Annotated in this window: 52 protein-coding genes (1 of these 52 only partly in view); 37 read left to right on the top strand and 15 right to left on the bottom strand. The window is 61.9% G+C overall.

Annotated elements, in window-relative coordinates; translation table 11 throughout:
- The 3 genes from guaA to tadA form a co-directional block, all read left to right on the top strand.
- Nucleotides 1-1,005, top strand: the 3' portion of a protein-coding gene (gene guaA / locus AAZU54_RS14920; protein ID WP_186556407.1) for a glutamine-hydrolyzing GMP synthase. It extends 573 nt beyond the left edge of the window; 1,005 of the gene's 1,578 nt are visible here — the last part of the coding sequence; its start codon lies off the left edge, out of view; its stop codon occupies nt 1,003-1,005.
- Between the two features lie 204 nt (nt 1,006-1,209).
- Nucleotides 1,210-2,592 (top strand): multicopper oxidase family protein, encoded by a 1,383-nt coding sequence (locus AAZU54_RS14915; protein WP_186556406.1) that lies wholly within the window; start codon nt 1,210-1,212, stop codon nt 2,590-2,592.
- Entirely contained in the window at nt 2,592-3,071 is a 480-nt protein-coding gene (gene tadA, locus AAZU54_RS14910; protein ID WP_186556405.1) for a tRNA adenosine(34) deaminase TadA, read from the top strand. Before AAZU54_RS14915 ends, tadA begins: the two co-directional genes overlap by 1 nt.
- 65 nt (nt 3,072-3,136) lie before the next feature.
- On the opposite strand, the gene mltF is transcribed toward tadA, so the two are convergent.
- Nucleotides 3,137-4,594, bottom strand: coding sequence for a membrane-bound lytic murein transglycosylase MltF (gene mltF / locus AAZU54_RS14905; RefSeq protein WP_186556404.1), 1,458 nt, complete (start codon nt 4,592-4,594; stop codon nt 3,137-3,139).
- Nucleotides 4,595-4,918: 324 nt separating this feature from the next.
- Between mltF and purL the strand changes: the two genes are divergently transcribed.
- Entirely contained in the window at nt 4,919-8,818 is a 3,900-nt protein-coding gene (gene purL / locus AAZU54_RS14900; RefSeq protein WP_434727319.1) for a phosphoribosylformylglycinamidine synthase, read from the top strand.
- Between the two features lies 1 nt (nt 8,819).
- Nucleotides 8,820-9,131 (top strand): NGG1p interacting factor NIF3, encoded by a 312-nt coding sequence (locus AAZU54_RS14895; protein ID WP_434727318.1) that lies wholly within the window; start codon nt 8,820-8,822, stop codon nt 9,129-9,131.
- An 80-nt stretch (nt 9,132-9,211) separates the two neighbouring features.
- On the opposite strand, the gene AAZU54_RS14890 is transcribed toward AAZU54_RS14895, so the two are convergent.
- The 4 genes from AAZU54_RS14890 to tatA form a co-directional block, all read right to left on the bottom strand.
- Nucleotides 9,212-10,708, bottom strand: coding sequence for an HET-C-related protein (locus tag AAZU54_RS14890; protein WP_186556401.1), 1,497 nt, complete (start codon nt 10,706-10,708; stop codon nt 9,212-9,214).
- Nucleotides 10,709-10,911: 203 nt separating this feature from the next.
- The gene (gene tatC / locus AAZU54_RS14885; protein WP_186556400.1) at nt 10,912-11,655 is read right to left on the bottom strand and encodes a twin-arginine translocase subunit TatC; all 744 of its coding nucleotides are present in this window, start codon (nt 11,653-11,655) and stop codon (nt 10,912-10,914) included.
- Nucleotides 11,652-11,942, bottom strand: coding sequence for a Sec-independent protein translocase protein TatB (gene tatB, locus AAZU54_RS14880; protein WP_186556399.1), 291 nt, complete (start codon nt 11,940-11,942; stop codon nt 11,652-11,654). The genes tatC and tatB overlap by 4 nt, the downstream gene beginning before the upstream one ends.
- Complete coding sequence (gene tatA, locus AAZU54_RS14875; RefSeq protein WP_434727317.1) at nt 11,942-12,172, bottom strand: twin-arginine translocase TatA/TatE family subunit; 231 nt, start codon at nt 12,170-12,172, stop codon at nt 11,942-11,944. The genes tatB and tatA overlap by 1 nt, the downstream gene beginning before the upstream one ends.
- Nucleotides 12,173-12,318: 146 nt before the next feature.
- Between tatA and gspK the strand changes: the two genes are divergently transcribed.
- Nucleotides 12,319-13,284 (top strand): type II secretion system minor pseudopilin GspK, encoded by a 966-nt coding sequence (gene gspK / locus AAZU54_RS14870; protein ID WP_434727316.1) that lies wholly within the window; start codon nt 12,319-12,321, stop codon nt 13,282-13,284.
- Nucleotides 13,285-13,326: 42 nt separating this feature from the next.
- Here the strand turns inward: gspK and AAZU54_RS14865 are convergent, their stop codons facing one another.
- Nucleotides 13,327-15,378, bottom strand: coding sequence for a PhoX family protein (locus tag AAZU54_RS14865; protein ID WP_186556396.1), 2,052 nt, complete (start codon nt 15,376-15,378; stop codon nt 13,327-13,329).
- Nucleotides 15,379-15,601: 223 nt separating this feature from the next.
- Here AAZU54_RS14865 and AAZU54_RS14860 point away from each other — a divergent pair, with 223 nt between their 5' ends.
- The 12 genes from AAZU54_RS14860 to AAZU54_RS14805 are packed head-to-tail and all read left to right on the top strand — an operon-like array spanning nt 15,602 to nt 26,258.
- On the top strand, nt 15,602-17,242 hold the full coding sequence (locus AAZU54_RS14860) for a lipoprotein UxpA (protein ID WP_434727315.1): 1,641 nt from the start codon (nt 15,602-15,604) through the stop codon (nt 17,240-17,242).
- Nucleotides 17,239-17,664 (top strand): pilus assembly protein PilZ, encoded by a 426-nt coding sequence (locus AAZU54_RS14855; protein ID WP_186556394.1) that lies wholly within the window; start codon nt 17,239-17,241, stop codon nt 17,662-17,664. Before AAZU54_RS14860 ends, AAZU54_RS14855 begins: the two co-directional genes overlap by 4 nt.
- Nucleotides 17,665-17,685: 21 nt before the next feature.
- A complete protein-coding gene (gspD, locus tag AAZU54_RS14850; protein ID WP_405130137.1) occupies nt 17,686-19,620 on the top strand; it encodes a type II secretion system secretin GspD in 1,935 nt (644 codons plus the stop codon).
- Nucleotides 19,620-21,068, top strand: a complete 1,449-nt coding sequence (locus tag AAZU54_RS14845; RefSeq protein ID WP_186556392.1) for a GspE/PulE family protein — start codon at nt 19,620-19,622, stop codon at nt 21,066-21,068. The genes gspD and AAZU54_RS14845 overlap by 1 nt, the downstream gene beginning before the upstream one ends.
- A gap of 3 nt (nt 21,069-21,071) precedes the next feature.
- On the top strand, nt 21,072-22,274 hold the full coding sequence (gene gspF / locus AAZU54_RS14840; protein ID WP_405130127.1) for a type II secretion system inner membrane protein GspF: 1,203 nt from the start codon (nt 21,072-21,074) through the stop codon (nt 22,272-22,274).
- A 14-nt stretch (nt 22,275-22,288) separates the two neighbouring features.
- Nucleotides 22,289-22,723, top strand: coding sequence for a type II secretion system major pseudopilin GspG (gspG, locus tag AAZU54_RS14835; protein ID WP_186556390.1), 435 nt, complete (start codon nt 22,289-22,291; stop codon nt 22,721-22,723).
- Nucleotides 22,724-22,726: 3 nt separating this feature from the next.
- On the top strand, nt 22,727-23,164 hold the full coding sequence (gene gspH / locus AAZU54_RS14830; RefSeq protein WP_186556389.1) for a type II secretion system minor pseudopilin GspH: 438 nt from the start codon (nt 22,727-22,729) through the stop codon (nt 23,162-23,164).
- The gene (locus tag AAZU54_RS14825; RefSeq protein ID WP_186556388.1) at nt 23,161-23,529 is read left to right on the top strand and encodes a type II secretion system protein GspI; all 369 of its coding nucleotides are present in this window, start codon (nt 23,161-23,163) and stop codon (nt 23,527-23,529) included. The genes gspH and AAZU54_RS14825 overlap by 4 nt, the downstream gene beginning before the upstream one ends.
- Entirely contained in the window at nt 23,526-24,116 is a 591-nt protein-coding gene (locus tag AAZU54_RS14820) for a type II secretion system protein (RefSeq protein WP_186556387.1), read from the top strand. The genes AAZU54_RS14825 and AAZU54_RS14820 overlap by 4 nt, the downstream gene beginning before the upstream one ends.
- A gap of 11 nt (nt 24,117-24,127) precedes the next feature.
- On the top strand, nt 24,128-25,222 hold the full coding sequence (locus tag AAZU54_RS14815) for a GspL/Epsl periplasmic domain-containing protein (RefSeq protein ID WP_405130126.1): 1,095 nt from the start codon (nt 24,128-24,130) through the stop codon (nt 25,220-25,222).
- The gene (gene gspM / locus AAZU54_RS14810) at nt 25,222-25,608 is read left to right on the top strand and encodes a type II secretion system protein GspM (protein ID WP_312151828.1); all 387 of its coding nucleotides are present in this window, start codon (nt 25,222-25,224) and stop codon (nt 25,606-25,608) included. Before AAZU54_RS14815 ends, gspM begins: the two co-directional genes overlap by 1 nt.
- Nucleotides 25,605-26,258 (top strand): hypothetical protein, encoded by a 654-nt coding sequence (locus AAZU54_RS14805; protein ID WP_312151827.1) that lies wholly within the window; start codon nt 25,605-25,607, stop codon nt 26,256-26,258. The genes gspM and AAZU54_RS14805 overlap by 4 nt, the downstream gene beginning before the upstream one ends.
- Before the next feature lie 61 nt (nt 26,259-26,319).
- Here the strand turns inward: AAZU54_RS14805 and AAZU54_RS14800 are convergent, their stop codons facing one another.
- From AAZU54_RS14800 to AAZU54_RS14785, 4 genes are all read right to left on the bottom strand, one after another.
- Nucleotides 26,320-30,786: a hemagglutinin repeat-containing protein gene (locus AAZU54_RS14800; protein WP_434727314.1), complete on the bottom strand. Its 4,467-nt coding sequence runs from the start codon at nt 30,784-30,786 to the stop codon at nt 26,320-26,322.
- A gap of 37 nt (nt 30,787-30,823) precedes the next feature.
- Nucleotides 30,824-32,503, bottom strand: a complete 1,680-nt coding sequence (locus AAZU54_RS14795; RefSeq protein ID WP_312151824.1) for a ShlB/FhaC/HecB family hemolysin secretion/activation protein — start codon at nt 32,501-32,503, stop codon at nt 30,824-30,826.
- A 429-nt stretch (nt 32,504-32,932) separates the two neighbouring features.
- The gene (locus AAZU54_RS14790) at nt 32,933-33,481 is read right to left on the bottom strand and encodes a L,D-transpeptidase family protein (RefSeq protein WP_186556381.1); all 549 of its coding nucleotides are present in this window, start codon (nt 33,479-33,481) and stop codon (nt 32,933-32,935) included.
- Between the two features lie 23 nt (nt 33,482-33,504).
- Nucleotides 33,505-34,056 (bottom strand): NUDIX hydrolase, encoded by a 552-nt coding sequence (locus AAZU54_RS14785; RefSeq protein WP_186556380.1) that lies wholly within the window; start codon nt 34,054-34,056, stop codon nt 33,505-33,507.
- 134 nt (nt 34,057-34,190) lie between these two features.
- Between AAZU54_RS14785 and AAZU54_RS14780 the strand changes: the two genes are divergently transcribed.
- The 5 genes from AAZU54_RS14780 to purT all read left to right on the top strand — a co-directional run bounded on the left by AAZU54_RS14780 (nt 34,191) and on the right by purT (nt 37,452).
- Complete coding sequence (locus AAZU54_RS14780) at nt 34,191-34,790, top strand: CoA pyrophosphatase (protein ID WP_186556379.1); 600 nt, start codon at nt 34,191-34,193, stop codon at nt 34,788-34,790.
- 43 nt (nt 34,791-34,833) lie between these two features.
- Nucleotides 34,834-35,358, top strand: a complete 525-nt coding sequence (locus tag AAZU54_RS14775) for a gamma carbonic anhydrase family protein (protein WP_186556378.1) — start codon at nt 34,834-34,836, stop codon at nt 35,356-35,358.
- A gap of 1 nt (nt 35,359) precedes the next feature.
- On the top strand, nt 35,360-35,557 hold the full coding sequence (locus tag AAZU54_RS14770) for a DUF1289 domain-containing protein (protein WP_186556377.1): 198 nt from the start codon (nt 35,360-35,362) through the stop codon (nt 35,555-35,557).
- Nucleotides 35,558-35,706: 149 nt separating this feature from the next.
- On the top strand, nt 35,707-36,174 hold the full coding sequence (locus AAZU54_RS14765; RefSeq protein ID WP_186556376.1) for a VUT family protein: 468 nt from the start codon (nt 35,707-35,709) through the stop codon (nt 36,172-36,174).
- 96 nt (nt 36,175-36,270) lie between these two features.
- Nucleotides 36,271-37,452 carry a formate-dependent phosphoribosylglycinamide formyltransferase gene (gene purT, locus AAZU54_RS14760; RefSeq protein WP_434727313.1) on the top strand — a complete coding sequence of 394 codons (1,182 nt, stop codon included), beginning with the start codon at nt 36,271-36,273 and terminating at the stop codon, nt 37,450-37,452.
- Nucleotides 37,453-37,586: 134 nt separating this feature from the next.
- On the opposite strand, the gene AAZU54_RS14755 is transcribed toward purT, so the two are convergent.
- The 3 genes from AAZU54_RS14755 to AAZU54_RS14745 all read right to left on the bottom strand — a co-directional run bounded on the left by AAZU54_RS14755 (nt 37,587) and on the right by AAZU54_RS14745 (nt 41,167).
- Nucleotides 37,587-38,891 carry an MFS transporter gene (locus AAZU54_RS14755; RefSeq protein WP_434727312.1) on the bottom strand — a complete coding sequence of 435 codons (1,305 nt, stop codon included), beginning with the start codon at nt 38,889-38,891 and terminating at the stop codon, nt 37,587-37,589.
- 254 nt (nt 38,892-39,145) lie between these two features.
- Complete coding sequence (locus tag AAZU54_RS14750) at nt 39,146-40,348, bottom strand: transporter associated domain-containing protein (RefSeq protein ID WP_434727311.1); 1,203 nt, start codon at nt 40,346-40,348, stop codon at nt 39,146-39,148.
- Between the two features lie 9 nt (nt 40,349-40,357).
- Nucleotides 40,358-41,167, bottom strand: coding sequence for a cytochrome C assembly family protein (locus tag AAZU54_RS14745; protein ID WP_186556372.1), 810 nt, complete (start codon nt 41,165-41,167; stop codon nt 40,358-40,360).
- Nucleotides 41,168-41,466: 299 nt separating this feature from the next.
- On the opposite strand from AAZU54_RS14745, the gene ffh reads away from it, so the two are divergent.
- The 12 genes from ffh (at nt 41,467) to AAZU54_RS14685 (ending at nt 51,345) form a co-directional block, all read left to right on the top strand.
- The gene (ffh, locus tag AAZU54_RS14740; RefSeq protein ID WP_186556371.1) at nt 41,467-42,843 is read left to right on the top strand and encodes a signal recognition particle protein; all 1,377 of its coding nucleotides are present in this window, start codon (nt 41,467-41,469) and stop codon (nt 42,841-42,843) included.
- A 232-nt stretch (nt 42,844-43,075) separates the two neighbouring features.
- Nucleotides 43,076-43,327: a 30S ribosomal protein S16 gene (rpsP, locus tag AAZU54_RS14735; protein WP_016501232.1), complete on the top strand. Its 252-nt coding sequence runs from the start codon at nt 43,076-43,078 to the stop codon at nt 43,325-43,327.
- Between the two features lie 5 nt (nt 43,328-43,332).
- Nucleotides 43,333-43,869 (top strand): ribosome maturation factor RimM, encoded by a 537-nt coding sequence (gene rimM / locus AAZU54_RS14730; RefSeq protein ID WP_186556370.1) that lies wholly within the window; start codon nt 43,333-43,335, stop codon nt 43,867-43,869.
- Between the two features lie 3 nt (nt 43,870-43,872).
- Nucleotides 43,873-44,625, top strand: a complete 753-nt coding sequence (gene trmD, locus AAZU54_RS14725) for a tRNA (guanosine(37)-N1)-methyltransferase TrmD (RefSeq protein WP_186556369.1) — start codon at nt 43,873-43,875, stop codon at nt 44,623-44,625.
- Between the two features lie 42 nt (nt 44,626-44,667).
- Nucleotides 44,668-45,018, top strand: a complete 351-nt coding sequence (gene rplS, locus AAZU54_RS14720) for a 50S ribosomal protein L19 (RefSeq protein ID WP_011535315.1) — start codon at nt 44,668-44,670, stop codon at nt 45,016-45,018.
- 102 nt (nt 45,019-45,120) lie between these two features.
- The gene (locus AAZU54_RS14715) at nt 45,121-45,531 is read left to right on the top strand and encodes an acyl-CoA thioesterase (protein ID WP_186556368.1); all 411 of its coding nucleotides are present in this window, start codon (nt 45,121-45,123) and stop codon (nt 45,529-45,531) included.
- A 199-nt stretch (nt 45,532-45,730) separates the two neighbouring features.
- A complete protein-coding gene (xerD, locus tag AAZU54_RS14710) occupies nt 45,731-46,627 on the top strand; it encodes a site-specific tyrosine recombinase XerD (RefSeq protein ID WP_312152215.1) in 897 nt (298 codons plus the stop codon).
- Between the two features lie 154 nt (nt 46,628-46,781).
- Complete coding sequence (locus tag AAZU54_RS14705; protein WP_186556366.1) at nt 46,782-47,531, top strand: DsbC family protein; 750 nt, start codon at nt 46,782-46,784, stop codon at nt 47,529-47,531.
- Between the two features lie 82 nt (nt 47,532-47,613).
- On the top strand, nt 47,614-48,918 hold the full coding sequence (locus tag AAZU54_RS14700) for a homoserine dehydrogenase (protein ID WP_312152214.1): 1,305 nt from the start codon (nt 47,614-47,616) through the stop codon (nt 48,916-48,918).
- Between the two features lie 55 nt (nt 48,919-48,973).
- Nucleotides 48,974-50,383 (top strand): threonine synthase, encoded by a 1,410-nt coding sequence (gene thrC / locus AAZU54_RS14695; protein ID WP_186556364.1) that lies wholly within the window; start codon nt 48,974-48,976, stop codon nt 50,381-50,383.
- A gap of 160 nt (nt 50,384-50,543) precedes the next feature.
- Complete coding sequence (locus tag AAZU54_RS14690) at nt 50,544-50,984, top strand: histidine kinase (RefSeq protein ID WP_434727310.1); 441 nt, start codon at nt 50,544-50,546, stop codon at nt 50,982-50,984.
- 79 nt (nt 50,985-51,063) lie between these two features.
- On the top strand, nt 51,064-51,345 hold the full coding sequence (locus AAZU54_RS14685; protein ID WP_186556362.1) for a DUF3509 domain-containing protein: 282 nt from the start codon (nt 51,064-51,066) through the stop codon (nt 51,343-51,345).
- A 136-nt stretch (nt 51,346-51,481) separates the two neighbouring features.
- On the opposite strand, the gene AAZU54_RS14680 is transcribed toward AAZU54_RS14685, so the two are convergent.
- Both AAZU54_RS14680 and AAZU54_RS14675 read right to left on the bottom strand, forming a co-directional pair.
- Nucleotides 51,482-52,366, bottom strand: a complete 885-nt coding sequence (locus AAZU54_RS14680) for a TIGR02285 family protein (protein ID WP_186556361.1) — start codon at nt 52,364-52,366, stop codon at nt 51,482-51,484.
- Nucleotides 52,367-52,388: 22 nt separating this feature from the next.
- The gene (locus AAZU54_RS14675; RefSeq protein WP_264237062.1) at nt 52,389-53,588 is read right to left on the bottom strand and encodes a CaiB/BaiF CoA transferase family protein; all 1,200 of its coding nucleotides are present in this window, start codon (nt 53,586-53,588) and stop codon (nt 52,389-52,391) included.
- A 130-nt stretch (nt 53,589-53,718) separates the two neighbouring features.
- Between AAZU54_RS14675 and AAZU54_RS14670 the strand changes: the two genes are divergently transcribed.
- On the top strand, nt 53,719-54,261 hold the full coding sequence (locus tag AAZU54_RS14670; RefSeq protein ID WP_186556359.1) for a YaeQ family protein: 543 nt from the start codon (nt 53,719-53,721) through the stop codon (nt 54,259-54,261).
- Between the two features lie 30 nt (nt 54,262-54,291).
- Nucleotides 54,292-56,001: a single-stranded-DNA-specific exonuclease RecJ gene (recJ, locus tag AAZU54_RS14665; RefSeq protein WP_434727309.1), complete on the top strand. Its 1,710-nt coding sequence runs from the start codon at nt 54,292-54,294 to the stop codon at nt 55,999-56,001.
- Nucleotides 56,002-56,592 lie beyond the last annotated feature (591 nt).

Raw genomic sequence — 56,592 nt, 5'->3', positions numbered from 1 at the left:
CGCATCCTGTCGCGCTTCATCCTCGACATCTGCGGCTGTGAAGCGCTGTGGACGGCCTCGAACATCGTTGAAGACGCCATTGCCCAGGTGCGTGAGCAGGTAGGTTCGGCCAACGTCTTGCTCGGCCTGTCCGGCGGCGTCGACTCCTCGGTGGTTGCCGCGCTGCTGCACCGCGCCATTGGCGACCAACTGACCTGCGTATTCGTCGACAATGGCCTGCTGCGCCTGCACGAAGGCGAGCAGGTGATGGCCATGTTCGCCGAGAACATGGGCGTCAAGGTAATCCGCGCCAACGCTGAAGCGCAGTTCCTGGGTAACCTGGCTGGCGAGGCGGACCCAGAGAAGAAGCGTAAGATCATTGGTCGCACCTTCATCGACGTCTTCGATGCCGAAGCCAGCAAGCTGGAGAACATCCAGTTCCTCGCCCAGGGCACCATCTACCCGGACGTGATCGAGTCGGCAGGCGCCAAGAGCGGCAAGGCCCACGTGATCAAGTCGCACCACAACGTCGGTGGCCTGCCGGAGGAGATGAACCTCAAGCTGGTCGAGCCGCTGCGCGAACTGTTCAAGGACGAAGTACGCAAGATCGGCCTGGAGCTGGGCCTGCCGTACGACATGGTCTACCGCCACCCGTTCCCAGGCCCAGGCCTGGGCGTGCGTATCCTCGGTGAAGTGAAGAAAGAGTACGCCGACATCCTGCGTCGCGCCGACCACATCTTCATCGAAGAGCTGCGCAAGGCTGACTGGTACCACAAGACCAGCCAGGCCTTCGTGGTGTTCCAGCCGGTCAAGTCGGTGGGTGTGGTGGGTGATGGCCGTCGCTACGCCTGGGTAGTTGCCCTGCGTGCGGTCGAGACCGTGGACTTCATGACTGCTCGTTGGGCGCACCTGCCGTACGAGCTGCTGGAGACCGTCAGCGGCCGCATCATCAACGAGATCGAAGGCATCTCGCGCGTCACCTATGACGTATCGAGCAAGCCGCCTGCCACCATCGAGTGGGAGTGAGTTGAGCCACAAGGGCGCCGCAAGGCGCCCTTGTTGTTTGTGCTGATCTGTTCTGTGTTTCGTCCCTGTGCTTTATCCATGGCGGCGATTGACCTGCCGCGACAACACTTCACTTAATCTTTCTCACTTGCAGGTGTATCGTATTCGCCCTTCATCGCCGGCCACTGCTGGCAGACTGATTGCGCATAAGAGGTACCTGCACCGATGTCCTTTACCCGTCGACAAATGCTCAAGGGCCTGACCGGCCTGGTCGTGGTTGGCCTGGGCGCTGGAGGCGCAGCGCGCTATTGGCTGGGCAAGGTCGAGGACGAGAATGCCGGACACGACTACGAACTGATCGCCGCGCCGCTCGAGGTCGAGCTGGTACCTGGCTTCAAGAGTGAGGCCTGGGCGTTCGGTCCGTCGGTGCCGGGTACCGAATTGCGGGTACGCCAGGGCACCTGGCTGCGGGTGCGGTTCATCAACCACCTGCCGGTGGAAACCACCATTCACTGGCATGGCATCCGCCTGCCGCTGGAAATGGACGGTGTGCCCTATGTGTCGCAACTGCCGGTCAAACCGGGCGAGTTCTTCGACTACAAGTTCCGCGTGCCGGATGCTGGCAGCTATTGGTATCACCCGCACGTCGCCAGCTCCGAAGAGCTTGGGCGCGGCCTGGTCGGGCCGTTGATCGTCGAGGAGCGCGAGCCTACCGGATTTGTTCACGAGCGGACCTTGAGCCTGAAGACCTGGCACGTTGACGAGCAGGGCGGCTGGATGCCCTTCAGCGTACCGCGTGAGGCGGCGCGCAACGGCACAGCGGGGCGGCTGATCACCATCAATGGCCAGGCCGGGTCAGTCACTGAGCTGCCCGCCGGCCAAGTGGTTCGGGTCCGCCTGCTGAACCTGGATAACACCTGGACCTACCGGATCAACCTGCGCGGCAACTGCGAGGCGATGATCTATGCGCTGGACGGCAACCCGATCACCCCGCGGCCGCTGAAGAAAGACTATTGGCTGGGTCCGGGCATGCGCATCTGCCTGGCCATCCGTATTCCTCAGGCGGGTGAAGAAATCTCCTTGCGTGATGGTTTCGTACGCCTGGGCACCCTGCGTTCAGTGGCGAGTGCCGAGGCGCCGGGTGAATGGCCGCCCGCCCTGCCGGCCAACCCGATTGCCGAGCCGGATCTGGAAAGTGCCGAGAAGCTCAACTTCAATTTCGAGTGGGCTGGCAAGGTGTCGGTCGGCACCGAGAACGGCAAGCCGCCGAGCCTGTGGCAGATCAACGGCCAGGCCTGGGACATTACCGACAAGACCTGCGCCGAGCGGCCAATAGCCACGCTGCAGAAGGGCAAGAGCTACATCTTCGAACTTAAGAACATGACCCAGTACCAGCACCCGATTCACCTACATGGCATGAGTTTCAAGGTGATCGGCTCCAATCGTCACAAGATCACCGAGCCGTGGTTCACCGATACTTACCTGCTGGGCAAGAACGAACGCGCGCAGATCGCATTGGTGGCCGATAACCCGGGCACCTGGATGTTCCACTGCCACGTCATCGACCACATGGAAACCGGCCTGATGGCCGCGATTGCGGTGGTCTGATGCGCCCGCAGATCATCGATCGCAGCCGTGATCAGGAATTCATGCGTCTGGCGCTACAACTGGCTGCCGAGGGCGCGGCGTTGGGTGAGGTGCCGGTGGGCGCAGTGCTGGTGCAGCACGGCCAGGTCATCGGCAGCGGATTCAATCGGCCGATCATCGATAGCGATCCCAGTGCCCATGCCGAGATGGTCGCGATTCGCGCGGCGGCCACGGCGGCCAGCAACTATCGACTGCCTGGCAGCACCCTGTACGTGACCCTGGAGCCGTGCAGCATGTGCGCGGGCTTGATCGTCCATTCGCGGGTGATGCGGGTGGTGTATGGCGCGCTGGAGCCCAAGGCGGGGATCGTGCAGAGCCAGGGGCAGTTCTTTACCCAGGGCTTTCTCAATCATCGAGTGATGTTCGAGGGTGGGGTGCTGGCCGAGGAGTGCGGGCAGATCTTGAGCGAGTTCTTCAAGGCGCGCCGGGCGAAGGTGTAAGACGCTGCAGTGATCGAGGTTGTGCCGGCCCTATCGCCGGGCAGCAGCCACACAACCCCTGCGCCTCACATCGGCGGCGACTGTTCCGCCGGCTTGTCCTTGTTGACCCCAGGCACATGCAAGCTGCCCTCGGCTACCTGGCCTTCAAGCTGCGGCTGGGTCACCCAGGTCAGGATGTCGTAGTAACGGCGAATGTTGGCCACGAAGTGCACCGGCTCGCCGCCGCGGGCATAGCCGTATTTAGTCTTGCTGTACCACTGTTTCTGCGACAGGCGCGGCAGCATCTTCTTCACGTCCAGCCACTTGTTCGGGTTGAGCTTTTCGCGCTTGGCCAGGGTGCGCGCATCTTCCAGGTGGCCGCTGCCGACGTTGTAGGCGGCCAGGGCGAACCAGGTGCGGTCCGGCTCCTTGATGCTGTCGTCGAGCTGTTCCTTGACCAGCATGAAGTACTTGGCGCCACCGGTAATGCTCTGCTTGGGGTCCAGGCGGTTGGACACGCCCATGGCCTGGGCGGTGCGTTGGGTCAGCATCATCAGGCCGCGTACGCCAGTCTTGGAGGTGACCTCCGGCTGCCACATCGACTCCTGGTAGCCAATCGCCGCGAGCAGGCGCCAGTCGACCTCTTCGACCTTGGCCGAGGCCTTGAAGTGTTTCTCGTACTTGGGCAGGCGTTGCTGCAAATGCTGGGCGAAGGTATAGGCGCCGACATAGCCGAGAACGTCGACATGGCCGTAATAGCGATCTTTCAGGCGTTGCAGGGTGCCGTTCTTCTCGGCCTTGTCGAGAAACTCGTTGACCTCGTTGAGCAGGCTGTTGTCTTCACCGGCAACCACTGCCCAGCGCTGATCGCGGCTGTCGCCCAGGTCGAAGGCCACGCGCACGTTGGGGAAATAGACCTGGTTCATCGCCAGCTCGTTGGAATCCACCAGGGTCAGGTCGATCTGACCCTCATCGACCATACGCAGCAGGTCGACCACCTCGACCGCATCGGACTCTTCATATTCAAGGGTAGGGAACTGCTTTTTCAGCGCCGCCAGCTGTTCGGCATGGCTGCTGCCCTTGAGCACCATGATCTTTTTGCCGACCAACCCCTTGGCTTGGGTCGGACGCGAGCGGCCATTGCGGTAGATGACCTGTGGGGTGACTTCCAGGTAGGGGTGGGAGAACTTCGCCTGGGTGTTGCGTTTTTCGCTGCTGACCAGGCCAGCGGCAGCCAGCACTGGGCCTGAGGGTTTGCCCAGTTGATCGAACAACTGGTCGAGATTGTCGGCAGTCTCGATCTCAAGCTTGACCCCCAGGTCATCGGCAAAGCGCTTGACCAGTTCGTATTCGAAGCCGGTTTCGCCGTTGCGGTCCTGGAAGTAGGTGGCCGGGCTGTTGCGGGTTATCACGCGCAGCACGCCGTCCTCCTTGACGCGTTCGAGGGTGCTGGGTTTTTCAACACAGGCACCGAGCATCAGGAAGAGTCCGGTTGCGAAGAGCCATTTGGCGCAACGCTGGCGCAAAGCAGTGTGGGCGAACATAGGTTGCAGTATACGCAAAGGGCAGCCCGCGCCATATCTCGACAATAGCTGGCTTGTCTGCTAGCGGTTTCAGCCTTATCTCGGCTCGCGGACCCCATGGGGGCGGCTTTACCCGCGAAGGCGGCGGCCAATGCATTGACCCATTCTCAGCCAAACCCGCTCCCACAGGGGCCGCGTGCACGTTCAATCAAGAGGTGGTTTTTCTGACCCTGAAGTCCGGTTCGGCCGCCCGGCAGCATTGGCTTAGAGCGGGTGCCGAAACGCGTGAAATTACGCTAGAATGCACGGCCTCTAAGCACACCCCTTCCTGAGGCTGTCCCGACGATGTTGATCCTGCGCGGCGCTCCTGCCCTTTCTGCCTTTCGCCACGGTAAGCTACTCGAGCAACTGAGCCAGAAAGTCCCCGCTGTTACCGGCTTGTATGCCGAATTCGCCCACTTCGCCGAAGTCGACGGTGAGTTGACCGCTGACCAGCAGCAGGTGCTGGCCCGTCTACTCAAGTACGGTCCGAGCGTCCCGGTGCAGGAGCCAAGTGGCCGCCTGTTCCTGGTGGTACCGCGTCTGGGCACGATTTCGCCATGGGCTTCCAAGGCCAGCGACATCGCCCACAACTGCGGCCTGCAGAACATCCAGCGCCTGGAGCGTGGGATCGCCTACTACGTGGCAGGCAACCTGTCTGACGCCGATGCCGCAGTGGTCGCCGCCGAGCTGCACGACCGCATGACCCAGCGCGTGCTGGGCCGTCTGGAAGAGGCGGGCGATCTGTTCAGCCACGCCCAGCCCAAGCCGATGACCTCGGTAGACATCCTCGCCGGCGGGCGTGACGCCCTGGCGCAAGCCAACCTCGACCTGGGCCTGGCCCTGGCCGAAGACGAGATCGACTACCTGGTCGCTGCCTTCCAGGGGCTCAAGCGCAACCCGAACGACATCGAGCTGATGATGTTCGCCCAGGCCAACTCCGAGCACTGCCGGCACAAGATCTTCAACGCCAGCTGGGACATCGACGGCCAGGCGCAGGACAAGAGCCTGTTCGGCATGATCAAGAACACCTACCAGATGCACAGCGAAGGCGTGTTGTCCGCATACAAGGACAACGCCTCGGTGATCGTCGGTTCCGTGGCCGGTCGCTTCTACCCGAATCCTGAGACCCGCCAGTACGGCGCGGTGCAGGAGCCGGTGCACATCCTGATGAAGGTCGAGACGCACAACCACCCGACCGCCATCTCGCCGTTCTCCGGCGCTTCCACCGGTTCCGGTGGCGAAATTCGTGACGAAGGCGCGACCGGTCGCGGTGCCAAGCCCAAGGCTGGCCTGACCGGTTTCACCGTGTCCAACCTGCGCATCCCAGGCTTCGAACAGCCTTGGGAGAAGGCTTACGGCAAGCCAGAACGCATCGTCAACGCCCTCGATATCATGGTCGAAGGCCCGCTGGGCGGCGCTGCCTTCAACAACGAGTTCGGCCGTCCGGCGCTGACCGGTTACTTCCGGACCTTCGAGCAGTCGATCAACACCCCGCACGGCGAAGAAGTCCGCGGCTACCACAAGCCGATCATGCTTGCCGGCGGCCTGGGCAACATCCGTGAAGACCACGTGCAGAAAGGCGAGATCACCGTCGGTGCCAAGCTGATCGTGCTCGGCGGCCCGGCCATGCTGATCGGCCTGGGCGGCGGCGCGGCGTCGTCGGTCGCTACCGGCGCCAGTTCGGCTGACCTGGATTTTGCCTCGGTACAGCGCGAGAACCCGGAAATGGAACGCCGCTGCCAAGAGGTCATCGACCGCTGCTGGCAGCTGGGTCAGCACAACCCGATCGCCTTCATCCATGACGTCGGCGCCGGTGGTATTTCCAACGCCTTCCCTGAGCTGGTCAACGACGGTGGTCGTGGTGGCCGCTTCGAGCTGCGCAACGTGCCCAACGACGAGCCGGGCATGGCCCCGCACGAAATCTGGAGCAACGAATCGCAAGAGCGTTATGTGCTGGCCGTCAGCGCTGGCGACTTCGAGCGCTTCAAGGCGATCTGTGAGCGTGAGCGTTGCCCGTTCGCTGTCGTCGGCGAGGCGACCGAAGAGCCGCACCTGACCGTGACCGACAGCCACTTCGGCAACACCCCGGTAGATATGCCGCTCGATGTGCTGCTGGGCAAGCCGCCACGCATGCACCGCTCGGTCACCCGCGAAGCGGAGCTGGGCGATGATTTCGACCCAAGCGCGCTGGAACTGAAAGATTCGGTCGAGCGCGTCCTGCGTCACCCGGCAGTCGCCAGCAAGAGCTTCCTGATCACCATCGGCGACCGCACCATCACCGGCCTGGTTGCCCGTGACCAGATGGTTGGCCCGTGGCAGGTGCCGGTGGCCGACTGCGCCGTCACCGCCACCAGCTTCGACGTCTACACCGGTGAAGCCATGGCCATGGGCGAGCGTACTCCGCTGGCGCTGCTCGACGCCCCGGCGTCGGGCCGTATGGCGATCGGCGAGACCCTGACCAACCTGGCCGCCTCGCGCATCGAAAAGCTGTCCGACATCAAACTGTCGGCCAACTGGATGTCTGCCGCCGGTCACCCCGGTGAAGACGCCCGCCTGTACGACACCGTCAAGGCTGTCGGCATGGAGCTGTGCCCGGAGCTGGGCCTGACCATTCCGGTCGGCAAGGACTCCATGTCGATGAAGACCAAGTGGAGCGAAGAGGGCGCCGAGAAGAGTGTTACCTCGCCAATGTCGCTGATCGTCAGCGGCTTCGCGCCAGTGGTCGACATCCGCAAGACCCTGACCCCGCAACTGCGCATGGACAAGGGCGAGACCGACCTGATCCTGATCGACCTGGGTCGCGGCAAAAACCGCATGGGCGCTTCGATTCTCGCCCAGACCCACGGCAAGCTCGGCGCCCAGGCACCGGACGTGGACGACGCCGAAGACCTCAAGGCGTTCTTCGCCGTGATCCAGGGCCTGAACGCCGACGGCCACCTGCTGGCTTACCACGACCGCTCCGACGGTGGCCTGCTGACCACCGTGCTGGAAATGGCCTTCGCTGGCCACTGCGGTCTGGACCTGGAGCTGGACACCCTGACCAGCAAGCGCGAGAAAGTCGCGGCCATCCTCTTCAACGAAGAGCTGGGTGCGGTGATCCAGGTACGTCAGGACGCCACCCCAGACGTACTGGCTCAATTCAGCGCGGCTGGCCTGGGTGAAGACTGCGTCGCGGTGATCGGCCAGCCGATCAACAACGGCGAAGTGCTGATCAAGCTGGCCGGGGAAGAGCTGTTCAAGGGCGACCGTCGCCTGCTGCAACGCCAGTGGGCAGAAACCAGCTACCAGATCCAGCGCCTGCGCGACAACGCTGACTGCGCCGACCAGGAATTCGACGTCCTGCTCGAAGAAGACAATCCAGGTCTGAGCGTCAAGCTCGGCTTCGATGTCAACCAGGACATCGCTGCGCCTTACATCAAGAAGGGCGTGCGCCCGCAAGTGGCGATCCTGCGTGAGCAGGGCGTCAACGGCCAGGTGGAAATGGCGGCGGCGTTCGACCGCGCGGGCTTCAATGCCATCGACGTGCACATGAGCGACATCCTCGCCGGTCGGGTCGACCTCGACACCTTCAAAGGCCTGGTGGCCTGCGGTGGCTTCTCCTACGGCGACGTGCTCGGTGCCGGTGAAGGCTGGGCCAAGTCGGCGCTGTTCAACAGCCGCGCCCGCGATGCCTTCCAAGCGTTCTTCGAGCGTACCGACAGCTTCACCCTGGGCGTGTGCAACGGTTGCCAGATGATGTCCAACCTGCACGAGCTGATCCCGGGCACCGAGTACTGGCCGCACTTCGTGCGCAACCGCTCGGAGCAGTTCGAGGCGCGAGTGGCCATGGTCGAGGTGCAGAAGTCCAACTCGATCTTCCTCCAGGGTATGGCCGGTTCGCACATGCCGATCGCCATTGCCCACGGTGAAGGCCATGCCGAGTTCGCCAGCCAGGAAGCACTGCTTGAAGCTGACCTGTCCGGTTGCGTGGCGCTGCGCTTCGTCGACAACCACGGCAAGGTCACCGAGAGCTACCCGGCCAACCCCAATGGCTCGCCACGGGGTATCACCGGTCTCACCAGCCGCGACGGCCGCGTGACCATCATGATGCCTCACCCGGAGCGTGTGTTCCGTGCTGTGCAGAACTCCTGGCGCCCGGACGAGTGGCAGGAAGATGCCGCCTGGATGCGCATGTTCCGCAATGCGCGGGTGTGGGTGAACTAAGGTGTACAAGCTCGTCTTCTTCGTCCCGGCGAGCCATGTCGAAGTGGTCAAGGCCGCTGTGTTCGCCGCGGGTGGTGGACGCATCGGCGCCTATGACCACTGCGCTTGGCAGACCCTCGGCCAAGGCCAGTTTCGCCCGTTGGACGGCAGCCAGCCGTACCTCGGGCAAACCGGGCAGGTCGAAGTGGTGGAGGAGTGGAAGGTCGAGCTGGTAGTGGCGGATGAGCTGATTGCTCAGGTCGTCGCTGCCCTCAAAACGAGTCATCCGTATGAGACGCCAGCCTATGAGGTCTGGCGTCTGGTGGATATCTGACAGAGGTACTGATCAACTCAGTGATGCAATGGGGAGCGAACGCTCACCTATTGCGTCACTGATTGCTCAATTCAAAGCGGTCATAAGCCAAAGCCCGAGCCGCTCAGATTCTCTCCCACGCCGATCAGATCCAGAGGTTCGCGTATCTCCAGTTCCTCCAAGCGTTTCCGAGCGGCTGCTTGGTATTCCTCATAGCGCTTGATATGACGACTGAGTTCGGTGCCTTCCTCGATTTTTTCCGGGTTTCTGTCGGCCCAGTGTTCCACGATTGGGTCCTGCCAGTTGAGATCCTTCGGATGCCGTAGATAGCTGCTCGCCACTTCGACGGGGTCTTGCTCACCGTCCCCCTCCCAGTATTTGTGCATCGACTTACCCACCTCAAAGACGGCATGCCGAGCCAGCAATTGTGCTATCACATGGAAGGGGTGGGTGCCGTGATCTTTAGCCAGCTGTGAGTGGGTAGCACTTACATGCGAATGAGTATTGGGGTCGTCGCCCCAGTACGTTTGCAGGTCGTCGATTTGATCACCTGCCCACTCCACTACCGTTTGCATAAGGCCGTTGGTGTGATTTCGCAGAATTCGAAGAGGGGTGCCGGCTAGCCAGTCCAGATACTCGACCGTCTGGAATGTCGAGCTTTTAGCTAGCTCATCTCGCACTTCGAGTGCTTTTACGAGTACCTCTCTAGCCTCGGGTTCTTCTTTGAGAAGAATCAGCAACGCTTGTTCGCCATCACTTCGTTCTCCGGGAACAGTGGGTTTGAATACATGACCGGGTACTGGAAACAGCATTTTGGCCAAGGGCTCGGCGACGCTGGCGATGATGTCCGAACCGCTGAACAGACCGGTCACGACCGGCCAGCGATGTTTGCATGGTTTCTCGGTGGTCCAGGCCAATACATCGGTGTAGCCGACCTTGCGCAGGCTGAGCTCTACGAAGTTGGAGTGAGCAAAGAAATCTTCAAGCACATGCAAGGCTTCACCAAAGTAGCGCATGCCTGTGGGGGTCTTGCCTGCTCGCATAGCCGCGCGCAGTTTTCTGCGCATGTAGCGTTCGGCTTCCTTTATATGCAATGTCATGGAGCGTGCGTAATGGACGGTGGTCAGCCTGTCACCGGGCCGTACCAAGGGTTCAAAGTCCTCATCGATCGTCTGTGGATCGATTGCGTCTTCGTTCAAGTTGGTGGGGTTGTCGATATGTTCTGATGGGCGGTAGACGCCGAGTATCTCTGGGGTAACAGTGTAGGCAGCGCGGCCCTCGTCGGTCATCTGCAGAAGGTTGAATTCTTTTAGTGCTAACAGATCGACAAACTGAGTAAGCACTTCTCTGGAGATTTTCTTCGGAAAGTTCCTTGGCGCGTACGGCGGGCGAACAGTTTTGGGGTCGATTAGCTGTGAGTGGTCGCGCAGCCAGTTGCCGAAATAGATTTGTTTGACTTCAACGGCATTGAAACCCGAAAGGTTCAGTACGTGAGCGATGGACTCGTGGCCATGACTCTCCGCAGAATCGCCAAGGCCTGCTCCAAACCGAGGCATTGGTTTTAGTTGCTGGGGGGCATTATCAGTAAGCTTTTTCACAAGACGTCCTCAACCGATGTTTGGGACGCCCAGATTGGTTGCTCAGGTGCGGTAGATAAATATGGAAATAACGACCCTGCAACGAAGTCAGATTCTGCTTACAGTGTTGGTATGATTTTCATCATTATGTGGAGCATTTGAAGCAAGCTAATTCTAGCCGGTAAGCCCCATCCTGTCAGGGATTACCGGCTTGCCCAGTGCTTTCAACCATCACTACGAGGCCTATGCACCAGTGCGCACGCCACAAGCCCCAGCTCGAACAACACCCACATCGGCACTGCCAGCATCGTCTGAGAAAACACATCAGGCGGTGTCAGAATCATCCCCACCACGAAGCAGCCGACGATCACATAGGGCCGACTACGGCGCAGCGTGGCGACATCGGTCAGCCCCGCCCAGACCACGATGAACGTCGCCACCGGTATCTCGAACGCCAGGCCGAAGGCGAGGAACAGCGCCATGATGAAGTCCAGATACAGGCCGATATCGGTCATCATCGCCACCCCATCGGGGGTAACGCTGGCGAAGAAGCCGAACATCATCGGAAACACCAGGAAGAACGCAAAGGCCATCCCGCCATAGAACAGCACGATGCTCGATACCAGCAGCGGCAGGGCAATGCGCCGTTCGCGGCGGTACAGCCCCGGGGCAATGAACCCCCAGGCCTGGTGCAACAACAACGGCATGGCCAGGAACAGCGCGCACATCGCGGTCAACTTGAACGGGGTCAAGAACGGCGAGGTGACGCTGGTGGCGATCATACTGGTGCCTTCCGGCAGATAACGGCGCAACGGTTCGGAGATCAGCGTGTAGAGGGTTTGGGCGAACGGGAACAACGCGCCGAACAGCAGCGCGATCACCAACAACGAGCGCATCAGGCGCTTGCGCAGATCCCTCAGGTGTTCGGTCAACGGCATGCGCCCTTGCTGTTGCATGGCAATGCTCATGAGACGTTCTCCTTGGCAGGTACTGGCGCTGCGGCGTCATTGGCCGGTTCTCCCTCCAGGCGGATGCCCTGGCGAATCTCCTGTTCCAGCCGCTGCAGCGGTGCGGCGTCCAGCGCCGGCAGGTCGATTTCCCGCTCCACCTGGGTGCGCAGCGCATGCATCGCCCGTCGTGCTTGGCCTAACCCACGGCCAACGGCGCGCGCCGCCACCGGCAGGCGCTCGGGGCCGAGCACCAGCAGGGCGACGACCCCGACCAGAATCATTTCGGTAAAGCCGATCTCGAACATCAGGCCTGACGATCCGCTTGCGTTTGCTGCATGGTCTGGCCGTTCAGCGGTGTTTGTTGTTGCACCTGCGGGTTGCTTGGGCTGGCTTCACTGTCACCGCCCATGGACTTGCGAAAACCCTGGATCGCCTCGCCAACATCGCTGCCCAGGCCTTTCAGACGCTTGGTGCCAAACAGCAGGAAGACAATCAACAGCACGATCACCAATTGCCAGATTCCGATACCACCCATGTCAGACCACTCCTGTAAGGTCATAAAAAGAGCAGCAATCCTGCCTTGCCTAGATGACGCGATGATTACTGTCAGGTATTGCCATCTGCCTGAAACAAGCGCGGTGTTTACTGGCCTCTTTGCCGGTTGGAAAAAGGAGGGCGAGGATGGGTGGCAAACACCAGCAAGGTGCTGCGTTGTTGATGGTGATGGTCGCGCTGGCGATGATCGCTGCGGGTCTGACCTGGCTGGTGGAAAGCGGACGTCGGCAGGTGGATGAAGTGCGCCTGTTACAGCAGCGGGTGCAAGCGCGGGCCATGGAGCAGGCCGGGCTGGCCTATGCCGAACAGGCGCTGCGCGATCCTGCCTGGCGGGCCAGCCCGTTGTTCTGGCAAGCCTTGCGCGGTCAGCCGCTGGACTATGACTTTGGCGCAGGCAAGGCGCAGCTGCGCGTGCGTGATCAGCACACCTGCTTCAACGTCAATGCGCTGTTGGGCGAGGACGGCGAGCGGGCTGAGCGTCAGTTGCGTCTGCTGCTGGGCGATGACATGGCCGCCGAGCGCCTGGTGCACGCGCTGGCTGACTGGATCGATGCTGACAGTGACGCACGCCTGCAAGGTGCGGAGAGTGCCCAGTATCTACGTCAGCAACCCGCGCGCCTGGCGGCTAACCAGCCGATGGTCGACAGCAGCGAGCTGAATCTATTGCTGGCCCCCGACGCGCAGCGCCAGGGCCGTTACGCGATGCTCTGTGCACTGGCGCAGACCAGCGGCTGGCGGCTCAATGCCAACGCACTTGGCCTGGAACACCTGCCCCTGCTTGAGGCGTTGTATGAGGGGCGTTATTCGCGCTCGTTGCTGAGCCGCATCGTCACGGGGCGTCCAGCGGCGGGGTATGTGGATGCGGCGGCGTTGCGCCAGGCGTTGGGGGCAGTGGATGACGAAACGTTCGAGCGCTTGAGCGAGGGGTTGCTGCTCAACAGTGGGCATTACCTGTTGCAGCTGTCGTTCGAGGAGGAGGGGCTGAAGTTGCGCAGTCAGTTTCAGGTGGAGGCGTTGGGGGTGGTGCAGTGGCACGCACGAGTACCGGCGCAGCAGGTGCGAGTGCGCAGCCGTGAGCCTTTGCCGTGGTGATAGCAAGTAGTCGAGGGCCGCAGAGCGGCCCCCGAAAATCCATCAGGCGGTGCCGATCTCGCCGCCATCATTACGCTGAATCACCACCGTCGAAGCCCGTGGTCGCACGGTAGTTCCGGCCGGCGCGGCGTCGGTCGCCACATCGTTGAACGGCCAGTTCTCCGGGTGCTGGATGTTGACGAACATCGACTTGTTGTCCGGGGCAAAGGCTATCCCGGTGACCTCGCAGCCGTTGGGGCCGACGAAGAAGCGCCGCAGGTCCACCTGGTTCTGCGCGTTGACCGGAATCTGCTTGCCGGCAGCATCCACCAGATCGGTCGGAATCACCGCCAGCAGTTGGTCGTTGGTGTAGCTGGTCAAGGTCGACTCACCGTTGTCGGTCTCGAACCACAACACCCCACGGCTATCGAAGCTCATGCCGTCGGGGCTAGCGAACTGGTTCAGTTCGGTCAGGCCTGAGCGGTTGATGTCGGCGGTGCCGGCGGCGTTGGCGCCGAATACGAAGATGTCCCAGTTGAAGCTGGCGTGATCATCGCTGTCGTGCCAGCGAATGATGTGGCCATGGCGGTTCGGCCCACGTGGGTTGGCCGCATCGACTTTTTCCGGGGTACGCGAGCTGTTGTTGGTCAGGGTCAGGTAGACGTCGCCGTTGAGTGGGTTGACGGCAGTCCACTCGGGGCGGTCCATCGGCGTGGCACCGACGGCATCGGCGGCGCCACGGGTGTGCAAGATGATCCCCGGCAAGTCACCGTACAACGCACCGAGGGTGCTGCCAGCGGTGGTAGCGGTGGCGACGTCGAGCAGCAGCCAGTTACCGCTGCCGTCGGCATTGAAGCGGGCGACATACAGCTTGCCTTGGTCCATGTACTTGGCGCCGGTGGCCAGGCGGTCGGCTGGAGTGGCGTCTGCTGGGTCCCACACGGCATCGGAGACGAACTTGTACAGGTACTCGTTGTTGGAGTCGTCACCGGTGTACCAGACCAGCGGCTTGCCCGCCACCGGCAGGCCCGGGCAGCAGCCCTCGTGGCGGAAGCGACCCAGGGCGGTGCGTTTGACCGCCAGGGTGCTGGCGTTGTACGGATCGATCTCGACGATGTAGCCGTAGGTGCTGGCTTCGTTGCGGAAGTCGTCGGTGGCGCTGGCGCCGGTCGGGGTAACGTCGAAGCGGGCGAACTCGTCGTCCACCTCGCTTGGGTCACCTGCGCAGGTTTCCCACTTGTACTGGCCGCTGGAAGTACCCACGCCGATACGCGACTGGTCGGCTGGACGGGTGCCTTTGTTGACGAAGATGCCCGGCCAGTTCTCCTCGCAAGTCAGGTAGGTGCCCCACGGCGTGTAGCCATTGCCGCAGTTGTTGTTGGTGCCGCGGCACTGGGTGCCGGCCGGGGAGAACTTGGTCTTGACGTGGTCGGTGCCGCGCAGGGGGCCGGCGATGTCCATCAGCGAAACGGTGGTGAAGCGGCGATTGAGCGGGTCGTTGTCGACCACCTGCCAGCGGCCGTTGACCTTGCTCAGGCGAACCACGCCAGCGCCGTGGGCGTTGATTTCCTTGCGCGCTTCTTCGACCGGGCGCTTGCCGCTGCCATCGGTGGTGGGCCCTGCCGGATGCAAGGCTTGGGCGTCGATGTACTCGAAGTTGATCGCCAGCAAGCCGTCATCGGAGCTGCCGTTGATAGGGAAGAAGTGCATGCCGTCGTGGTGCATGCCCATGGCGTTGGCCTGGTCGGTCGAGCTGTTGCTGCCGTCGGATTTCCACGGGTTGCCATTGCTGTTCAGCGGCGTGCCCCATGGCGCCAGGACATAGGCGCTGTAGCCGGCGGCGACCACGCAGGCGTCGGTACGCGAGCCTGCGATGGAGTTGAAGCCTAGCTTGAGTTTCGGCGTTTCCGGGGTGGTTGGAGCCGAATCGTCGTCATCCGAACCGCCACCGCCGTCGAAGCAGCCGGTCAGGCCGGTCCCGGCGATCATCGCGATCGCGGCGCCAAGGCTGCCGCGCATCACGGTGCGACGGCTCAGGTAGGCGTCCATGACGCTGGCCATTGGCAGGTTGCCGCTTAGATTGCGGTCTAGGTTGTCGCCGGTGTCTCGACTCATCAGGGTGTCCTTATAGTGGCTGAGTTGAAAGAAACCGCGACTTTAGTGCGCAAGTGTGATGATTCCTTGGCAGAAATATTAAGGTCCGCTTAAAACTAGCAGTTCTTAGCAACCTGTCTTGAAAGAACATTCCGCGATTGCTGTCGGATATCTGCCATTAAACTGTCATGTGAGCGCCGCAATATCCGGGTCCCTAAGTGAACTCGGAAAGGATGCGGGCCTGATGGCTAGTAGTGTGGGCAGACGCGAAGTAATCAGCTGGATGGGTGTCGGTGCGCTGGCACCGCTGCTCGGCGCCTGCTCTGCGCTCCCTGGCCAGCGTGCTGGCAGTGCGGCGGTCGATCTACTCTACGTCGCCGACACTCTCGATGCCCGCCAGCCTGGTATGCCCGTGGTACCTGCCACCCGACTTGGGCCGGTGAGCCATCTGGGGCGGGCGCCGTGGATGACTGGCAGCAGTGCCACCGCCGCCTACCCTGAGCTTGCGCCCTTGCTCGATGCCAGTCAGGCAGGCAGTGCGCAATTGGGTGGCTATGCGGTGCTGGCCGCGTTGCTTGAGCAATTGCGCAGCGAAGCCGGAGCCAGTAATTGCCTGACCTTGGAAAACGGTCAGGGCTGGAATGGCAGCGGCTTGGCCTACCTGACTCAAGGCGAGAGCGGCGTGCAAGGCAGCCAACTGCTTGCCAGTGAAGTGCGCGTCAGCAGCGATGAACGAGTGCTCTGGCCGCAACGCTGCGCCGGACTTTATCGCCAGTCTTCCTCTATTACCCTGGGGGCTGGACTGGCCAATGATCAGGCAAAGTCGCTTGGCATCGAGCCCCAGCGGATTTTCGAACGGGGCGGTGCGCGAATTGCCGTGGTGGGTGTCACCGACCCGTACGCCCAGGATCAGAAAGCTTCGCTCAAACAGTGGTACCAATCGCTGCAGCCAATCTTCCAGCAGGCGCGCCGCGAGGCTGACCTGGTGGTGGCGCTGGCCGATGTCGGCACCGGGCCAGGGCTGTGGTTGGCCGAACGCTTCAATGAAGTCGACGTGCTGCTGTGCGCGCGCGGCCAGGACTTGTGGCCAGCACCGGTCGAGGTAAGTCAAGCGAGCGGTCGTCGGGTTCCAGTGCTGTTCGCCGGCTGCCGTGGCAGCGGCGCGTTCCGCCTACGCTGTCAGCAAGTGGCCGGCCAGTGGCGTTTTGAGGCGCGCTACTTTGCTGCCTTCGAACATCACCTGACGCCAGTCGCTCAGGCCCGCGCCAGCCAACTGCGCAGTGTGCTGCGCCAACAACGTGCCGGCCACGCCGCCTGGCTCGACCAACCTTTGGCCCGCGCTCCACAAGCACTGTGGCGGCGCGACACCCGTGGCGGCAGCTGGGACCGTTTGCTGCACCAGGCCCTGGCTGATGACAGCAGCATGCCGGTGCTGCTGCCGGGACTGCGTTACGACTACCCTTTGACCGCGGGTGATTCGATCACGCGTGAACACTTGATCAGCCTCACGGGCGGCTACCCCGCGCCAGTGGTCGAGGCGCCTGCCCGGCAGGTCGAGCAGGTACTGGAGAACGCCGCCGAGCAGCTGTTCGGCGATCCGCTGCTGCTGGACAACAGCCAGGACTTACCGCGCTGGCAAAGCCAGGCCTGGCAGGTTAGCTATAGCCCGCAAGGCAAACGCATCGCCGGCCTCGAACCGGTGCAGGGGCTGTGCCGCACCTTTGGTTTGCAATTCGACCCGCAGGCCGGTGAGCCACTCTGGCAGCGCGTTGAAGCCTGGCTGGCGCGCCAGTCGGGCGATTGGCAACTGGCAGCGCTGCAACTGCCGCAGGTGCGCTACGTGCAGGGCCATCCGGGTTGGCATCCACGGCAGTTGCTCTCTTGAGCACACCCAGTCGTTTAGTCGGCGTAGCACTGCTGACCCTGGCCGGTTGGCTGGCTGGCCAATGCGTGCTGCAGCTCAGCCGTGAGCCGCTGCCTGCCCGCGCGCCTTCGCTCGCTGAGCTGCCCTTGCCCGGCTTGCTGGTCGGTCATTGGCAGGCGCCTGCCGACGACGGCCTGATCCCGCTGACTCGCCTGCCGCTGCAGTACCTCGGCGGGCTCAAGGCCAAGCCGCTTTCGGCGACCGTGGTGGTGCTGCGCTATGGCCAACAGACCCGCAGCCTGGTGCGTGGCCAGCGCCTGGCACCCGGCATCGTCCTGCAGGACATCGACGCCGATGGCCTGATTTTCAACAACCAGGGGCGGCGCGAGCGCCTGCCCTGGCCGCCACGGCCTGCCGTGACCGGCTTCAAGCGGCAAGGATGAGCGATGTTTGCAAGATACTGCGTGGCCGGAGTGCTCAGCCTGAGCCTGTCATTGGCCTGGGCCGAAGAGCCGGAAACATTCGACGACAGCGGCACGCCGATCTATGAGGTGAACTTCGTCGATACCGACCTGGGCGAGTTCATCGACAGCGTCTCGCGCATCACCGGCACCACCTTCATCGTCGATCCGCGGGTCAAGGGCAAGGTCACGGTGCGTACCGTCGATCGGCATGACGCCGAGGCCATCTACGACATCTTCCTCGCCCAGCTGCGCGCCCAGGGCTACGCCGCGGTCGACTTGCCCAATGGCAGCGTGAAGATCGTCCCCGACCAGGCTGCACGCCTGGAACCGGTGCCGGTCGAGGGCGGTGGCAAGAAAGCCGAGGGCAGCGACGGGGTTGCCACCCGCGTGTTCAACGTACGCAATGCCGCCAGCGAACAGATGCTGGGTATCCTCAAGCCGCTGATCGACCCGCGTGTGGGCGTGATCACTCCGTATCCGGCAGCCAACCTGTTGGTGGTTACCGACTGGCGCAGCAACCTTGAGCGCATAGACAGCCTGTTGCGCCAGCTCGATCAGGTCAGTGACGAGCCGCTGCAGGTGATGAAGCTGCAGCATGCCAGCGCCGCCGACACCGCCCAGCTGGTCACCCGCTTGCTGGCCAACCAGCAGGCCGGCGACACTGCCCAGGTGGTGGCTGATCCGCGCAGTAATGCGTTGCTGGTGCGTGGCAGCGCCGACAGCCGCGAGCGGGTAAGGGCCTTGCTGGCCCAGCTCGACCGCCCCAGCGACACTCAGCACAACAGCAACACCCAAGTGATCTACCTACGTCACGCCAACGCCAGCGAAGTGGTCAAGGTGCTGCGCGGCCTCAGCCAGGAAGGCAGCGTGCCGGCCGAAGGCGACGCCGAGGGCAAGGACCGCCCGGTGGCGATGGCCAGCGAGTCTGGCATTCGCCTGGAATACGAAGAAGGCACCAATGCCGTGGTCATGGTTGGCCCGGACAGCGAACTGGCGGCCTATCGCAGCATCGTCGAGCAGCTCGACATCCGTCGCGCGCAAGTGGTGGTCGAGGCGATCATCGCCGAGGTCTCCGACAGCCAGGCCCAGGAGCTGGGCGTGCAATGGTTGTTCGCCGACGAGAAGTTCGGTGCCGGTATCGTCAACTTCGGCAGCAATGGCGTGAACATCGCCAGCATCGCTGGGGCTGCCGCCAGCGGCGACAACGAAGCCTTGGGCGACCTGCTGTCGAGCACCACCGGTGTCACTGCAGGCATCGGCCACTTCGGGGGTGGCTTCAACTTCGCCATGCTGATCAATGCGCTCAAGGGCAAGAGCGGCTTCAACCTGCTGTCGACGCCGACCCTGCTGACCCTGGACAACGCCGAGGCGTCGATCCTGGTCGGCCAGGAAGTACCCTTCGTCACAGGCTCGGTCACCCAGAACAACGCCAACCCCTACCAGACCATCGAGCGCAAGGAGGTCGGGGTCAAGCTGCGCATCAAGCCGCAGGTGAACATCGACAACAGCGTGCGCCTGGATATCGTCCAGGAAGTCTCGTCGATTGCCGACACCACCAGCGCCAGCGATGTCATCACCAATAAGCGCGAGATCAAGACCAAGGTCATGGTCGAGGACAACGGCCTGGTGATCCTCGGCGGCTTGATCAGCGACGAACTCAGCACCAGCAATCAGCGCGTGCCGTTTTTGGGCGACATCCCCGGGCTGGGTCGGTTGTTCCGTTCCGACGCGAGCAAGAACACCAAGCAGAACCTGATGGTGTTCATTCGCCCGCGCATCCTGCGTGATGGGCCGAGCCTGGCCGGGCTGAGCCAGGACAAATACCGCACCCTGCAACAGACCACGCCGTTGCAACTGCCGGAGCTGGCCGAGGGCACGCCGCTGCTCAAGGTGTTCCCCGCCAGCCGGGCGCGCCTGGAAGGGGGCGACTGGTGATGCTGCCTTATCGTCTGGCGCGCCAGACTGGCCTGGCGATGGCGCCGCTTGCCGAGGGCTGGCAGCTGTGGCTGCGGCCAGACGCCGACAGCGATCAGTTGCAGGAACTGCTGCGCGTCCATGGTCAGCCAGCGAGCCTTGAGTACCTGGACACAGCAGCCTTCGATGCCCGGCTGGGCCAACTTTACGAAGCGGGTAGTGCCAGCACCGCGGCGCTGATCGAAGGCATCGGCGAGCAGGTCGACCTGGACAGCCTGATGAGCGAAATGCCGCGCATCGAGGACTTGCTCGAAAGCGACGACGAAGCGCCCGTGATTCGCCTGATCAACGGCCTGTTCGGCCAGGCCCTGCGCCTGCGCGCTTCCGACATTCATATCGAGACCTTCGAGCAGAGCCTGGTGGTGCGCCTGCGTGTCGATGGTCACCTGCGCGAAGTGCTGCGCCCACCGCGGGCGCTGTCGGCGATGCTGGTGTCGCGGATCAAGGTCATGGCGCGGCTGGACATCGCCGAGAAGCGTCAGCCGCAGGATGGCCGAATCACCTTGCGCGCCGCCGGCCGGGAAGTGGATGTGCGGGTGTCGACATTGCCCGGGATCCATGGTGAACGGGTGGTGATGCGGGTGCTGGACAAGCAGGCCAGCCTCTTGGCGCTGGATAACCTAGGCATGCCTGACTCTGTGCTGGAGGGTTTGCGCAGCTGCCTGGCCAGGCCCAACGGTATTGTCCTGAGCACTGGCCCCACCGGTTCTGGCAAGACCACCACGCTCTACGCCAGCCTCAACAGCCTCAACGATGGCAGCCGCAATATCCTCACCGTTGAAGACCCGGTGGAGTACGCCATCGCCGGCATTGGCCAGACCGCAATCAACCCCCGTGCCGGCCTGACCTTCGCCAGCGGCCTGCGGGCGATTCTGCGCCAGGACCCGGACGTGATCATGCTCGGCGAGATCCGCGATCAGGAAACCGCGCAGATCGCCGTGCAGGCCAGCCTCACCGGGCACCTGGTGCTGTCGACCCTGCACACCAACAGCGCTGTGGGCGCGGTGACGCGTTTGCGCGACATGGGTATCGAGCCGTTCTTGATTGCCTCGTGCCTGCGCGGCGTGCTGGCCCAGCGCCTGGTGCGGCGGCTGTGTCATTGCGCGGTAGAGCAGCCGTTGCAGGCGGCTGAACGCAGGCTATGGCCAGAGTTGGGGTCGCTGGGCGGCACCTTTCATGCGGTCGGCTGCGACGATTGCCAAGGCAGTGGCTACAACGGGCGATTGGGCCTTTATGAATTCATCGAACTGGACCCAGGCCTGGTCGCGCTGCTCTACGACGGCGCCAGCGAACTGGCCATGCAGGACTATCTGGCCGAGCGCCGCCAGAGCCTGGTGAGCATGGCCAGCGATTGCCTGCGCCGAGGCCAGACCAGCCTTGCCGAAGTACTGCGTGTGGTACAGGGCTAGCCTATGCCGACCTATCGCTATCAGGCAGTCGATTTGGCCGGCAAAAGCCACAGCGCTACGCTGCAGGCCGACAGCGAGCGCCATGCGCGGCAGTTGTTGCGTGAGCAGGGGCTGTTCGCCCGGCAGCTCAAGCGCCAGGGCAGCGCCGCGGCGCAACCGCGTCGCCAGCGGTTGAATCGCGCGCAGTTGTGCGAATTGACTCGCCAATTGGCGACCCTCACCGGCGCCGGTATTGCCCTGGTCGATGCTTTGGCCACCCTTGAGCGGCAGCTGCGCCAACCCGCCCTGCAGGCCGTGTTGGTGTCGGTACGCGGCGCGCTGGCCGAGGGCTTGGGCCTGGCACGCAGCCTCGCCCGGCAAGGCGCGCCATTCACCGGCCTGTATTGCGCGTTGGTCGAAGCGGGCGAGCGCTCGGGGCGTTTGGCCCAGGTGCTGACGCGCCTGGCCGATCACCTAGAGCAAGTGCAGCGCCAGCAACACAAGGCACGCACCGCCTTGATCTACCCCAGCGTGTTGATGGGCGTGTCGCTGGCGGTGGTGGTCGGCCTGATGACGTTCGTGGTGCCCAAGCTTACTGAGCAGTTCGCCCATTCCGGGCAGAGCTTGCCCTGGGTCACTTCATTGCTGATTGGCATCAGCCAGGGCCTGGTCAGTGCCGGGCCGTGGCTGTTGTGCGCAGCACTCTTGCTGGCATTGCTCGGCAGCTGGTTGCTGCGCAAACCGCACTGGTGCCTGCGCCGCGACGAGCTACTGCTGCGCCTGCCGCGTGTTGGCGGCCTGTTGCAGGTGCTGGAAAGCGCCCGCCTGGCGCGCAGTCTGGCGATCCTCTGCAGCAGTGGCGTGGCCCTGCTCGAAGCGTTGCAGGTGGCCACCGAAACCGTCGGTAACCGACGCATTCGCCTGGCCATGGAGCAGGTGCGCCAGCAGGTCCAGGGCGGCACCAGCCTGCATAGGGCGCTGGATGCCAGCCAACAATTTCCACCGCTGCTGGTGAACATGGTCGGCAGTGGCGAGGCCAGCGGCACTTTGGCTGACATGCTCGAACGGGTGGCCGATGACCAGGAGCGCGGTTTCGCCCGCCAGGTGGACACCGCCATGGCGCTGTTCGAGCCGCTGATGATCCTGGTGATGGGCGCGGTGGTGCTGTTCATCGTGCTGGCCGTGCTGCTGCCGATCATGCAACTGAACCAAGGCCTGCAACTATGACAAGGAGCACCAACATGCGACATCGACGTACCCGCCAGCGGGGTTTCACCCTGATGGAAATCATGGTGGTGATCTTCATCATCGGCCTGCTGATCGCCGTGGTCGCGCCCAGTGTGCTGGGCAACCAGGACAAGGCCATGCGCCAGAAGGTCTTGGCCGACCTTGCCACCCTGGAGCAGGCGCTGGATATGTATCGGCTGGACAACCTGCGTTTTCCCAGCAGCGAGCAAGGCCTGGCCGCACTGGTGAACAAACCTACCCAGGAGCCGCTGCCGCGTGCCTGGCGCAGCGATGGCTACATTCGCCGTCTGCCAGAGGACCCGTGGGGTACGCCATACCAGTACCGCATGCCCGGTGAACATGGTCGGGTCGATGTCTACTCGCTGGGCGCCGACGGCGTGCCGGGTGGCGAAGAGCTCGATGCCGACCTGGGCAACTGGGAGCTGTGAAGGGTGAGCGGCCAGCGTGGCTTCAGCCTGATCGAGCTGTTGGTGGTGCTGGCCATCGCTGGCTTGATGACGGGCCTGAGTGTGGCCTGGCTCGACAGTGGCAACAGCAGCGTCGAGCAGGCCCTGGATCGACTGGCCGGGCACGTTCGCGAGCAGGGCGCGCTGGCTCGGCATGCCGGGCAACTGCGTGGGCTGCGCTGGAATGGCCAGCGCCCGGAGTTGGTTCGGCGCGAGAAGGAGGGCTGGGTGCTGGAGCCAGCGCGCCTGGGCGACTGGCCCAAGGGCCTGCGCCCCGATTGGCCAGCCAGTCGCACGCCGCAGTTGATCTTCACCCCCGAGGGCTGGGCACGCCCTGGTGCCGTGCTGTGGCAGTGGCCGCAGGGCAGCCAGCGCTGGCAGTGGGATCGCGCCGGACAACTGCGCACGGCTTCGTCGCCATGAAACGTGGCCAGCGTGGCTTTACCTTGTTGGAAGTGACTGTGGCCCTGGCGATCGCCGCCGTGCTGGCGGTGATCGCCAGCCAGGTTTTGCGCCAACGGCTGGCGGTACAGGACAGCGTCCAACAGCACCGGCTGGGCCTGCTCTGTGCCCGCGAGCTGCAAGCACGCTTTGCCGTCGAGCAGTATTGGCCAGCCGCCAACCACAACAGCGGTGTGCTGAATCAAGGCGGCCAAGCCTGCCATTGGCAACTGCAATTGCGCAGGACCGGCGTGCGCGACCTGCGCCGAGGTGATCTGCAGCTGTTCGCCGACCGCGATCAGCGCCTGCCGCTAGGCCAGTACAGCGTATTTCTGGAGCGCCCATGAAGCGTCAGCAAGCAGGCCTGACCTTGATCGAACTGATGGTTGCGCTGGCCTTGACCGCAGTGCTCGGCATCATGCTTGCGGCCTTGGTCAACGGCTGGCTGAAGGTGCGCGAGCGGCTCGCGTCACCCGCCGCCAATGCCGGTGTGCTGGAGTTCTGCCTGGCCCTGGAGCGACGTTTCGATAGCCCGGTGCTGCGCCGGGTCTACGAGCAGCGCTTGCCGTTGGCCACGCGCTGGCTCGACTGGCAGGCGCAGAACAACCAGCTGCTGTGGGTGGCTGTCGCGGCCTGGCCGCAAGCCGAGGGCGGCTCGCGCCTGCAACGCCAGCGCCTGCGCTTTGATCCACGTGAGCAGCGCCTGCTGCTGGAAACCTCGGCGGACCTGTACGCCGCAGGTGAGCCGCACTGGGTGGTCCGCGAGCGGTTGGAGCGGGTCAGCGCATGGCAGGTGCTTTACCACCAGGGTGGCCGCTGGCTGGCCTGGCCCTCGGATCAACCCGCGCACCCCGGTCGTGGCGTGCGCGTGCAATTGCAGCGTGATGGAGCACCTTATGTCTGCACCTTTGCATTGCCACATGGGCTGTCATGAACGGAGGCCGGATGAAACTTAAGTGGCGTCGCCGTGGCCCTCGCCGGGCGTGGCTGTTGCTGCGACCGGGTGCTGCCGCGCAGCCGTGGGACTGGCTATTGGTTGAGCGCGGCGTGCCGAGCCGAGAAGGGCAGGGCGAGCCGCCCAATGATCTCGATGCACGGGTGGCGCTGATCATTCCTGGCCAGCTGTGCAGCCATTTCCAACTGCCAGCCCCCCCGGGGCTCAAGCGTGACGAGTGGCCGTTGCTGCTGGAAGACCGGCTGCTGCAAGCCAGCGATCAGCTGCTGTTTGCCTGTATCGAACGCCTGCCTGGACAGTTGCGCCTGGCGCTGGTGGAGCGTGCGCAGCTCGATGGCTGGCGCAAACAGTGCGCCGACTGGGGGCTTTCGATTGAACGCTGCTGGGCACAACTGCAGCTGTTACCGGCCTCGGCCCCCGGGGCTGGCTGGAGATGGCCGCATGAGCATGAGGATTTATACAAAGGTGTTGCCAGTGATGGTCGCGAGCATTGGCTGTCGTGGCCGCGGGGGCTCGGCGATCCCCCGGCGGTGCCCTGGGCAACGCTGCGAATCGATTGCATCGAGGGGCGTTGGCCGGCGCAATTGGTAGCGCTGGACAGCCTGCCCAGCCTGTTCGAACAGCGCCGCGTCCGTGCGCGCTTGAGCCTGCCGCGCGGGCACCTGCGCTTGGTGGCGGCTTGCCTGATTCTGGCCACGGCCTGGGCGGGCTTGTGGCTGAGCCAGCAATGGCGCCAGGCCCAGCTCTATCGCCAGCAGGTACTGGCAGTAACGGGCGAGCAGGCCTCGTTGCGTCAGGCGAGCGTGGCGCTCAAACGCTTGCGGGACGCTGCGAGTGAACGGCAGTTGCGCCTGCGCAAGCTCGATGGGCTGCAAGGGCAATTGCAGGCGTGGCTGGAGCAGCACCCTGGTTGGCGTTTGCAAGCGGTGCGCTTCGATGGACAGCGTTGGCATGTGCACTTGGACGGCGAGGGCCCTGCACCTGCCTGGCAGGACATGGCCAATCAGGCTGGCGCCCAGGTCGAGGTGAGCGATGCCGGGCAGGCGGCGCAGTGGCGCGTGGTCTTCGATCTGGGAGCGGTGTGATGAATCGTGAGCTGTTGCAGCACTACCGCATGCCCTTGGCATGGGCGCTGATCGCAATGCTGGTGCTGTCGCTGGCGGTGCGCGAAGGGCTGGCACAGTGGCGTGAACTGGCCCAGTGGCAGGCGTTGGCCGAGTCGGCGGCGAGCCTGTGCGATGCTCCGCCAATGGGGCTTGAGCGCCTGCGCCAGTCAGCCCAGGCGCGGCAGATCAGCCTGCTGGAGATCGACTCCAATGAAGGGGGTTGGCAGTTGCGCGGTCAGGTGAGCGATGAAAAAACCTTGCAGCAGTGGTTGCTGGCATTGCAGGCGGAGGGCGCTCAGCCACTGCAATGGGCGTTGGAGCAGGGGGACCAAGGGCTACGTTTCGCTGTGCAGGTGCAGCCGTGAGGTGGCATGGGGCTGTATGGCTGTTACTGGTTTTCAGCGTCACGCTGCTGGCCGAACTGCCGGCCCGTTGGCTCACTCAAGGGCTGGCGATCAGTGGGGTCAGCGGCAGCCTCTGGCGCGGCCAGGCGGTGCAGTGGGGGCCGGTGGGGCCATTGCGCTGGGAAATCACTGCGTGGCCCTTGCAAACGCAAGTGCACCTGGGGTTTCAGGGGCAGGGCTGGCAAGCACGATTGTCGGGGTGGCCATGGAATTGGCAGGCAGAACTGCAAGCGTTGTCTGGCCAGGCCAGGGTGGCGACCGGTTACCGATTGGCGGGGCAATGGCAAGGTACGTTGCGCATGCGGGGGGCGGGCGCACGCTGCAGCGGGGCTGATGGGCAAATATCTATCGAGGATCTGGCGCTGGTCGAGCCGTGGTCGCTTGGCCTTGGGCGTGGATCAATGCAGATGGACTGCAGCAGCGGCTGGCATCTGTTCGGACAATTGAATCAGCCAGGACAGCATCAGTTGGAGCTGGATGCCGACCTGTCGGCACGGCGCGCCAAGGTCGACTTTAAGCTACAAAACGATGCTGCCCTGACGCCAATCTTGCGCGCCCTGCAATGGTTGGGACCAACCGAGAGGGTAGGGCAGCGCAAGGTTGGCTGGTAGTCAGGCTATCGACTATCAGCGACGGCGCGGTGCATTGCCGTGAAGAAACTGGCGGCAATAGTCACTTGGCTTGTCCTTGAATGCTCGATACCAATTCCTGATCGTGGTTCAGGTAACTGCCCTGAGCGAGCCCGTACAGATTGAACCCGCTTGGATTGCCCGCAGTACTTTTTTCATTGGATTGCTTCACCAGGGCCAGTGCCTCCTCGACTAATGAAGTGGAGAACTTGATGCCCCCGTCCACCCGGTAGTTATTGCCGGTCAAGGTCTCAGTGGTCACCTTTTCTGCGCTATGCGCGACATCGCCATGAGCTGACGCCAAGCGGGCACCCACCAGATTGATAGCGCCACCGACCTTCAGATCGATCCCCTCAGCACCTTCAAGCCCTGCTTGATGGGCGACATTGTCACGCTTCTCACGCAGTACATAGATGTCGGGTGCCAAGTAGTTCTCGGGCTTGTGCTTGGTCAAGAATTTAAGCTGCTGCTTGGCTTCCTGGCCCCACGGTCCGGCAATCGAATTGACTGTATTGGCCCAGCCCTGCGGATTTTTTTCGTGGCTAGCTTTGATATCGACATCCGCAATCCAGGTGTCGACGTTATCCTTGCGGCTTTCAACGTGCAGGTCGCCGCCGATAGTGCCTTGGATATGATCGGCCTTAAGGCTGGTACCTTGCAGCCGGGTATCGCCTTTGCTATTCAAAGCAATGGTTCGCGCTGTAAATGTGCTGGCGTTCCACGTCTGGTTATCGCGCAGGTCCAGGTCGAGTTTGCCGCGCAGCCATAGGCCTTCGGTAGCGGTTTTGCCCTGCTGATTTAGACCGCCTACACCTCCGGTGATATCGAGGTTGTTGTGCTTTGTCTGGTTTGCCGAGGATTCAATCAGCGCGCCGCCATTCCATGCCTGTAACTGGATGAGCCCGGCTGATGCCTGCACACCCTGTAGATGTAGGGCTCGCTCGTTGTTAGCACGACTGGAGAGCGTCAACTGGCCGTTGCTGTGTAAATGGCTATCTACAGCCTCGATGTCATCTTCGTCGACATTGCCATATCCCAGGTGGCCGCCAATACCCCCACCTTTGGTGTCACCTTGTTTGGCAGACACTTCCAGACCGCCATCTAGCCTGTTGCTTTGGGCCTTATGCGTGTTACGGGCTGAGCTGATCTGCAAGTTCCCGCCACTGTGCAAATTGATGTCGCCGACCTTGGCGGCCTCACTACCAATCCGTGTTCCTTCAAGCAGTAGATCGCCAGCGCTGCTTAGGAGTACCTCACCGTCTGCCTTGATCGATGCCACCTTAGCCACGGACTTTGAACTTGAGCTGTCAGCCGTATCGAAGTAACCGCGGAATTCCGCACCCTTCTCGCCCGGCTTACTGCTGACTTTGAGTCGAGCCTTCGCATTGAGCGAGCCTGATTCCTTGCTTCTCAGGCTGCTTGCTTGAAGCACCGACAACGAGCCACCGCTGAGAATATGTACCCCAGCCGTAGCTGCATTGATTTGGCTGCCTTGATAAACGCCATCACCACTGAGCCTGATATTTATGCCTTGACCTTTAAGACTGCCCAGCACTGCGGTGCTGGTGTTTTCTACCGTATCAAGCGAGCCACCCTTACCGGCGAGGCGCACACCGACATCCGATCCTGTGGTGGTGTCAACGCGAACATCGGCGTCGGCGCTGAGGTTGTGCACGGTGTGCACGCTGGTATTTTGTGCGGTCAGCATGTTGTGCTGCTTCGCGTCGATCTCCAGAAGACCGCTGCGTGCGTGCCAGGCGGTGCCTTGGTCATCAATGACAGCTGCCTTGACCTCGACTGATGCGCCGGACAATTCATTGACCTGTGCGTACTCTTTGCTCCAGTTCTCCTGGCGATCTTTGTAGCGAAAAGTTACGTCAATGCCAACGCTTGGTGGAGTGAACGCATCGACGATCGAATCTTGCTGGAAGCGGTCGGCTGGCTGGCCATCCACTATCTCTACGATGGGTTTGGTCAGGCCGTGATATTCCAGGCTGGCACCGAGGCTGGCCCGCCAATGATTGCTATCTGCCGCAATGTTCAGTTCGTTCGATGCCGCGCGATTCACGATGTTGCCAGCGTGAATCTTGAGGTGCTTGCCGGCGTCGATACGACTGGCTTCATTGAGCAGATCATTGTCGCTATTGATCGCCACATTGCCTGTAGCTAGCAGTTCACTGCGCTGCACCTTGCTGTTTTCGCTTTTTGAGGTTTCGGTGCTTTGCAGTGCTTCCAGCGCGAAGCCGACTCGCTCGACACCAACGCTGAGCGCCACGGCCTCGCCGAGCTCATCTAAACGACTGGAAAACGATAGTGTATCGTCAACGGCGGTCAGGCTAATCTTGTTGCCTTGCAGGTTGAGATCACCCGCCCGGGCATTGAGTTTGGCACCCCGGGCCCGTAGGTGAGTGTCGCTGCGAAGGCTCAGCGAAGCTGCTGCAAGTTCACTGGCGTGCTGTTTATATTGAACACTTTCTTTAATCGTCACAGGTGCGCGATAGCCGCCATAGAACTCCCATTGGTGAGAACCGGGCTTGCCATCTTGCGCGGGCTGGGTTTCGCGGGTACCAAAATCAAATGTGTGCAGAGCGCTCAGGGTTGAAAAGTCGTTGCGTTCAAGTGCGCTATCGATTACTAGGGCTTTAGTGGCATTTACATTCATGTGCCCTGCCGCCTCGATACGCGCCCCCAGAATCTTCAAATCGTCAGTGCTGGAGAGGTCCAAGTTAGCGCCGGATTTGATATTACTGAGTTGCGGCCGTTGATGGACGGCATGGCTCAGCGCGAGGCCTAACACCTTGCTGTTGTGGTCAGAGGTAATTGTGCTTTCACCAGAAGAACCTGCCGCCACTGTCAGTGAGCCCTTGGTGCTATGGAGCTGTGCATCGCCCTTACTGGTCACTTCACTGCCGCGGATAGTGATCCGCTCGCCCTGGGCGGCGAGGGCTGCCGCCGTCACGTTAGTACCGGAATAGCGCCATGGTCGCTGGTGTTTATTGGCTGGGGCTTTGGATACATGGCGGTCAGAGGTCGCCCAACGTTGAACGTCGTCCTCAAGCCTTTGACCAGCCAGATTAATATCTCTGGCCTCAAGTTGCAGGTGGCCTGCACTTTCCAGGTTGCTGCTCTTGATGTCCAGGGCGTTGGCTGCTTTGATCTCCAAGTGGTTGGCGCTCAATGTACTGGCATGTGCTTTTTGCTGGGTGTCAGAGGTGTAAGTAGCATCAGGCCAAGATTTGTCGCTGTTTTCGCGTTGGTAGCGTCTGGTATTGGTTTCTTCGATAGCTGCGCTGACATCTATGTTGCCTTTACTCTCCAGGCGCAGACCCTCCTGCGCTTGAACGGTGGCGGCTTGCAGTGCCATATCGCCATGCGATTGCAGGCTGATCTCACCGCTGCTGTGCAACTGGGTGCCGCGTGGTCGGTAAACGGTGGTAAAGCGCTTTTGCACCTGGTCGTTGTGACGGTCTTCTTTTTTACCGGTCTCAGTATCAAGCTTCAGCTGTTTTCCAGCGGTAACAGCGATCCGCTGGGCAGAGCCATCAACCGCGCGTAGTGTCAGGTCTCCAGCGGCTTTGAGTCGTAACCCACCTTGTTTGGCTTTAAGCGTGCTGGAGGATATCGGGTCGCCGAAGACCTCTAAGTCACCTGCTGAATCAATAAGGATGTCGTGGTCGGCTTCAACCCTGATCGGCCCCATGCGCACGCCTGCACCCTCGGCGGTGCTGCGGATCTGGATTCGGCCCGCATACATTGCGCCGAGTAGGTTGGCATCAATGTCCGATAGGCTGCCGGACTCGTGCCTGATGATCTTGCCCTCCCGTTTGCTGATGAGGTTACGGCCCAAGGTGATGTTGAGACTGTCTTTCGCTGCGAGTAGACCGGTGCTGTCCAGGCGTGGTGCGATCAGGTACAGGGCACCTTCGGTATTAGTCTGACCATCGCCCTTAACAGTCAGTCTGCCGTCGGCGTTTAGCGTCTCGAAGGTTTGCAACTGCTCGTTTTGGAATCCGGGCTTCCCGACTACGAAGGCCGCCTTAGGTGTGTTGATGAATCGGCCGCCGTTGAGTGTGATGCCATTGGGGTTGGCGAGAATGTAGTTAGCTCGCTGACCGAAGATTTCCTGAGTGCCTTCGATCAGCGAAGCGTTGCGGCTAACGACTTCGTTGAGAATGGTCGAAGCGGCTTGGCCTTGAAACTGAGGGTTGGCAGTCAGGATGCCTGCCAGTTGCGATCCACCCTCCTGCAAGGCGTTGTTCAGCACGACGCCTTGCTTGCCAACGTTGTAGTCGATGAATTTGTTGTGCGACAGACCATTGGCATCGGGGGCGACGATGTTGATCACAGGCACGCCATGCTTATGGTTGATGATTGGCGAACTGCCCAAATCTAACTTCGGTTGCAGGCCGCCTTGGGCGTGCACGCTGGCCGTGCCTAGCAGGGCGAGGAAGATCGTCCAGCGCAGGGTATCTGGCTTGGCGGACAGGCGATGGGGGGAGGAGGGGGGCATAGACAGGATCACTTTTTCCAGTGGTGGTAGGGGGAAGTCAGATGGTCAGGGTCCAGTCCAGCACCCAGTAGCCGCGCTCCAGGCCTTTTGCGGGCTTGTCACTGGCATACAGGGCGCGCTGGTAATCGAGGCGCAGGCGGCTTTGCGGCAGGCTGAGTTCGACCCCTGCTGCAGCACCGGCCAAGCGTTGCGAAGCGCTGGCGCGCGCGAAGCGGGTCCAGCCCAGGTCAAGCCCCACGGTGGGGCGCACCTGCACTGAGTGGGTCCAGGCAAGGTCAAGTGGTTGACTGAGGGTATTGCGCCAGACCGCAGCGCTGGCACCGGAGGCGGTGTGCTGGCGGAACCCGCGTACGGCAGAGTCATCACTGAGTTGGAATTGCTCGACCGCTGGCAAGACATCGGCGCTGTATTGTCCGGTCAGCTCGCTTTGCCAGCGCCAAGGCCAATGCCAAGGTCCCTGGCGCAGATGCAACAGGTTGACGCGGTACTTGAGGAAATCAGGTCGCGGCGTCTGCGCTTGTGGCAAGGGGCGATCTGCGCCAAACCAGGCCATTCCCTGGCTCACGCCCAAGTAAGCATTCCACAGGCCACGGTCGATCCAGAGCAGATTGAGCCCCGCCTCCAGCGTGGCCAGGGTCGGGCTCTGCAAGCTAATTACGGTGCTATCGGAGCGGGTGATCAGTTGCTTGCGATCTACTCGGGCGCTGGCGCTGAGTATGCCGCGCTGGTTACGCCACAGCAGCCGTTCGGCGCCAAGGCCAAGGAAACGGCTCTTGCCGTTGCTGACGATGTGGCTTTCTGGTACCGGTGCGCGATAGCTCATCCGGCTGGCGTTGAGGGTAAAAGTCCAGGGCCCGTAGGGAAGGCTGTAGTAGAGGTTGAGGCCGCGGCTCTGACCGGGTGCATTGAATACGGTCGAAGCCATCGACAAGCGCAGGTCGCCGTTCATTCCCAGTGGACTGTCCAGGCCAAGCCCCAGGTTCAGGCGGTGGCGGCCGACCAGCTCGCTGCCACGATTGTCCAGGCGTGTGTCCAAGTGCCAGGGTGAAGTGACTTGGCGAGGTTGCACCACTACCCGGGTTCCACCCTGCAGTTCGCCTGGGAGTAGCTCGATACCTAGATCGTAGGCACGCAATCGATTGAGCTGGTCCAACCCTTGCTCGATATCCGGAAGATGCAGTGGTTTGCCCAGCAGGCCGGGAAAGGCGCCTTGGAGTGATAGCGGCAGCTCGCCGTCAGTCAGCTCGATCGATTCGACGAATCCTTCGATGATGACTATATCCAGCGGTTGCTCATGCTTAGGAGGGCGAGCAAGGTATGGCCGGCTGGTCGGGTAGCCTGCCTCTACATACTGCTGGGTCAGGCCCTTGAGCAGCTGGTTGATGCTGGCGATGCCCATGCAAGGCTGCGACAACGCTTGTACGGTTGGCTGCAACTGGTGGGTTGGAAGTTTTTGATTACCGGTCATGCGCACACCGGTAATCGACCAGCAGTTGTCTGAGGTGTCGGTGAAAGCGCTCCTGTCATCATGCGAAGTGATCGGTTGCAGGCGTTGCAAACGCTCGAGTTGCTGCAGCTGTTCGCGTTGACGCTGAGCTTGCTGCTGGTCTCGTAGTTGCTGGCTGGCAGGGTCGGCCTGGGTAGGGGCAATCGTCAGCAGCGTAATCGCGCCGCAGGCAAGTAAGCTGCGGGCAATAGGGTGCACCCAGGATGACATTGAAGAACCTCGCAAATTATATAAGAAAAAAGGAATCCATTTGCGTGAATCCTAAGGGTCAAGACATTTGTTTGAATGTGGTTATATGACATCCGCCACGTGGGGTAGCGGATGTTGGCGTGTGGGAAAGTTGGAGAGATGAGAGCGGAGGTAAGTGAAATTAACGCCGCATTAAGTGGGCGGCCTGCCTAGTTGTCCAATTATGTCTAATGACTGCGGGGGATCTACGACGAGTTTCGAGCAAGCTTTGTTAAGTCCCCTAGCTGGGGCCCAATGCTTGGTGTGTAGGATTTATTTCTGGTTAGAAGTGGTTAGTACATATTGAATACGCGCAGCCGCAAAATAACTGCTTAGCCACTGCTCCCATTGCGGGAGCAGCTGAACCAAAGTCTCATTGGTCGGGGTGCGAGTAAGAATAAATAGCGCAGCTTAAGGACGAATCTCGATCATGGTGCCATCCTTGACCATGCTCCACACTTCGCGCATGTCATCGTTACGCATGGCGATGCAGCCCTCGGTCCAATCCAGGGTATGGAAATACCACTCCGGATAGTCTTCGTTGATCGGCGTGCCGTGGATCATGATCATGCTGCCGGCAGCTACACCTTCACGGCGCGCCTTGGCGGCATCGCTGATATTCGGGTAAGAGATGTGCATGGCCAGGTTGAAGCGGTCGCTGACCTTGCGCCAGTCCAGCCAGTAGAAGCCTTCGGGGGTGCGCTTGTCGCCTTCGCGCTCCTTGGCGCCCTTGGGCTGCTTGCCCAGCGAAATGCGGTAGGTCTTGAGCGGCTCGCCACGGCTGATTAGCTGTAGGCGACGTTCGGACTTGATCACCAGTACCTTGTCGATCAGCGGATGTTCCTGCGCAGGGGCCTGGGTTTGCACCTGCGCCTGGGGTTTGCGAATGATCGTCTCGGTGAAGGCCGCCTGGGACACCGATACAACGCTGAGGCAGAAGAGGGCGAGCAACCAACGCATGAAACGGTATCCCTGCAAACGATTTAAGTGGACGACGAGACGTTCATCGGCGGCAGGTATTCATGGCCTATGGGGAAGTGCTGCCTGATGCGGTCGCGATAGTAGCATTCTAGTGTGCGAGTGACTGTCCGAAAAGCCAGCTCCCCCCAAGGGATTTCCTCCTCCTCGAACAAACGCACCTCCAGGCTCTCTTGCCCCACGGCGAAGTCCAGGTCCGCCAGTTGCGCGCGGAAGAACAGGTGCACCTGGTTGATGTGCGGCAGATCGAACAGCTGATACAGGCTCATTTCCCCGACCCGAGCGCAGGCTTCCTCGACCGTTTCGCGACGAGCGGCAGCGTCGGTGGTCTCGCCGTTTTCCATAAAGCCGGCCGGTAGGGTCCAGAAACCCCGGCGCGGCTCGATCGCCCGGCGGCACAACAGCACCTTGCTCCCCCATATGGGCAGCACGCCGGCGACGATATTCGGGTTCTGGTAATGGATGGTCTGGCAATGCTCGCAGACGTAGCGCAAGCGGCTATCGCCTTCGGGTATCCGTTGAATGACCGGTTGGCCGCACGCGCTGCAGAAATTCATGCTTTGCTTCCCTTAAGATCAGCTTATCTTGGCGCGCCTGGGGCATGGGCCGCAAGCCGCCCCCTGGCAGGGCTTGGGTGCCTTGGGGCTTTTGGTGCATCATGCAGGCCAGGCTTTGGAATCGAGAGTGCGTAATGCTGGACGAGCTTCTTCGCCGAATGAGCAACCATATCCCCGCGTCACTGGAGGCGGATCGCCGTTTTCCCGAGGCGGCGGTACTCTTGCCCATCACCCGCAGCGAAGAGCCCGAACTGGTACTGACGCTGCGCGCCCAGGGGCTTTCCACCCATGGTGGGGAAGTGGCTTTTCCGGGGGGGCGGCGCGATCCGGAAGACCCTGACCTGATCTTCACCGCCCTGCGCGAGGCGCAGGAAGAAATCGGCTTGCCGCCAGGCCTGGTCGAGGTGATCGGCCCGCTCAGTCCGCTGATTTCCCTGCATGGCCTGAAGGTGACGCCATTCGTCGGTTTGATCCCCGATTACGTCGAATACCACGCCAATGATGCCGAGATCGCGGCAGTATTCACCGTTCCGCTGGAATTCTTCCGCCAGGACCCGCGTGACCACACCCACCGGATCGATTATCAAGGGCGCAGCTGGTACGTGCCCAGTTATCGCTATGGCGAGTACAAGATCTGGGGGTTGTCGGCGATCATGATCGTCGAGCTGGTCAACCTGCTGTTCGATGCCGGCATCAGCTTGCACAAGCCACCAGAGCGTTTCATCCAGAACTGAGCGGGGTCGACCCCGCCACTCGCCAGACCGTGAGGAGCTATCCATGAAATACCGCTTGGGTGACATGCGGGTAGAAACCCATCCCAGCAGCTGGGCGGCGCCCACTGCCACGCTGATCGGCAAGGTTCGCCTGCAAGCGCGCGCCAGCGTCTGGTTCGGTGCGGTGCTGCGCGGTGACAACGAGCTGATCGACATCGGCGAGGACAGCAATGTCCAGGATGGCACTGTGATGCACACCGACATGGGTTCGCCGCTGACCCTTGGCAAGGGCGTGACCATTGGTCACAACGCCATGCTGCATGGCTGCACGGTGGGCGACTACAGTCTGATCGGCATCAACGCGGTGATCCTCAATGGCGCGAAGATTGGCAAGCACTGCATCATCGGCGCCAATGCGCTGATCCCTGAGGGCAAGGAAATTCCTGACGGCTCGCTGGTGATGGGCTCGCCCGGCAAAGTGGTGCGTGAGCTGACCGATGCGCAGAAGCGTATGCTGGAAGCCAGCGCTGCCCACTACGTGCATAACGCCGAACGTTATGCACGCGACCTGGCACCCCAGGAGGATTGAGATGAGTGACGCCGAACGCCCCGTGGCTTCGCCCTGCGTCAGTATCTGCGCGCTGGATGAGCAGGACATTTGCACCGGTTGCCAGCGCAGCGTGGCGGAGATTACCCGTTGGGGGCGGATGGATAACGCTGAGCGTCGCCAAGTGCTCAAGCTGTGCCATGAGAGGGCGGTGGCGGCGGGGATGATCCTCGGCCTTTGAATTTACCGGTTGCCGTACGGCCTCTTCGCGGGACAAGCCCGCTTCTACAGGATTTACGCTGAGCCTGTAGGAGCGGATTTACCCGCGAAGAGGCTGGCGCTGACTCGAAAATCAAGTAATCTGTGCGGCTTGTCCGACGATTGCCAGCCATGTTCTATCTGATCGCCTATATCAGCAGCGTAGTGCTGATCAACTACGCCTTTTCCAGCGCCCCGCACTTGGACGTGATCTGGTCTGCCTGGGGCGGGCTGGTGTTCATCCTGCGCGACATGGTGCAGACCCGCTATGGTCACGGCGCGCTGCTGGCCATGCTGGCGGCCTTGTTGCTGTCCTACATCACCTCGGAGCCGGCCATCGCCCTGGCCAGCGCTACCGCTTTCTTCGTCTCCGAATTGATCGATTGGCTGGTGTTCAGCATCACCCGTCGACCGCTGCGCGATCGCCTGTGGCTGAGTTCGGCGCTGAGCATTCCCGTCGATACCTTCATTTTCTTCGGCATGATCGGCGCGCTGACACCCGCGGTCGCTGGTACCGCGCTGGCGTCGAAGTTTGCTGGGGTAACGGCGGTGTGGCTGGCGATGACCTGGCGAGCGCGGAAAAACGCCTTGGCAGGCTGACCTGCGGCGCGCCCGCAACCTGATGTAGAATATCGGTCCTTTTTCAGCGGGCAGCGCACAGCCTGACGCAGCCCCGGACGCCTTCGAGGACCTGAAATGACCCGTATCGGAACCCCATTGTCGCCCACCGCGACCCGAGTACTGCTGTGCGGCTGCGGCGAACTGGGTAAAGAAGTGGTGATCGAACTGCAGCGCCTGGGCGTCGAAGTGATCGCCGTGGACCGTTACGCCAATGCCCCGGCCATGCAGGTTGCCCATCGCAGCCACGTCATCAACATGCTCGACGGCGTTGCCCTGCGTGCGGTGATCGAGGCTGAGAAGCCGCATTACATCGTCCCTGAAATCGAAGCCATCGCCACCGCCACCTTGGTGGAGCTTGAGAACGAAGGCTTCAACGTGGTGCCTACCGCCCGCGCTACCCAGCTGACCATGAACCGCGAGGGCATCCGTCGCCTGGCCGCTGAAGAGCTCGATCTGCCGACCTCGCCCTACCACTTCGCCGACACCTTCGAGGACTACGCCAAGGCTGTCGCCGATGTCGGCTACCCCTGCGTGGTCAAGCCGGTGATGAGTTCCTCGGGCAAGGGCCAGAGCCTGCTGCGCAGCGACGCTGACCTGCAGAAATCCTGGGACTACGCACAAGAAGGCGGTCGTGCTGGCAAGGGCCGGGTGATCGTTGAAGGCTTTATCGATTTCGAATACGAAATCACCCTGCTTACCGTGCGCCATGTGGGCGGCACCACCTTCCTCGAGCCGGTTGGCCATCGTCAGGAGAAGGGCGACTACCAAGAGTCGTGGCAGCCGCAGGCGATGAGCGCCAAGGCGCTGGCCGAATCGCAGCGGGTGGCCAAGGCGGTTACTGATGCCCTGGGCGGGCGGGGTCTGTTCGGCGTGGAGCTGTTCGTCAAGGGCGATCAGGTGTGGTTCAGCGAAGTCTCGCCGCGTCCGCATGACACCGGCCTGGTGACCCTGATCTCGCAAGACCTGTCGCAGTTCGCCCTGCATGCGCGGGCGATTCTCGGCTTGCCGATTCCGCTGGTGCGCCAGTTCGGCCCATCGGCTTCGGCGGTGATTTTGCCGCAAGGCCAGTCGCAGCAGACCAGCTTCGCCAACCTCGATGCTGCCTTGAGCGAGCCGGATACCGCCATTCGCCTGTTCGGCAAGCCCGAGATCAATGGCCAGCGGCGCATGGGCGTGTGCCTGGCGCGCGATGAGTCGATCGAAGCGGCGCGGGCCAAGGCGACTCGTGCTTCGCAGGCGGTCAAAGTCGAGTTCTAACGTCAATCGCGGGGCAAGCCTGCTCCCACGCAATCCTCATATGGCTGCGTGGGAGCAGAGCAGCGTCGCCAACCGCGGTGCTGCCTGCCTCATATGGCGTGGGAGCGGGCTTGCCCCGCGATGTTTGCCTGGCTTTAGAGCTCTGCGTTACGCGTCTCTTTCAAGCACAGCACAGCAATCAAGCTGAGCACTGCTGCTGCCGACACGTAGCCTCCTACCCAACTCAAACCGCCCATGCTCACCAGTTTCTGCGCAAAGAACGGTGCGGCCGAAGCCCCGACGATACCGCCCAGGTTGTAGGCTGCCGAGGCGCCGGTATAGCGCACATGGGTCGGGAACAGCTCGGGCAGCAATGCCCCCATCGGCGCGAAGGTCACCCCCATCAAGAACAGCTCGATGGCCAGGAACAGCGCCACGCCCGTGGTCGAGCCCGAGGTCAGCAGCGGCTCCATGGTAAAGCCCGATGCCACCGCCAGCAGACCGCCGACGATCAACACCGGCTTGCGCCCGTAACGATCGCTGAGCCAGGCCGACAGCGGCGTGGCCAGGGCCATGAACACCACCGCGAAACACAGCAGGCCGAGGAAAGTCTCCCGGCTGTAGCCCAGGGTCGAGACGCCGTAGCTGAGCGAGAACACCGTGGAGATGTAGAACAGCGCATAGCACACCACCATCGCCGCAGCGCCAAGCAGGGTCGGCCGCCAGTGCTTGGCGAATAGATCGACTACTGGCATCTTGACCCGTTGGTGCTGGGCCACGGCTTTGGCGAACACTGGGCTCTCTTCAAGCTTGAGGCGCACGTACAGGCCGACCAGCACCAGCGCGGCGCTGAGCAGGAACGGAATACGCCAGCCCCACTCACGGAACTGCTCGTCGCTAAGGGTCAGTGCCAGGCTCAGGAACAGGCCGTTGGCGGCCAGGAAGCCGATCGACGGGCCCAGTTGCGGGAACATGCCGAACCAGGCGCGCTTGCCCGGCGGGGCGTTTTCCGTGGCCAGCAACGCCGCGCCACCCCATTCGCCGCCCAGCCCCAGGCCCTGGCCGAAGCGCAGCAGGCAAAGGATGATCGGCGCCCAGACGCCAATACTGTCGTAGCCAGGCAGAACGCCAATTGCTGTGGTCGAAACACCCATCAGCAGCAACGAGGCCACCAGGGTCGACTTGCGCCCGATGCGGTCGCCGAAGTGGCCGAACAGCGCCGAGCCCAGTGGCCGGGCAAGGAAGGCAATACCAAAGGTGAGGAAGGCGGCGAGCATTTGCGCGGTGCCCGACCCCGAGGGGAAGAATACCGGGCCGATCACCAGCGCAGCAGCGGTGGCGTATACATAAAAGTCGTAGAACTCGATGGCGGTGCCGATGAAGCTGGCGGAGGCCACCCGCGCGGGCGAGTTGACCGGCGCGACCGGGGTCGAGTCGGCGAAGGTGCTGCTGGTTGTCATTGCGTGGATCCCTGACAGTCAGATGCTCGCTGGCAAGCCGCACTGTGCCCAGGCAGGCACGGGCGCGCGGGCGCCGGAGCGTATTGTTGTGAGTCGCTCGACTGACGATGGCCCAGGGGATAAGGAGGGGAGCGGGGCTGTTCGGGGTGTTGAAGCAGGACCGCAGGGCTATCAGTGAAGCGGACTGGCCGTGTGACGCCGGGCGCGGGTAGCGGGCGGGACGGCAGGGCTGGGTAAGCGTGACCGGAGTATAGCTATCGGGTCACGGTCCAGACCAGTACCTTGCTGGCACAATTGTCCTCTGTTTCGAGGATTTCCAGGCGATAACGGCCGATTTTCAGGCACACGGCGCTGGCTGGAATGCTCTCCAGCGCTTCGGTGACCAGGCCATTGAGGGTCTTCGGCCCGCCATCGCAAGGCAGGTGCCAGCCCAGGCTGCGGTTGAGTTCGCGCAGCGAAGCGGTACCTTCGATGACGAAACGGCCATCGGCCTGGGGGTGGATGTGCGGGTTGTCCAGGCTCTGCTCGTCTTCGAACTCGCCGACGATCTCCTCGAGGATGTCCTCCAGGGTAACGATGCCCAGCACTTCGCCATACTCATCCACCACCACGCCCAGGCGCCGCTGCTGCTTGTGGAAATTCAGCAGCTGCAGTTGCAGTGGGGTGCTTTCGGGAACGAAGTAAGGCTCGTAGCAGGCGCCGTGGAGGGCTTCGAGGGTCAGCTCGGCACGCGGCAGCAGGTGACTGATCAGCTTGGTATTGAGGATCGCTTCAACCTGGTTGATGTCGTTGTGGTACACCGGCAGGCGGGTATGCCGGCTGACGATCAGTTGCTCGATGATCTGTTCGATGGGGTCGTCCAGGTTGATGCCATCGACTTCGTTGCGCGGCACCAGGATGTCGTTGACGGTGATCTTGTCCAGCGCTTGCAGGCCATCGAGCAGGCCATGACGGGGCGTCTCGTGCTGCTGGTCATCGTCCTCATGCTGTTCCTGCTCATGCAAGGCAACCGCTGTGGGCTGTGGGCGGAACGGGCGCAGGATCAGCTTGGCTGTGCCGTCGAGCAGGCAGGCAAAGGGTTGTAGCAGGGCCAGGGGAAGTCTGAGCAGGCTGGCACCGAGGCTGACGAAGGCCTGGGGGTTGCGCCGGGCCAGGCGCCGCGGCAGATACTCGGCCAGTACCAGCAGCGCCAGGCTGGCGGCCAGGCCGCCGAGCCAGAAGCCATGTTCGCCGCTAAGGCGTTGGCCAATCAGGCAAGCCAGGCCGAGCACCAGCAGCTTGCCCAGGCTGGCGCCGAACACCAGTGCCTGGGCGGGTAGGTTGGGTTCGCCGGTTTCTGCGCCGCGGGCATGGCCATTGAGTAACTGGCGTGCTGCATCGACCGCGGTAAACAACGCCGCCCACAGCAGTGCCAGGGCCAAGGTACCAAGCAGCGGGGCAAACGGCAGGCTATCCATAGGTGACCGTCAGATGTGCAGGATGAATTCGCGTACCAGCTTGCTGCCGAAGTAGGCCAGCATCAACAGGCAGAAACCGGCCAGGGTCCAGCGAATCGCCTTGTGTCCACGCCAGCCCAGGCGGGTGCGCCCCCACAGCAAGACGCTGAACACGATCCAGGCGACGCAGGCGAGCAGGGTCTTGTGCACCAGGTGCTGGGCGAACAGGTTGTCGAGGAACAGCCAGCCGGAGATCAGCGACAGCGATAGCAACGCCCAGCCGGCCCAGAGGAAACCAAACAGCAGGCTTTCCATGGTTTGCAGCGGCGGGAAGTTGCGGATCAGTCCGGACGGGTGCTTGTGCTTGAGCTGGTGGTCTTGCAGTAGCAGCAGCAGGGCTTGGAACACCGCGATGGTGAATAGCCCGTAGGCCAGGATCGACAGCAGGATGTGCGCGAGGATCCCCGGTTCTTCGTTGATCAGCGGTACCGTACCGGGTGGCGCGAACTGGGCCAGCAGGGCGGTTATAGCGCCGAGCGGGAACAGCAACACCAACAGGTTTTCCACGGGTATGCGCAGGCAGGCCAGCAGCGTCAGGCCGATGACGGCCACGGCAATCAGGCTGGAGGCGCTGAAGAAGTCCAGGCTCAGGCCCAGCGGCGTGAGCAGTTGGAAGAACAGCGCGCCGCCTTGGGCGATCACCGCGATGGCACCGAGCAGGCCGAGCAGCCGTTTGTCGGCGCGGGTGCCTTGGGCCAGGCGACTGCCGTGATAGAGCGCGGCGGCGATGTACAGGCCGGCGGCGATCAGATTGGGGATAAGACTGGGTGAAGAGAGCATAAGTCCTGGTAGGCAAGCCCTGAAAGAGAGGGAGTTTGGCATAGAACGCCGCTGCCAAGGAAGTCTGCGGGCAGGCTGGGGCATTGATATCGATCATGCTGGCCTGTTCACGGCTGAGCTCGCTGCGCCAGGGTCCAAGTCGCAGGCCTATTTTGCACACGGCAGGTGCATCCATCCGAGCATGGTGTGCGCCGCGAGCAGTCTTGGTTATAATCGCCGGCTTGCTGTGCCTTGCGCGTGTTCGATTTGCGCCTGGGCGCCTGACAAACCTCGGCTTTGCCAAGCCTGAAAGGATCACCATGTTCGAAAACCTGACCGACCGCCTGTCACAGACGCTGCGCCATGTCACCGGCAAGGCCAAGCTGACTGAAGACAACATCAAGGACACGTTGCGCGAAGTGCGCATGGCGCTGCTGGAAGCCGACGTCGCCCTGCCGGTGGTCAAGGATTTCGTCAACAGCATCAAAGAGCGTGCGGTCGGCACCGAAGTGTCGCGCAGCCTGACCCCAGGCCAGGCGTTCGTGAAGATCGTCCAGGCCGAGCTGGAAAGCCTGATGGGCGCGGCCAACGAAGACCTCGCGCTGAACTCGGCCCCGCCTGCGGTAGTGCTGATGGCCGGTCTGCAGGGTGCGGGTAAGACCACCACTGCCGGCAAGCTGGCGCGCTTCCTTAAAGAGCGCAAGAAAAAGAGCGTCATGGTGGTCTCGGCTGACGTCTACCGTCCGGCGGCTATCAAGCAGCTGGAAACCCTGGCCAACGACATCGGCGTGACCTTCTTCCCGTCCGATATCAGCCAGAAGCCGGTAGCCATCGCTGAGGCGGCGATCCGCGAAGCCAAGCTCAAGTTCATCGACGTGGTCATCGTCGACACCGCCGGCCGTCTGCACATCGACGCCGACATGATGGACGAGATCAAGGACCTGCACGCTGCGGTCAAGCCGATCGAGACCCTGTTCGTGGTCGACGCCATGACCGGTCAGGACGCCGCCAACACCGCCAAGGCCTTTGGTGACGCCCTGCCGCTGACCGGCGTGGTGCTGACCAAGGTCGACGGTGACGCCCGTGGCGGTGCTGCGCTGTCGGTGCGCGCCATCACCGGCAAGCCGATCAAGTTCATCGGTATGGGCGAGAAGAGCGAAGCACTCGAGCCGTTCCACCCAGACCGGATCGCCTCGCGCATCCTTGGCATGGGTGACGTGCTCAGCCTGATCGAGCAGGCCGAGCAGAACATCGACAAGGCCAAGGCCGACAAGCTGGCCAAGAAGCTCAAGAAGGGCAAGGGCTTCGACCTCGAAGACTTCCGCGACCAGCTGCAGCAAATGAAGAACATGGGCGGCCTGGGCGGCTTGATGGACAAGCTGCCGAGCATCGGCGGGGTCAACCTGTCGCAGATGGGCAACGCCCAGGGCGCGGCCGAGAAGCAGTTCAAGCAAATGGAGGCGATCATCAACTCCATGACCCCGGCCGAGCGCCGCGACCCGGACCTGCTCAGCGGTTCGCGCAAGCGTCGTATCGCTCTGGGCTCCGGCACCCAGGTGCAGGACGTCGGCCGGCTGATCAAGCAGCACAAGCAGATGCAGAAGATGATGAAGAAATTCTCTACCAAGGGCGGCATGGCCAAGATGATGCGCGGCCTTGGTGGCATGATGCCTGGTGGCGGCATGCCCAAGCTGTAACCCCGAATCTGGTCGCCAGCCTAACCGCTGTCGACCGAACCCCGCCTCGGCGGGTACACCGCTGCCTTATATAAGGCAGCTTAAATCGCGAATCGGCAGGCTGGCCTTTTTTCTCAACGTAAAAAGGCATTTGCAAAAGTCCGGATATTCCTTGAGAATGTGCGGCCTTTCGGGCACCCGTGTGCCCGCTGTGCATTATGATTTGCAGCACCGACTACAGGAACGATGTTCAATGCTTACCATTCGTCTTGCCCGTGGCGGCTCCAAAAAGCGCCCGTTCTACCAACTGACCGTAACCGACTCGCGTAACCCGCGTGACGGCTCCCACATCGAACAGGTTGGCTTCTTCAACCCAATCGCTCGTGGTCAGGAAGTTCGTCTGTCCGTTAAACAAGACCGCGTTGCTCACTGGCTGAGCATCGGCGCACAGCCGTCTGAGCGCGTTGCTCAGCTGCTGAAGGAAGCTGCCAAGGCTGCTGCCTGAACAGTATGAACGCGACGCCAGAAAATGCTGATGACCTGATCGTTGTTGGCAAGATTTTTTCGGTTCACGGCGTTCGCGGCGAGGTGAAGGTGTATTCCTTTACCGATCCGATTGAAAACCTGTTGGATTACCGTAACTGGACGCTTCGGCGCGAAGGGTCGGTCAAGCAGGTCGAGCTGGTCAGTGGCCGTTCCAATAAAAAGGAGCTGGTCGCCAAGCTCAAAGGGCTCGACGATCGTGATGAAGCACGTCTTCTGAGCGGTTACGAGATTTGCATCTCGCGCAGCCTTTTGCCCAACCTGACTGAAGACGAGTACTACTGGTACCAGTTGCAAGGTCTGAAAGTCATCAATCAAGACGAACAGCTGTTCGGCAAGATTGATCACCTGTTGGAGACCGGCGCGAACGATGTAATGGTGGTCAAGCCTTGCGCAGGCAGCCTGGATGATCGCGAGCGTTTGTTGCCCTATACGGCGCAATGCGTGCTGGCAGTCGACCTGGAAGCAGGCGTGATGCGAGTCGAATGGGACGCGGATTTCTAACTGATGGGTAACCTTCGCGTAGAAGTCATCACGTTGTTCCCCGAGATGTTTTCGGCCATTACTGAGTACGGCATTACCAGCCGCGCGGTGAAGCAGGGCTTGTTGCAAGTCACCTGCTGGAACCCGCGGGACTACACCACTGATCGCCACCATACAGTGGATGATCGGCCGTTTGGCGGTGGTCCGGGCATGGTGATGAAGATCAAGCCTCTGGAAGATGCCTTGGCTAGCGCCAGGCAAGCGACTGGAGCCGCGGCGAAGGTGATCTACCTCTCGCCACAGGGCCGCAAGCTGGATCAGCAGGCGGTTCAAGGCCTGGCCGAACAGGAATCTCTGATCCTGATCGCCGGTCGTTATGAAGGCATTGACGAGCGTTTTATTGAGGCTCATGTCGATGAAGAGTGGTCGATTGGCGACTATGTACTTTCCGGTGGCGAGCTGCCGGCCATGGTCCTGATCGATGCGGTTACGCGGCTGCTGCCCGGAGCTTTAGGGCATGTAGGCTCGGCGGAGGAAGACTCCTTCACCGATGGCTTGCTGGATTGCCCGCACTACACCCGACCTGAGGTGTATGCGGATCAGCGTGTACCCGACGTGTTGCTAAGTGGCAACCATGCACATATCCGGCGTTGGCGGATGAAGCAGTCCCTTGGTAGGACCTTCGAACGACGCGCCGATCTTCTGGAAAGTCGCTCACTTTCTGGAGAAGAGAAGAAGCTGCTCGAGGAATACCTCCGCGAGCGGAACGATAGTTAACGTATCGATGGTGGATCACGTTTTCCACCTTAGGAGCACAGCATGACTAACAAAATCATCCAGCAGCTCGAAGCAGAGCAGATGAGCAAGGAAATCCCGACCTTCGCACCAGGCGACACCGTTGTCGTCCAGGTTAAAGTGAAGGAAGGTGATCGTTCCCGTCTGCAGGCGTTCGAAGGCGTTGTTATCGCCAAGCGCAACCGTGGTCTGAACAGCGCCTTCACCGTGCGCAAGATCTCCAGCGGCGTTGGCGTTGAGCGTACCTTCCAGACCTACAGCCCGCAAATCGACAGCCTGGCCGTGAAACGTCGTGGTGACGTGCGTAAAGCCAAGCTGTACTACCTGCGTGACCTGTCCGGCAAAGCCGCTCGCATCAAAGAAAAACTGTCTTGAGTGCAGTTTGACTGGTGGCTGCGGCCACCATGCGAGAAAAAAAGCAGCCTTCGGGCTGCTTTTTTGCTTTCTGAAACCTTGCCCTTGCGATGTGAAGTAATCATGACCAGCACCCGAGACCAGGAAATCCAGCGCCGCACCGAGCTGTCGGTGACCCGCGTGACCAAGGCGGTGTTTCCTAACACCACCAACCACCACAACACCTTGTTCGGCGGTACCGCGCTGGCCTGGATGGACGAAGTGTCGTTCATCGCCGCCACCCGCTTCTGCCGCCTGCCGCTGGTGACCGTGTCCACTGACCGCATCGACTTCAAGCACCCGATTCCGGCGGGCTCGATCGTTGAGTTGGTCGGGACGGTGGTCAAGGTGGGCAATACCAGCTTGCAGGTGCAGGTGGATGTGTTCGTCGAGAACATGTACCTGGATGGTCGTGAGCGGGCGATTCATGGCGTGTTCAGCTTTGTTGCCATCGATGAAGACAAGCGGCCAGTGCCGGTTTTGGCTGAGGCCTGATAAGTGTTGTTGTCTGTACTGGCCCTACTACGCCAGTCTGGTCGGCCTGAGTCGCCTGCATCGCGGGGCAAGCCCGCTCCCACGCTGGAGTGTTTTCTCGGCGAGCGTGGCAGCGGGCTTGCCCTGCGATAGGGCCAGTACAGACAACACATCACCGCCTGTGAAACACTGAACGCACTTTCATATCCAGCGATTGCGCATGCCCGCCCTCGACCATCCTCTGATCGATCAATTCCTCGACGCCCTGTGGCTGGAAAAAGGCCTCTCCGATAACACCCGCGTGTCCTATCGCAGTGACTTGGCCCTGTTCAACGGATGGCTGCAGGAGCACGGCGTAGCACTGCCGGACGCAGGCCGCGAGCTGATCCTCGATCATCTGGCCTGGCGTCTCGAGCAAGGTTATAAACCTCGCTCAACTGCACGGTTTATCTCCGGCCTGCGTGGCTTCTTTCGTTATTTGTTGCGGGAAAAGCTGATCGCTGTAGACCCGACCCTACAAATCGACATGCCGCAATTGGGTAAGCCGTTGCCCAAATCGCTGTCGGAAGCTGACGTCGAAGCCTTACTGCAAGCCCCCGACCTGAGCGAGGCCATCGGCCAGCGTGATCGCGCCATGCTTGAAGTGCTCTACGCCTGTGGCCTGCGGGTGACCGAGCTGGTCAGCCTGACCCTCGATCAAGTCAACCTGCGCCAGGGGGTATTGCGGGTCATGGGCAAGGGCAGCAAGGAGCGTCTGGTACCCATGGGCGAGGAGGCGGTGCTGTGGTTGGAGCGCTACTTGCGCCAGGCCCGCGCCGAGTTGCTCAAAGAGCGCCCCAGCGATGTCCTGTTCCCCAGCCAGCGTGGCGAGCAGATGACCCGCCAGACGTTCTGGCACCGGATCAAGCACCAGGCCCAGGTCGCTGGCATCGACAAGTCACTGTCGCCGCATACCTTGCGCCACGCCTTCGCCACCCATCTGCTCAACCACGGCGCCGACCTGCGCGTAGTGCAGATGTTGCTCGGCCACAGCGATCTCTCCACCACGCAGATCTACACCCATGTGGCCAAGGCTCGACTGCAGCAGCTGCACGCACAACACCATCCGCGTGGATGAATGATTTTCATGTTCCGCCGACCGGCACGTGAGGACTCATCCAGCCGCAGCTTGATGTGGTAGGCTTGAGCGGTTTGCACCAAGGGCCGCCCGGTTGCCGCGATTTTTCCCGCAGGCGACGTCCTGCGGCCCCGTCCGTCTTCAGGAGTACCCCATGCGCGTGACCCAGATTTTCGCCGCCGCCGCTTTGGCGCTGGCCAGCACCTTTGCCGCCGCCGCAGCCACCGATGCCAACGCCGGTGCCGAGCAGGCGATCCGCAAGACCTTGCAAACCCTTGAGTTGGAAGTGCCGGTCGAAAGCGTCGCCAGCAGCCCGCTCAATGGCCTGTATGAAGTCAAGCTGCAGGGCGGTCGGGTGCTGTACGCTAGCGCTGACGGCCAGTTCGTGATGCAGGGCTACCTGTTCCAGATCCAGGACGGCAAGCCGGTCAACCTGACTGAAAAAACTGAGCGTCAGGGCATCGCCAAGCTCATCAACGGCATTCCAGCGGGCGAGATGGTGGTTTATCCTGCCAAGGGCGAAACCAAGTCGCACATCACCGTGTTCACCGACACCACCTGCCCGTATTGCCACAAGCTGCACGCCGAAGTGCCGGAGCTCAACCGTCGTGGTATCGAAGTGCGCTACGTCGCCTTCCCACGTCAGGGCCTGGGCTCGCCAGGTGACGAGCAGTTGCAGGCAGTGTGGTGCTCCAGCGATCGTCGCGCGGCGATGGACAAGATGGTGGATGGCAAGGAAATCAAAGCCGCCAAGTGCGCCAACCCGGTCGGCAAGCAGTTCCATCTGGGCCAGTCGATCGGTGTCAACGGTACGCCGGCCATCGTCCTGGAAAGCGGCCAGGTGATTCCGGGCTATCAACCCGCTCCGCAAGTGGCCAAGCTGGCCTTGGCACCAAGCAAGTAATCCAATTCAGTACGCCGTCGTCATGGGGTGACGGCATGTTTCACGGTCGGCACAGCGCCGGCCGTTCAATGGGGAGTTCACAGTGAAACCGGTCAAAGTAGGCATCTGTGGGTTGGGGACCGTCGGTGGCGGAACCTTCAATGTACTTCAGCGCAACGCCGAGGAGATTGCCCGCCGTGCCGGGCGCGGTATTGAAGTTGCACAGATTGCCATGCGCTCGCAGAACCCGAACTGCCAGATTACCGGTACCCCCATTACCGCTGATGTGTTCGAGGTTGCGAGCAACCCAGAGATTGATATCGTCATCGAGCTGATCGGTGGCTACACCATTGCCCGTGACCTGGTCCTGAAGGCCATCGAGAACGGCAAGCACGTGGTGACTGCCAACAAGGCGCTGATCGCCGTGCACGGCAACGAGATCTTTGCCAAGGCCCGCGAGAAGGGCGTCATCGTCGCCTTCGAAGCGGCTGTCGCTGGTGGCATCCCGGTGATCAAGGCGATCCGCGAAGGTCTTTCGGCCAACCGCATCAACTGGCTGGCCGGGATCATCAACGGCACTGGCAACTTCATCCTCACCGAGATGCGCGACAAGGGCCGTACCTTCCCTGACGTGCTCGCCGAAGCGCAGGCCTTGGGTTATGCCGAAGCCGACCCGACCTTCGATGTCGAAGGCATCGATGCGGCGCATAAGCTGACCATCCTGGCCTCGATTGCCTTTGGCATCCCGCTGCAGTTCGACAAGGCCTACACCGAGGGCATCACCCAGCTGACCACTGCCGATGTCAACTACGCCGAAGCGCTGGGCTACCGCATCAAGCACCTGGGCGTGGCGCGCAGCACCGACGCTGGTATCGAGCTGCGCGTGCATCCGACGCTGATCCCTAGCGACCGCCTGATTGCCAACGTCAACGGCGTGATGAACGCGGTGATGGTCAATGGCGATGCCGCCGGTTCCACCTTGTACTACGGCGCTGGTGCCGGGATGGAGCCGACGGCCTCGTCGGTCGTCGCCGACCTGGTCGATGTGGTCCGGGCGATGACCTCCGACCCGGAAAACCGCGTACCGCACCTGGCCTTCCAGCCGGACGCGTTGTCGGCCCACCCGATTCTGCCGATCGAGGCCTGCGAAAGCGCCTACTACCTGCGCATTCAGGCCAAGGATCATCCGGGCGTACTGGCCCAGGTGGCGAGCATCCTGTCGGAGCGCGGCATCAACATCGAGTCGATCATGCAGAAGGAAGCCGAGGAGCAGGACGGTCTGGTGCCGATGATCCTGGTCACTCACCGTGTGGTCGAAAAACGCATCAACGACGCCATCCTCGCCCTGGAATCGCTGCAGGATGTGATCGGCAAGGTCGTGCGTATCCGCGTCGAACAGCTCAACTAATTTCGCCAACGGGCCGCCTGCGCGGCCCGGGCCCCAGCATTAAAGGTTTGCCCCTATGCGCTATATCAGTACTCGCGGCCAGGCCCCGGCCCTGAACTTCGAAGACGTCCTGCTCGCAGGCCTTGCCAGCGATGGCGGCCTGTATGTCCCGGAGAACCTGCCACGCTTCACCCAGGAAGAAATCGCCTCGTGGGCTGGCCTGCCGTACCACGAGCTGGCCTTCCGCGTCATGCGCCCGTTCGTTGCCGGCAGCATCGCCGATGCTGACTTCAAGAAGATCCTCGAAGAAACCTACGGCGCGTTCTCCCACGCCGCTGTGGCACCGCTGCGCCAGCTCAACAGCAACGAGTGGGTCATGGAGCTGTTCCACGGCCCGACCCTGGCGTTCAAGGACTTCGCCCTGCAACTGCTCGGTCGCCTGCTCGATCACGTATTGGCCAAGCGCGGCGAGCGTGTGGTGATCGTCGGCGCCACCAGTGGTGACACCGGTTCTGCGGCCATTGAGGGCTGCCGTCGTTGCGACAACGTCGACATCTTCATCCTGCATCCACACCAGCGCGTGTCGGAAGTGCAGCGCCGGCAGATGACCACCATCTTCGGTGACAACATCCACAACATCGCCATCGAAGGCAACTTCGACGACTGCCAGGAGATGGTCAAGGCCAGCTTCGCCGACCAGTCGTTCCTCAAAGGCACGCGTCTGGTTGCCGTCAACTCGATCAACTGGGCGCGGATCATGGCCCAGATCGTCTACTACTTCCACGCAGCCTTGCAGCTGGGTGGCCCGGCGCGTTCGGTGGCGTTCTCGGTTCCAACCGGCAACTTCGGCGACATCTTCGCCGGTTACCTGGCGCGCAACATGGGCCTGCCGATCAGCCAGCTGGTCGTGGCGACCAACCGCAACGACATCCTGCACCGCTTCATGAGCGGCAACCAGTATGTCAAAGAGACCTTGCACGCAACCTTGTCGCCGTCGATGGACATCATGGTCTCGTCCAACTTCGAGCGCCTGTTGTTCGATCTGCACGGTCGCAATGGCGCGGCGATTGCCGAGCTGATGGGCAACTTCAAGCAAGGCGGCGGTTTCAGCGTCGATGAAGATCGTTGGACTGAAGCGCGCAAGTTGTTCGACTCGCTGGCCGTCAGCGACGAGCAAACCTGCGAGACCATCGCCGAAGTCTTCGCCAGCACCGGCGAAGTGCTCGATCCGCACACGGCGATTGGCGTCAAGGCCGCTCGTGAGTGCCGCCGTAGCCTGGACACGCCGATGGTAGTGCTGGGTACCGCGCATCCGGTCAAGTTCCCGGAAGCGGTGGAGAAGGCCGGCGTAGGCAAGGCGCTGGAGCTGCCGGCACACCTGAGCGATCTGTTCAGCCGCGAAGAGCGATGCACGGTGTTGGCCAATGACCTGAAGGCCGTCCAGGCGTTTGTCAGCCAGCACGGTAATCGCGGTAAGCCGCTGTAAGCGATCTGCGTGCGTGTAAAGAGCCCGTCCTGTGACGGGCTCTCTTGTTTTTGAGGAATTGTTACCCCCGACTTTAAGTAATTTCCTATTTCACCCATTCAGGGTGTTTCCTAGAGTTGCCGACACCTCAATCCGGGCGTGTGGCGCCCAGGAGCGCTTCATGAATCGGCTCAACGTCCTGATCTACCAGGAACGCCCCTCCCAGCAAATGACCCTGCATCAGGCGTGCAATGCCCAGGGGGTATTCAATGTACGCCTGGCAGAAGACCTGCCGGCCGCCAAGGCCTGCTTGGCGAGCGAACCGTTGTTCGACCTGCTGATCCTCGACCATGCCATGTCCGAGACGGCTGGCAAACGCTTACTCAATCATCTGTGTAGCGTGCACGGGGTAAGGGCGATCTTGTTTGTCGGCGAACCGTGCGCGAGCCGGGCGGATCTTGCACGCGAAGCCCGTCAACGCGGTTTGTGGGTGCTGGCTGAGCTCTCTTGGCCAATCACGATGCCTAGGCTTGAGCAGGCGCTAAAACGCCTGTGTAGCCGCTCCCCGGTTGTCGCCAGGGAAGGTTTTCAAACTGTCATGTTGCACGCGCATGCTCAGTGAAACAGGCCTGTAGCTGCGAACTTTGCGCAGCGTCCGAGGGTCAGTACCGATATGTCCCAAAACAAAGCGAGTACGCCGGATGGAAAGAATCTGCAGACTGCTCAATGATGCCCTGACTCCCTACACGGCCCAACTTGGCGCAGTTGACGCCAATGCAAACCGGCAATTGACCGTGCACGACAGCCACGGCAGCGTCACCTTGCAACGCATGGTCAGCCAGCGACAACTGCAGGAGCAAAGTCTGCTGATCGATCTGGTAGATGGTTTGCACCGCGACCTGCAGATCGCCGAAGGACGCCTGCAGCCGTGTGTCATTGCAGCGCTGCAGCATCAGCAACATATTCATGGAACCTTCGCCTGAGCGATCCGTCAGACACAGTAATGGCAGCCCAGCGGCGCTTTGCTCCGGTGTCGTCAGGTTGTCACGGGAAGTTCGCGAGGACTTTCGATTAGCCCCGGTCGTCTTCCCCAGCGACCGGGGTTTCTTTTTGCCGTTATCAGGGCTGCGGCGTGGCGTTTGGCAGGGTTTGCTCGGTGAGCTGTCGAGCCTGCTGCAAATAACCCTCACGCAATTCCGGGTCGAGCCAATGGGCATAGAGCTGGGGCAGGGTGTCGCGGCGCAGTGGTGGGAGCAGTTGGTCGATATGAGCAATCGCTTCACGCCCCAGTGGTGTGTTGGAACAAGCGACATGCAGGAACTGATAGGGGTTTACCCCCTGGATCGGATAGAACAGGTAATCATCCAGCCTGCCACCTTGCTGTTGAATCAGATAGCGAACTTCAGGCCAATAGCCCAGGACCAATTGCAAACGCCCTAGTTGCTGCATCTGCAACAAGCTCGCTGTGGCGTCGTTGCCGTAATGGCGACTGAAGGCGCTATCGGGCAACTGGCGCAGGATGTCATCCACCTGTGCGCTGTAGCTGCGCTCGGCGACGATACCCAGCTTGAGCCGGGTTTCTGCCAGCAATTGCTTGAGATCGACTTGCTGTGCATCGAGAAAAGGTTCGATCACGGCCTGGTCTCGTTTACGCACCACCACACCGCTGCTCAACACGCCCAGTGTGGGCTTGGAAAACAGCGCATATTTCGCCCGTTCTGGCGTCCATAACAGCGTGGGATCGCAGGTAAAGCTGGGTTCTTGAAGCATCTGGATGCCGCGGGCGCGATTGACCCGCACGATGCTGTGGTCGTATTCGGGCATCTGCTCGATCAACATAGGCAGCATGCGGTCGATCACCCCCTGGCCCTTCTCCGGGCCTTCGAAGATGGTGAACGGCGGCAAGTCGCGCACCAGCCAGAGCAGGCGCTCCTTGGCCTCAGCGACCACAGGCAGCAGAGCGCAGAGCAGGATCAGGGTACGAAGCAGACGGCTGGCGCGCATGGGCATGGCGAGCGGCGCGGGGTCAGACCGCACCGGCCTCACGCAAGCGGGCGATCGCCGCAGCGTCGTAGCCAAGGCGAGTCAGCAGCGCTTCAGTGTGTTCCCCAAGGGCCGGGCCTACCCATTCGGTGGATCCTGGGGTATCGGAGAGTTTGGGCACGATGCCAGGCATCTTGAAGGGTTTGCCGTCCGGCAGTCGACCTTGCAGGAACATCTCCCGCGCGAGAAATTGCGGGTCGCTGAACATGTCTTCGGCGGAGTAAATGCGGCTGGCAGGCACCTGAGCGTCGTTGAGGGTCTGCATCACTTGGTCCAGCGCCAGGCCATTGACCCAGCGATCGATCACCCCATACAGCTCGTCCCGGCGCAGGTCGCGGCCATCGTTGCTGGCCAGGCTGGGGTCATTGGCCAGGTCGTCGCGGCCGATGGCCTGCATCAAACGCTTGAAGATGGCATCGCCGTTGGCGCCGATCTGCACATGCTTACCGTCGGCGCTGGTGTGGATACAGGAAGGCGTGATCCCCGGCATGATGTTGCCGGTGCGCTCGCGAATGAAGCCGAACACGTCGAACTCCGGGACCATGCTCTCCATCATGGCGAAAATGGCTTCATACAGGGCGACATCCACCACCTGGCCCTCACCGCCGTTCACCTCCCGGTGACGCAAGGCCATCAAGGCGCCGATCACCCCCCACAACGCGGCAATCGAGTCGCCGATGGAAATCCCGGTGCGCACCGGCGGGCGGTCCTCGAAGCCCGTGATATAGCGCAGCCCGCCCATCGACTCACCTACCGCGCCAAAGCCTGGCTGGTCTTTCATCGGCCCGGTCTGGCCGAAGCCCGACAGGCGCACCATGACCAAGCGCGGATTGAGCGCATGCAACACATCCCAACCCAAGCCGAGCTTTTCCAGTACCCCCGGGCGGAAGTTCTCGATCAGGATGTCCGCCTCGGCCAGCAGGCGCTTGAGAATCTCGCGTCCTTGCTCATGCTTGAGGTTGAGGGTCAGCGACTGCTTGTTACGCGCCTGCACGAACCACCACAGCGAGGTGCCCTCGTAAAGCTTGCGCCACTTGCGCAGCGGGTCGCCGCCGTCGGGGGACTCGACCTTGATCACCTCGGCGCCGAACTCGGCGCAGATGCGCGAAGCGAACGGGCCAGCGATCAGGGTGCCAAGCTCGATGACTTTAAGACCTGCGAGGGGTTTGCTGGGCGTGGGCATGGGGCATCCGTGGCAACAGGGCAGAGCGGTGGTTTTATCATAGGTCGCCAGCGGCAGATACTGCTGCGACGCAAGCAAGCCTGGATCAGTTAGACTGTGCGACTTTTCTCTTGCAAGAAGCCCGCTGCCCATGGCCCAGCCGTCCACCACCTACAAATTCGAACTGAACCTGACCGACCTCGATCGCGGCGTGTACGAAAGCGTCAAGCAGACCATCGCCCGTCACCCTTCGGAAACCGAGGAGCGCATGGCCGTTCGTCTGTTGGCTTACGCGCTTTGGTACAACGAGAACCTGTCGTTTGGCCGCGGATTGTCGGACGTTGATGAGCCTGCCCTGTGGGAAAAGAGCCTCGACGACCGCGTGCTGCACTGGATCGAAGTCGGCCAGCCTGACGCTGACCGCCTGACCTGGTGCTCGCGCCGGACCGAGCGCACCAGCCTGTTGGCCTATGGCAGCCTGCGGGTCTGGGAGACCAAGGTGGTTGGCGCGGTCAAGAATCTGAAGAACCTGCACATCGCTGCGGTACCGCAAGAGGTGCTGGAGGTCCTGGCCAAGGACATGCCGCGCAGCATCAAGTGGGACGTGATGATCAGTGAAGGCACGGTGTTCGTCACTGACGACCGTGGCCAGCACGAAGTGCAGCTGCAGTGGCTGCTCGGCGAGCGCGGCTGATTTCAACCCTAATTGACTGCTGAAGGCCCCATGCGTATCGAACCTCGCCCCCTGCCGCCGACCCTGCCGTTTCTTGGCAGCCTGCCCCCTTTGCTGACCCGCCTGTACGCCGCCCGTGGCGTGCAGTCCGAGGCTGAGCTGGACAAGAGCCTGGCGCGCTTGCTGCCGTTTGCTCAGCTCAAGGGCATCGACGCGGCGGTGGATCTGCTGGTCGAGGCGCTGGATCAGCGTCAGCGCATCCTGATCGTCGGCGACTTCGACGCCGACGGTGCTACGGCCAGTACCGTCGGCGTGCTGGGTTTGCGTCTGCTGGGCGCAGCGCATGTCGACTACCTGGTACCCAATCGCTTCGAGTATGGCTATGGCCTGACCCCGGAAATTGTCGAGGTGGCGCTGCAGCGTCAGCCGCACCTGCTGGTAACCGTGGATAATGGCATTTCCAGTGTGGAGGGCGTGGCGGCAGCCAAGGCAGCCGGGCTCAAGGTGCTGGTCACAGACCACCACTTGCCAGGTCCGCAACTGCCGGATGCTGATGCCATCGTCAACCCGAACCAACCGGGCTGCGCCTTCCCCAGCAAGGCGCTGGCCGGGGTGGGGGTGATCTTCTACGTGCTGATGGCCCTGCGCGCGCGCCTGCGTAGCCTTGGCCGCTACGACAGCCAGCCACAGCCGAACATTGGCGAGCTGCTCGATCTGGTCGCCTTGGGGAGCGTGGCTGACGTGGTGCCGCTGGATGCCAACAACCGCATCCTGGTCCATCAAGGCCTGGAGCGCATTCGGGCTGGACGCGCGCGCGCGGGGCTCAAGGCCATTCTTGAGGTGGCTCGACGGGATCATCAGCGCATCACCTCCACTGACCTTGGCTTCATCCTCGGCCCACGATTGAATGCTGCTGGGCGTCTGGATGACATGAGCCTGGGCATCGAATGCCTGCTCTGCGAAGACCCGGCGTTGGCGCGTGATATGGCCGAACAGCTCGATGGCCTGAACCAGGATCGTAAGTCCATCGAGCAGGGCATGCAGCGTGAGGCGCTGGCTCAGCTCAAGGATTTGCCGGTTGAGTCCATGCCCTATGGCTTGTGCTTGTTCGATGCCGATTGGCACCAGGGGGTGATCGGTATTCTCGCCTCGCGTCTGAAAGAGCGTTATCACCGGCCGACCATTGCCTTCGCCGATGCGGGCGAGGGCATGCTCAAGGGCTCGGCGCGATCGGTGCCGGGTTTTCACATTCGTGATGCGTTGGATGCGGTGGCGGCGCGGCATCCGCAATTGATCAGCAAGTTTGGCGGGCATGCCATGGCGGCGGGTTTGTCGCTGCCAGCGGAGAACCTTCCGGCGTTTGCCGAGGCGTTCGATCAAGAGACGCGGCGGCAGTTGAGCGAGGATGATCTGACTGGGCGGTTGTTGTCCGATGGCACCTTGGCGGTCGAGGAGTTTCACCTTGATCTGGCGCGGGCGCTACGCAATGCCGGGCCTTGGGGGCAGCACTTTCCTGAGCCGCTGTTCCACGGGGTGTTTCAGTTGGTCGAGCAGCGGGTGGTGGGTGAGCGGCATTTGAAGGTGGTGCTCAAGAGCGAATGTGGGGCGGTCAGGTTGGATGGGATCGCGTTTGGGATTGATCGGGAGGTTTGGCCGAATCCTACCGTGCGCTGGGTGGAGTTGGCTTATAAGCTGGATGTGAATGAGTTTCGCGGGAATGAGAGTGTGCAGTTGATGATTGCGCACATTGAGGCTCGCTGATTGCTGATTGCTGATTGCTGATTGCTGATTGCTGATTGCTGATTGCTGATTGCTGATTTGCTCGGTGTTGGTTTGTGGGATTGGGTGCATATCCATGAGCGATGGTGACATTTAGGCACCCTTCCGCCCTTACGGCGGGTCACTTTTTGGCAAACGCCCCAAAAAGTAACCAAAAAGGTCTGCGCTCCACCATCCGGCCCTGCGCTGCGCTACGGGTCCCTTCGCGCCGGCGCCTTCCGGGCCCGCGCGGCCTACGATTTGCTGCGCAAATCTACATCTCGCGCCTTCGGCTGCGCCGAAGGGTGCTAACGCACCTGGCCCTACAGGCACCTCTGCTCAGCCTCCTGAAGTCGCGAATCTGCGTCGCCTGGAATTGCTCGCACGAAGATCAAGAGCAGCGAATCGCTACGCTCTCGCAGAAGCCAAGGCCAAGGCCAAGGTCTGAATTTTTCTTTTGTGTTGTTTGTTCCGGCCTCTTCGCGGGGCAAGCCCGCTCCCACGATACCGCGCCGCTTTTGGTTGGCGGTGACTCGTGGGAGCGGGCTTGCCCCGCGCTGGCGGCCAACTATCCACCACACCTGGCACTATCGC

Origin of the sequence: Pseudomonas sp. Je.1.5.c (assembly GCF_051129895.1) — a bacterium.
GTDB lineage: Bacteria > Pseudomonadota > Gammaproteobacteria > Pseudomonadales > Pseudomonadaceae > Aquipseudomonas > Aquipseudomonas urmiensis.
The sequence above is the reverse complement of the archived record's forward strand: the minus strand, read 5'-3'. Positions and strand labels throughout refer to the sequence as shown.

What these genes read in the sequence shown, in the direction of transcription:
- thrC (WP_186556364.1), top strand. Translation starts at nt 48,974, where the DNA reads ATGCGCTATATCAGTACTCGCGGCCAGGCCCCGGCCCTGAACTTCGAA.
- AAZU54_RS14755 (WP_434727312.1), bottom strand. Translation starts at nt 38,891, where the DNA reads ATGACAACCAGCAGCACCTTCGCCGACTCGACCCCGGTCGCGCCGGTC.
- AAZU54_RS14865 (WP_186556396.1), bottom strand. Translation starts at nt 15,378, where the DNA reads ATGAGTCGAGACACCGGCGACAACCTAGACCGCAATCTAAGCGGCAAC.
- trmD (WP_186556369.1), top strand. Translation starts at nt 43,873, where the DNA reads ATGGGTAACCTTCGCGTAGAAGTCATCACGTTGTTCCCCGAGATGTTT.
- AAZU54_RS14765 (WP_186556376.1), top strand. Translation starts at nt 35,707, where the DNA reads ATGTTCTATCTGATCGCCTATATCAGCAGCGTAGTGCTGATCAACTAC.
- AAZU54_RS14790 (WP_186556381.1), bottom strand. Translation starts at nt 33,481, where the DNA reads ATGCGTTGGTTGCTCGCCCTCTTCTGCCTCAGCGTTGTATCGGTGTCC.
- AAZU54_RS14860 (WP_434727315.1), top strand. Translation starts at nt 15,602, where the DNA reads ATGGCTAGTAGTGTGGGCAGACGCGAAGTAATCAGCTGGATGGGTGTC.
- tadA (WP_186556405.1), top strand. Translation starts at nt 2,592, where the DNA reads ATGCGCCCGCAGATCATCGATCGCAGCCGTGATCAGGAATTCATGCGT.
- AAZU54_RS14745 (WP_186556372.1), bottom strand. Translation starts at nt 41,167, where the DNA reads ATGCTCTCTTCACCCAGTCTTATCCCCAATCTGATCGCCGCCGGCCTG.
- gspK (WP_434727316.1), top strand. Translation starts at nt 12,319, where the DNA reads ATGGGTGGCAAACACCAGCAAGGTGCTGCGTTGTTGATGGTGATGGTC.
- AAZU54_RS14785 (WP_186556380.1), bottom strand. Translation starts at nt 34,056, where the DNA reads ATGAATTTCTGCAGCGCGTGCGGCCAACCGGTCATTCAACGGATACCC.
- ffh (WP_186556371.1), top strand. Translation starts at nt 41,467, where the DNA reads ATGTTCGAAAACCTGACCGACCGCCTGTCACAGACGCTGCGCCATGTC.
- AAZU54_RS14775 (WP_186556378.1), top strand. Translation starts at nt 34,834, where the DNA reads ATGAAATACCGCTTGGGTGACATGCGGGTAGAAACCCATCCCAGCAGC.
- AAZU54_RS14705 (WP_186556366.1), top strand. Translation starts at nt 46,782, where the DNA reads ATGCGCGTGACCCAGATTTTCGCCGCCGCCGCTTTGGCGCTGGCCAGC.
- gspG (WP_186556390.1), top strand. Translation starts at nt 22,289, where the DNA reads ATGCGACATCGACGTACCCGCCAGCGGGGTTTCACCCTGATGGAAATC.
- AAZU54_RS14795 (WP_312151824.1), bottom strand. Translation starts at nt 32,503, where the DNA reads ATGTCATCCTGGGTGCACCCTATTGCCCGCAGCTTACTTGCCTGCGGC.
- AAZU54_RS14685 (WP_186556362.1), top strand. Translation starts at nt 51,064, where the DNA reads ATGGAAAGAATCTGCAGACTGCTCAATGATGCCCTGACTCCCTACACG.
- rplS (WP_011535315.1), top strand. Translation starts at nt 44,668, where the DNA reads ATGACTAACAAAATCATCCAGCAGCTCGAAGCAGAGCAGATGAGCAAG.
- tatB (WP_186556399.1), bottom strand. Translation starts at nt 11,942, where the DNA reads ATGTTCGAGATCGGCTTTACCGAAATGATTCTGGTCGGGGTCGTCGCC.
- AAZU54_RS14750 (WP_434727311.1), bottom strand. Translation starts at nt 40,348, where the DNA reads ATGGATAGCCTGCCGTTTGCCCCGCTGCTTGGTACCTTGGCCCTGGCA.
- AAZU54_RS14675 (WP_264237062.1), bottom strand. Translation starts at nt 53,588, where the DNA reads ATGCCCACGCCCAGCAAACCCCTCGCAGGTCTTAAAGTCATCGAGCTT.
- AAZU54_RS14780 (WP_186556379.1), top strand. Translation starts at nt 34,191, where the DNA reads ATGCTGGACGAGCTTCTTCGCCGAATGAGCAACCATATCCCCGCGTCA.
- purT (WP_434727313.1), top strand. Translation starts at nt 36,271, where the DNA reads ATGACCCGTATCGGAACCCCATTGTCGCCCACCGCGACCCGAGTACTG.
- xerD (WP_312152215.1), top strand. Translation starts at nt 45,731, where the DNA reads ATGCCCGCCCTCGACCATCCTCTGATCGATCAATTCCTCGACGCCCTG.
- AAZU54_RS14915 (WP_186556406.1), top strand. Translation starts at nt 1,210, where the DNA reads ATGTCCTTTACCCGTCGACAAATGCTCAAGGGCCTGACCGGCCTGGTC.
- gspM (WP_312151828.1), top strand. Translation starts at nt 25,222, where the DNA reads ATGAATCGTGAGCTGTTGCAGCACTACCGCATGCCCTTGGCATGGGCG.
- AAZU54_RS14680 (WP_186556361.1), bottom strand. Translation starts at nt 52,366, where the DNA reads ATGCGCGCCAGCCGTCTGCTTCGTACCCTGATCCTGCTCTGCGCTCTG.
- rpsP (WP_016501232.1), top strand. Translation starts at nt 43,076, where the DNA reads ATGCTTACCATTCGTCTTGCCCGTGGCGGCTCCAAAAAGCGCCCGTTC.
- purL (WP_434727319.1), top strand. Translation starts at nt 4,919, where the DNA reads ATGTTGATCCTGCGCGGCGCTCCTGCCCTTTCTGCCTTTCGCCACGGT.
- AAZU54_RS14770 (WP_186556377.1), top strand. Translation starts at nt 35,360, where the DNA reads ATGAGTGACGCCGAACGCCCCGTGGCTTCGCCCTGCGTCAGTATCTGC.
- AAZU54_RS14845 (WP_186556392.1), top strand. Translation starts at nt 19,620, where the DNA reads ATGCTGCCTTATCGTCTGGCGCGCCAGACTGGCCTGGCGATGGCGCCG.
- AAZU54_RS14690 (WP_434727310.1), top strand. Translation starts at nt 50,544, where the DNA reads ATGAATCGGCTCAACGTCCTGATCTACCAGGAACGCCCCTCCCAGCAA.
- AAZU54_RS14825 (WP_186556388.1), top strand. Translation starts at nt 23,161, where the DNA reads ATGAAACGTGGCCAGCGTGGCTTTACCTTGTTGGAAGTGACTGTGGCC.
- AAZU54_RS14670 (WP_186556359.1), top strand. Translation starts at nt 53,719, where the DNA reads ATGGCCCAGCCGTCCACCACCTACAAATTCGAACTGAACCTGACCGAC.
- gspF (WP_405130127.1), top strand. Translation starts at nt 21,072, where the DNA reads ATGCCGACCTATCGCTATCAGGCAGTCGATTTGGCCGGCAAAAGCCAC.
- rimM (WP_186556370.1), top strand. Translation starts at nt 43,333, where the DNA reads ATGAACGCGACGCCAGAAAATGCTGATGACCTGATCGTTGTTGGCAAG.
- AAZU54_RS14800 (WP_434727314.1), bottom strand. Translation starts at nt 30,786, where the DNA reads ATGCCCCCCTCCTCCCCCCATCGCCTGTCCGCCAAGCCAGATACCCTG.
- tatC (WP_186556400.1), bottom strand. Translation starts at nt 11,655, where the DNA reads ATGAGCATTGCCATGCAACAGCAAGGGCGCATGCCGTTGACCGAACAC.
- AAZU54_RS14820 (WP_186556387.1), top strand. Translation starts at nt 23,526, where the DNA reads ATGAAGCGTCAGCAAGCAGGCCTGACCTTGATCGAACTGATGGTTGCG.
- tatA (WP_434727317.1), bottom strand. Translation starts at nt 12,172, where the DNA reads ATGGGTGGTATCGGAATCTGGCAATTGGTGATCGTGCTGTTGATTGTC.
- AAZU54_RS14715 (WP_186556368.1), top strand. Translation starts at nt 45,121, where the DNA reads ATGACCAGCACCCGAGACCAGGAAATCCAGCGCCGCACCGAGCTGTCG.
- mltF (WP_186556404.1), bottom strand. Translation starts at nt 4,594, where the DNA reads ATGTTCGCCCACACTGCTTTGCGCCAGCGTTGCGCCAAATGGCTCTTC.
- recJ (WP_434727309.1), top strand. Translation starts at nt 54,292, where the DNA reads ATGCGTATCGAACCTCGCCCCCTGCCGCCGACCCTGCCGTTTCTTGGC.
- AAZU54_RS14815 (WP_405130126.1), top strand. Translation starts at nt 24,128, where the DNA reads ATGAAACTTAAGTGGCGTCGCCGTGGCCCTCGCCGGGCGTGGCTGTTG.